We start from the raw sequence: 57,671 nt of genomic DNA, 5'->3' as shown, positions 1-57,671 counted from the left end.
GCGGTCGCGGTCCCGCGGGACGCTGGCCACAGTGGGTCCCGCCGCCGCCTGCGCGTCCGCACTACCGGCTTGCGGCGCTGCCCTGCACCGCCGCCGGCCAGCGCGACGCCGACCTCGACCGCTGCATCGAACTGCACGCCTTCCCGCAATGGCCCGACGTCACTTGCGGCACGCTGATCCTGCGCAGCAGCGGCGAGTGGCTGGTGGAATCGCAGGACCAGGCGGGACCCGTACCATGGCCGGAGGGCTGCTGAGCGTCCGCGGCGGCGAGCGCGGGCGGCACCCCGCACGCTCGGCGGGCGCCACACTGATCGAATGGCTCGCCGCGATGGCGATCACGGCAACGCTGGCCGCTGCCGGCTACCCGTCCTATCGCGACGCGCTGGAGCGGCAGCAGGTGCGCCTGGCCGCCGACCTGCTGGCCGCCTCGATCGAGATGGCGCGCGAATTCGCGCTGGCCAGGCGCAGCACGGTTCTGCTGGCGCCGCAGCCCGGCTTCTCCGACTTCTCGCGCGGATGGCATATCGTCGCGAGGGAGGCCCGGGTGGCGGACGGGGCCACCGGGGCCACCGGGGCCACCGGGGCCACCGGGGCCATCGGAGCCACCAGGGCCATCGGAGCCACCAGGGCCAGCGAGGCCACAAGGACCAGCCAAGCCCCCGACGCCCCGGTGCTGTCATCGGTGGGCCTGGCCGCCGCCTGCCTGCGCGTCGCGCTGCGCGCCACCGACGGCGGCCGCGCGCTGCGGCTGGCTCCTGTGGGATACTCTCGGTCGGAACGTGGCGGCTTCTATGCAGCCACCTTTACCCTGCGCTGCGGCCATGCGCAGCGTCAGGTCAGGCTCGGCGCGCTGGGCCGCTTGCGCATCTGTACGCCCGGGCACGACGCCGACTGCGACAGCCGCATCGACAGCGAGCCCTGAGCCGCAGACCGGCCACGACCTCGGCCCGGCATGCCGGGCCGATTTAGCCCGACCGACTTGGCCGACCGACTTGGCCCGACCGACTTGGCCGACCGACTTGGCCCGACCGACTTGGCCCGACCGACTTGGCCCGGCCGACTTGGTCCCAACCGAGTCAGCCAGCCCGACCACGCCAGCCACGCCAGTCAAGACAACCGGCAGGAAAACCGCTTACTCATGTTCTCCGAAACCGATCACGCCGCCATGCAGCAGGCCCTCGCGCTCGCCGCGCGCGGCATGTTCATCACCACGCCGAATCCGCGCGTGGGCTGTGTGCTGACCAAGGGCGGCAAGGTGATCGGCGAAGGCTACACGCAGCCCGCGGGCCAGGACCACGCGGAGATCCAGGCGCTGAAGAACGCCGCCGCGCGCGGCATCGATCCCGCCGGCGCGACCGCCTACGTCACGCTGGAGCCCTGCAGCCATTTCGGCCGCACGCCGCCGTGCGCCGATGCGCTGGTGCGCGCCGGCGTCAAGCGCGTGGTCGCGGCGATGGAAGATCCGAACCCCACGGTATCGGGACGGGGCCTGCAGCGGCTGCGCGATGCCGGCATCGACGTGCGCTGCGGCCTGCTGGAGAAGGAGGCGCGCGACCTGAACATCGGCTTCGTCTCGCGCATGACCCGCGGCCTGCCGTGGGTCCGCGTCAAGGTGGCGGCCTCGCTCGATGGCGGCACCGCGCTGCACGACGGCACCAGCCAGTGGATCACCGGCCAGGCCGCGCGCGACGACGGCCATGCCTGGCGCGCACGCGCCTGCGCGATCCTGACCGGCATCGGCACCGTGCGCGACGACGACCCGCAGCTGACCGTGCGCGCCATCGACACGCCGCGCCAGCCGCAGCGCGTGCTGATCGACTCGCGCCTGGAGGTGCCGCTGGACGCGCGCATGCTGACGCCTGACACCGGCGAATTCGCCAAGCCCGTGCTGGTGTTCTGTGCGATCGACGATCGCGCGCGCCGCACCGCGCTGGAGGCGCGCGGCGCCGAAGTGGTGGTGCTGCCCAACGCGCACGGCAAGGTCGAGCTGCGCCGCATGCTCGAGGAGCTGGGCCGGCGCGGCATCAACGAGCTCCATGTCGAGGCGGGCTTCAAGCTCAACGGTTCGCTGATCCGCGAAGGCTGCGCCGACGAACTGCTGGTCTATCTGGCGCCCCGGCTGCTCGGCGACGCGCAGGGCATGTTCAACCTGCCGCCGCTCGCCCGCCTGCAGGACGCGCCGGCCTTCCGCTGGCACGATGTGCGGCAGATCGGCGACGATTTGCGGCTGATCGCGCGCCGCCATCCGGCGGGCTGAACGGCACGTCTCGCTGCGGGCTGCTAGCATGCCGCTTTGTCCTTGCTCTCTCCTTGCTTTCCCCTTCGCTTTCCCTCCCTGCTGACCAGACCATGTTTACTGGCATTGTGGCGGCCGTCGGCCGCATCGACTCCGTGACGCCGCTGGGCGACCAGAACACCGACAACGCCGGCGTCCGCCTGCGGATCGACGCCGGGGGCCTCGACCTGTCCGACGTGCAGATCGGCGACAGCATCGCCATCCAGGGCGCCTGCATGACCGTGGTGGCGCTGCAGCCGGGCCGGTTCGATGTCGAGGTCTCGCGCGAGTCGCTGGACAAGACCACCGGCCTCGCGCAGCCCGGCCGGGTCAATCTGGAAAAGGCGCTGCGCCTGGCCGACCGGCTCGGCGGCCACCTGGTCTCCGGCCATGTCGACGGACTCGGCGAGGTCACCCATTTCGCGCCGGTCGGCGAATCGCACGAGCTGCGCGTGCGCGCGCCGCGCGAGCTGGCGCGCTATCTGGCCTACAAGGGCTCGGTGGTCGTCAATGGCGTCTCGCTGACGGTCAACCGCGTGACCGACCACGCCGACGGCTGCGAGTTCTCGATCAACCTGATTCCCCATACGATCGAGGTGACCACGCTGCAGGACCTGCGGCCCGGCGCCAAGGTCAATCTGGAGATCGACCTGATCGCCCGCTATGTGGAGCGGATGCTGAGCGCCGAGGGCAAGCTGGGCTGAACGCCCGCTGGCGGGCTCACGCAGGGCTGCCGCGGCCGGATTGCCCCGTCCATCGGCGGGCCCATCCCTCGTCCATCTCCTGGCTATCCCCGCGGCCATCCCCCGGGCCATCCCCGCGGCCATCCCCGCCGCCATCCCCGCCGCCATCCCCCGGAGCCATCCCCGAGGGCCATTCCCGGGCCGGCTCCGACCGGGCGCCTCGGGCCAACCCAGCCCCCGGCGCCCCTTGCCCCCGGCCCGCATCGCGTACAATGCCGGGTTAAACCGCGCGCCGCCCCGGCGCGCCGCAGTCGCTCACGGGCCTCGCCCGGGGCCGCCCCGCCAGACTTTCCTTTGCCTACCTCATGACGATCGCCCCAACCGAAGACATCATTGCCGAGATCCGTGCCGGCCGCATGGTTATCCTGGTCGACGAGGAAGACCGCGAGAACGAGGGGGATCTGGTGCTGGCGGCCGATTTCGTCACGCCCGAGGCCATCAACTTCATGGCCAAGTACGGCCGCGGCCTGATCTGCCTGACGCTGACACCCGAGCGCTGCCGCCAGCTGGAACTGCACCCGATGGTCAGCCGCAACGGCACCCCGCACGGCACCGCGTTCACGGTGTCGATCGAGGCGGCCGAGGGCGTCACCACCGGCATTTCGGCGGCCGACCGCGCCCGCACCGTGCAGGCCGCCGTCGCCCGCGACGCCAAGCCCAGCGATCTGGTCCAGCCGGGCCACATCTTCCCGCTGACGGCCCAGCCCGGCGGCGTGCTGATGCGCGCCGGCCATACCGAGGCGGGCTGCGACCTGGCCGCGCTGGCCGGCGTGACCCCGGCCGCGGTGATCTGCGAAATCATGAAGGACGACGGCACCATGGCGCGCCTGCCGGACCTGATCGAATTCGCCGAGCTGCACGGCCTGAAGATCGGCACCATCGCCGACCTGATCCACTACCGCAGCCGCACCGAATGCATCGTCGACCGCGTCGGCGAGCGCACCATGCAGACCCCGTACGGCACCTTCCGCAGCATCGCCTACCGCGACAAGCCCAGCGGCCACGCCCATCTGGCGCTGATCAAGGGCGACCCGCAGCGCGACCGCGAGACCCTGGTGCGCGTGCACGAGCCGCTGTCGGTGCTGGACCTGCTCGAAGTCTCCCGCACCACCCACTCGTGGACCGTGCCGGCCTCGCTGGAGGCGATCGGCGCGGCCGACAGCGGCGTGATGGTGCTGCTGAACTGCGGCGACAGCGCCGAGCGGCTGTTCGCGCAATTCAGCGCGCTGGACGAGCCGCAGACCCGCGCCCCGCGCAAGCCCGACCTGCGCACCTACGGCATCGGCGCGCAGATCCTGCGCGATGTCGGCGTCGGCAAGATGCGCGTGCTGGCCTCGCCGCGCAAGATGCCCAGCATGACGGGCTACGATCTCGAAGTGACCGGCTACCAGCCGATGAACGGCGACGACGACTGAGCGTCCCCCCAATACCGGCGGCCGGCCCATCCCGGGCGCGGCCGCCCACCGAACCCTGGAGAACGATATGGATTACGGTTTCTACCCGAGCAACCTCGACGGCGAAGGCCTGCGCATCGGCATCGTGCAGGCGCGTTTCAACGAGCCGGTCTGCGACGAGCTGCGCGAGGCCTGCGTGGCCGAGCTGGAAAAGCTGGGCATCGAAGGCGAAGACACGCTGGTGGTGACGGTGCCCGGCGCACTGGAAATCCCGCTGGCGCTGCAGAAGATGGCCGAGAGCGGCCAGTTCGATGCGCTGATCGCGCTGGGCGCCGTGGTGCGCGGCGAAACCTACCACTTCGAGCTGGTTTCGAACGAGTCGGGCGCGGGCATCACCCGCGTCGGCCTGGACTTCAACCTGCCGATCGCCAACGGCATCCTGACCGTCGATACCGACGCCCAGGCCCATGCACGCACCCGCGAGAAGGGCCGCGACTGCGCCCGTGCCGCGGTCGAGATGGCGAACCTGGTGGCGGCGCTCGATTCGCTGCGCGGCCAGGACGACGAGGACGAGGACGACGATGAGTGATGCAGCACAGGGCGGCAAGCCTGCCGCCAAGTCCGGCCGCTCCGACGCCAAGGCGCCGCCCAAGAGCGCGCGCCGCCGTTCGCGCGAACTGGCGCTGCAGGGCCTGTACCAGTGGCTGCTGAACCGCAACGACATCGGCGCGATCCAGGCCCATCTGCACGACGCCCAGGGCTTCAACAAGGCCGACCGCGAGCATTTCGACGCGCTGCTCAATGGCGCCGTGCGCGAGGAAGAGCGGCTGACCGCCGCCTTCTCGCCGTTCCTGGACCGCACCGTCGAGGAACTGTCGCCGGTCGAGCGCGCCGCGCTGCTGATCGGCAGCTACGAGCTGGTGCATTGCATCGACATCCCGTACAAGGTCGTCATCAACGAGGCCGTCGAGCTGACCAAGACCTTCGGCGGCGTCGAGGGCTACAAGTACGTCAACGGCGTGCTCGACAAGGTTGCCGCGCAGGTGCGCGCCACCGAGGTCGCCGCCCGACGCTGACCGGCGCCCCGCCCCGCGGCATGCGCCGGACCGACACCCGCCCAGGCGGGTGTTTTCATTTCCGGCGATGATCGCGGGAGTGCGCCACACCGCGCCGGACCGCACCGCCCCGCGCCACGACGGCGCACCGCCTTACCCACCGATTCCAAGTTACCGCCATGGACCCACAGCGCCTCGCCACTGCCTCCCGCCTCGCCAATATCCGCGCCTTCCACGTGATGGAACTGGCCAAGCAGGCCGCCGAGCTCGAACGTGCCGGCCGGCACATCATCCATATGGGCATCGGCGAGCCCGACTTCACCGCGGCCGAGCCGGTGATACGGGCGGCGGAAGCGGCGATGCGTCGCGGCGTGACGCAATACACCGGCGCGCTGGGCATCCACGCGCTGCGCGAGGCGATCGCGGGCTACTACAAGACCGCCTACGGGCTCGATATCCCGGCCCGCCGGGTGATCGTCACCGCCGGTGCCTCCGGCGCGCTGCTGCTCGCCTGCGCGGTGCTGGTGGAGATCGGCGCCGAGGTGCTGATGCCGGACCCGAGCTATCCCTGCAACCGGCATTTCGTCGCGGCCTTCGACGGCGTCGCCCGGATGATCCCGAGCGGCCCGGAGGCGCGCTTCCAGCTGACCGCCGACCAGGTGCGCGAACACTGGGGCGAAGCCACCCGCGGCGTGCTGCTGGCCTCGCCATCGAACCCGACCGGCACCTCGATCCTGCCCGACGAGCTGGAGCGCATCCTTGCCGAGGTACGCCAGCGCCGGGGCTTTGCCATCGTCGACGAGATCTATCAGGGGCTGTCGTACGACGGCCGGCCGGTGTCGGCGCTGTCGCTCGACGACAATGCCGTCACGGTCAACAGCTTCTCCAAGTACTTCAACATGACGGGCTGGCGGCTGGGCTGGCTGGTGGTGCCGGACGCGCTGGTCGCCGACTTCGAGAAAGTCGCGCAGAACCTGTTCATTTGCGCGTCGGCGGTAGCCCAGCACGCGGCGCTGGCCTGCTTCACGCCCGAGGCGCTGGCGATCTACGACGAGCGCAAGGCCGAATTCCAGCGCCGCCGCGACGCCATCGTGCCCGCGCTCGAAACGCTGGGCTTCGGCGTGCCGGTCAAGCCCGATGGCGCCTTCTATGTCTACGCCGACTGCCGCGGCGTCCAGCACCCGGCCGCCGGCGATGCGGACCGGCTGACGCAGGCGATGCTGCACGATGCCGGCGTGGTGCTGGTACCCGGCCTGGACTTCGGCCCGCATACCGCGCGCGAGTACATCCGCATCTCGTACGCGACATCGATGGCCCACATCGAGGAAGCGATGCGGCGGCTCGGCAAGCTGTTCGGGAAATAGAGACAGCGATAGCGATAGGGCAATCGCGACGGCGGGCCATCGAGCCCGCCAAAACAGCCCGCCAAAACGAAAGCGGCGCAGCCAACCAGGCTGCGCCGCTTTTCTTGACCGCGCGCTTTCGACCGCGCGCCTTCTACCATGCGCGGACCCGCCGCGCCGGCATCAGGCCTTACGGGGCGTCTGCGCCGCCTCCAGCTCGAACTTCTCCGGCTCGGGCGTATGCTCGGCCTGCGTCTTGGTCGACGACGGACCCGGCAGCGACTCGGTCGCGTCCGGCGTCGCCGCCGGCGCGTTGCCGCGGATGCCCAGCACCTGGCGCAGCTTCGCGCGCTCGGCCAGCACCTTGGCGCCGTAGCCGCCATCGGTGGCCGTGGTGGCGCCCACGTAGTACTTCAGGCCGCCTTCGATCGAACCGGCGCGGGCGATGCAATCCTTCAGCACCAGCGCACCGATCTTGATGTTGGCGTAAGGATTGAGCGCGGCCGCGACGCCGCCGACGTGCTCGTACTTGTCCTGGTGGACCTTGGTCATGACCTGCATCAGGCCCTGCGCGCCCACGCCGCTCTCCGCGTACGGATTGAAGCTGGACTCGATCGCGATCACGCCCAGGATCAGCAGCGGATCAATACCGACCTCGCGGCCGGTCAGATAGGCGGCCTTGACCAGTTGCGCGGTCGCCTGCGCGGCCACGCGGTACTTGCGCGCGATGTACTCGGCCACCGCGGCCTGTTCGCGCGCGCTGGCCAGCGCGCTGCTGTAGCGCGCGTCCAGGGCCACGCGCTGGGCCGGGATACGGGCCGCCAGATGGGCGACCGACGGCACCTTCGACTGGCTGGCATTGGCCCACTCGCCGACGCCCGACACGCTCGGCAGACCCACCCCCGCCACGGCCGGCACTGCGGCGCCGCCTGCCGGCACCGCTGGCACCTTCACCGCCGGCAGCAGCTTGGCGGCCGCCACGTCGGCCGTGCTGGCATGCACCGGCGCCGACGCGGTCGCCGCCTCCAGCAGGATGGCGGGCGCCTCGTTGCCGGCCAGCATGCCGGCCAGCGCGGTGCGCCATTCCTGGCTGACCGACAGCGAAATACCGGCCACTACCGCGATCAGACCCGCGCTGTTCAGCGCGTATTTCAACGTTGCGCGACCGCTGCGCAGTGCGCGGCCCGCGACCGGATGCGCGAGACGAACCTGCAGGGCACGCCGCACACCGGGAACCGGTTGCCTGAAGCGGACCTGCAACGCCCGCCCGACACCGGGAAGATGAAGGGTTTTCCAACCACTCATGCTTACCTCCATGCGCCGCCGGCTCCCGGTCCTGCAGGGCATTCGCCCACGCATGGCCGTCCACTGGCAACGTAGTCAAGTAAGGATGTCGCACCGCCTTGCAGGGGCGATCGGCATCTGTTGTTGGTGGGCGCTCCCCAAGCGCCCAGCGATTAGCAGAGGAGGCTCTTGGGGTAGCCTGCCCTGCTGCGAAGACTCAAGACGCGCCGGTCATTGCCGGCGGTGATCGGAGGGACCTCCCTTGTAGCGGTCCGCTCTGGTTGATCCAACGTGGTGATCTGCGTTACACCCCTTGACAGGATCGAAAAGTTCGTTGTTGCAACGCAGCACACCTTTGAGCAGACGCGATTGTAAAAACCGTTTTATATCGAGTCAAGAATTAAAGAACGAAAAACAATTCCTTTTTGTTATAACGGATCCCCGCTACGGTGGGGTGAAAGAATCACTCAGCTGGCCGCAATCGTAGTGCTGGCCTAGGCTGTCCGGCCCTGCTCGTCCGCCTGTCTTTCAAAAAAACTTACAATTTGCCGGTACGCTGTGCCGCAAAATTTTTCTTCCGAAGCGGTCGAATATGGACCGCACTTCACTCAGATTGACGCTCCGACGAGCGTGGCGCTCTCGCCGCGCCCCTCGCCCAACCACAAATTCCTGATGCAATACAAAGACTTGCGCGATTTCATCGGTCAACTCGAACAGCAGGGCGAGTTGCGGCGCATCGCGGCGCCGGTGTCGCCCGACCTCGAAATGACCGAGATCTGCGATCGCCTGCTGCGTGCCGAAGGGCCCGCCGTGCTGTTCGAGAAGCCCGCGCGCGCCGCCACGGCAGCCGGTGAGGCGATTTTCGACATGCCGGTGCTGGCCAATCTGTTCGGCACGCCACGCAGGGTCGCATTGGGCATGGGCGCGGAATCGCTGGCCGATCTGCGCGACATCGGGCGCGTGCTGTCTGCGCTGAAGGAGCCCGAGCCGCCGCGCGGCCTGCGCGAGGCCGGCAAGCTGTTCACGCTGGTCAAGTCGGTCTGGGACATGGCACCGAAGAAGGTGTCGAGCCCGGCCTGCCAGGAGATCGTCTGGGAGGGCAATGACGTCGACCTGGCGCGCCTGCCGATCCAGAAGTGCTGGCCCGGCGACGCCGCGCCGCTGATCACCTGGGGCCTGGTGGTGACCAAGGGCCCGCACAAGAAGCGGCAGAACCTGGGCATCTACCGCCAGCAGGTGATCGGCCGCAACCAGGTCATCATGCGCTGGCTGGCGCACCGCGGCGGCGCGCTGGACTTCCGCGAGCACGCATTGGCCAATCCGGGCAAGCCGTTTCCGATCGCGGTCGCGCTGGGCGCGGATCCGGCCACGATGCTCGGCGCGGTGACGCCGGTGCCCGATACGCTGTCCGAATACCAGTTCGCCGGCCTGCTGCGCGGCAGCCGTACCGCGCTGGCCGGCTGCCTGACGCCGACGCTGTCCGAGCTGAGCGTGCCGGCCTCGGCCGAGATCGTGCTCGAAGGCCATATTCAGCCCGACCCGACGCATCCGTCCGGCTACCAGCACGCGCTGGAAGGTCCGTTCGGCGACCACACCGGCTACTACAACGAGCAGGACTGGTTCCCCGTCTTCACCATCGACCGCATCACGATGCGGCGCGATCCGATCTATCACTCGACCTACACCGGCAAGCCACCCGACGAGCCGGCCGTGCTCGGCGTCGCGCTCAACGAGGTGTTCGTGCCGCTGCTGCAGAAGCAGTTTCCCGAGATCACCGACTTCTATCTGCCGCCCGAGGGCTGCAGCTACCGGATGGCGGTGGTGCGCATGAAGAAGCAGTACGCCGGCCACGCCAAGCGGGTGATGTTCGGCGTCTGGAGCTTCCTGCGGCAGTTCATGTATACGAAGTTCATCGTGGTGGTCGACGACGACGTCGACGTGCGCGACTGGAAGGAGGTGATCTGGGCGATCACCACGCGGGTCGACCCGACGCGCGATACGGTGCTGGTCGACAACACGCCGATCGACTACCTCGATTTCGCCTCGCCGGTGTCGGGGCTCGGCTCCAAGATGGGCATCGACGCCACCGACAAGTGGCCCGGCGAAACCACGCGCGAATGGGGACGTCCCATTCAGATGGATGCGGCGATCAAGACCCGTGTCGACGGCATGTGGGAGACGCTGTTCGAACGGCCGCCCGGCGGTTGAGGGCCGAGGGCCGAGGGCCGAGGGCCGAGGGCCGAGGGCCGAGGGCCGAGGGCCGAGGGCCGAGGGCTGAGGGCTTCAGGGCGTGAGGGCTTGAGGTGCCCGAGACCCTGAGCGTCCGGCGCCCTCCGGCGTCCTGGACGCGGCCGCCGCCATCCCCCGCTATCATCTGCAACCAGAACCGATTACAGGAGACCACGATGGCCAATGCGCTAGACCGAATCCAGGACCGTGCCCTGGTCCGCAGCCAGTCCTATGTCAACGGCGAATGGGTCGGGGCCGACAACGGCACCACCTTCCCGGTGATCGACCCGGCCAACAACCAGGAACTGCTGCAGGTCGCCAACCTGGGCGCCGCCGAAACCGAGCGCGCGATCGCCGCCGCCGAGGCCGCCTGGCCGGCCTGGCGCGCGAAGACCGCCAAGGAGCGTGCCAACCTGATGCGCCGCTGGTTCGATCTGCTGATCGCCCACGCCGACGACCTGGCCGCGCTGATGACCGCCGAACAGGGCAAGCCGCTGGCCGAATCGAAGGGCGAGGTCGTCTACGGCGCGTCCTTCATCGAGTGGTTCGCCGAGGAAGCCAAGCGCGTCAGCGGCGACGTGCCGGCCTCGACCTGGGCAGACAAGCGGATGGTGGTGCTGAAGCAGCCGATCGGCGTGTGCGCGTCGATCACGCCGTGGAACTTCCCGATCGCGATGATCACGCGCAAGTGCGCGCCCGCGCTGGCCGCCGGCTGCACCATCGTGGTCAAGCCGGCCGAGCAGACGCCGCTGTGCGCGCTGGCGATGGCCGAACTGGCGCACCGCGCCGGCATCCCGGCCGGCGTGATCAATATCGTCACCGGCGATGCCGACCAGTCGATCGCGATCGGCAAGACGCTGTGCGCGTCGCCGGTGGTGCGCCATCTGTCCTTCACCGGCTCGACGCCGGTGGGCCGCATCCTGATGGGGCAATGCGCGCCGACGGTCAAGAAGATCGCACTGGAGCTCGGCGGCCACGCGCCCTTCATCGTGTTCGACGATGCCGATATCGATGCCGCTGTCGAAGGCGCGATCGCGTCCAAGTACCGCAATGCCGGCCAGACCTGCGTCTGCACCAACCGCTTCTATGCGCACGAGTCGATCTACGACGAGTTCGTCGCCAAGCTGGCGCGGCAGGCCGAAGGCCTGCGCGTGGGCAACGGCTTCGACGCCGGCGTGGCGCAGGGTCCGCTGATCGACGACCAGGCGGTGCAGAAGGTGCGCCAGCATATCGACGACGCGACCTCGCGCGGCGCCCGCCTGCTGACCGGCGGCAAGCTGGTGGAAGGCCTGGGCTCGGGCCGCTTCATCGCGCCGACCGTGCTGGCCGACGCCACCCCCGAGATGCTGATCTCGCGCGAGGAAACCTTCGGCCCCGTGGCGGCCGTGTTCAAGTTCCGCGACGAGCAGGAAGCCGTGGCGCTGGCCAACGCCAGCGAGTTCGGCCTCGCCTCGTATTTCTACAGCCGCGATATCGGCCGCGTCTGGCGCGTGGCCGAGCAGCTCGAATACGGCATGGTCGGCATCAACACCGGCCTGATCTCGAACGAGGTGGCCCCGTTCGGCGGCGTCAAGCAGTCGGGCCTCGGCCGCGAGGGCTCGACCTACGGCATCGACGAGTACCTGGAACTGAAGTACCTTTGCCTCGGCGGCATCTGACCCGTCCGACCGCCTCGCGGGCGCCGACGGCGCCCGCCCCCACCCCTTGAGCCATCCCGGTCCCGCGCAGCCATCGGCACGCGGGCGCAAACAACAAGGCAGAGGAGGAGACATGACGACGCTGGAAGAAGGCAAGCTGGTCTGGACGCCGTCGCCCGCGGTGCGCGAGCGCGCGCGGCTGACGGCCTTCATGCGATGGCTGCGCGAAACGCGCGGCCTCGCGTTCGACGATTACGACAGCCTGTGGCGCTGGTCGGTCACCGACATCGAGGCCTTCTGGGACGCGATCCGCGCCTACTTCGATGTCCGCTTCGACACGCCGGCCCGCCAGGTGCTGGCGCGCCGCGAGATGCCGGGCGCGCGCTGGTTCGAGGGCGCCAGCCTGAACTATGTGCAGCAGGTCTTCCGCCATGCGGGCGAAGGCGCGGCGCGCCAGCGCGCCGCGATCCGCCATGCCGGCGAAGCGCAGCCGCTGGCCGAACTGAGCTGGGACGCGCTGGAGTCGCAGGTCGCGGCATTGGCGCATACGCTGCGTCGGCTGGGCGTCGGCCGCGGCGACCGCGTGGCGGGCTATCTGCCCAACATCCCGCAGACCATCGTCGCCTTCCTCGCCACCGCCAGCGTCGGCGCGGTCTGGTCCGGCTGCGCGCCGGACATGGGGCAGGTCGCGGTGGCCGACCGCTTCCGCCAGATCGAACCGAAGGTGCTGATCGCCGTGGACGGCTACCGCTACGGCGGCAAGGCCTACGACCGCGCGCCGGTGGTGGCGCAGCTGGTCGACGCGCTGCCGTCGCTGACCGACCTGATCGTGGTGCCGCTGCTGGGAACGCCGGACGAGATACCGACCACCGCGCTGGAAACTGCGCGGGCAACTACGCTGGAAACTGCGCTGGAAACTGCGCCGGAAAGCGCCCCGGGCAAGGCGAGCGCGCTGCGCCGCCATCGCTGGCAGGACGCACTGGCGCACGACGTGCCGCTGCAGATCGACAGCGTGCCGTTCGACCATCCGCTGTGGATCGTCTATTCGTCCGGCACCACCGGCATGCCCAAACCCATCGTGCACGGCCACGGCGGCATCGTGATCGAGCAGCTCAAGCTGATGGCGTTCCACAACGACCTCGGCCCGGACGATGTCTTCCACTGGTACAGCAGCAGCGGCTGGATCATGTGGAATGCGCAGGTGGCCGGGCTGCTGCTCGGCAGCACCATCGCGATCTATGACGGCAATCCGGCCTGGCCCGACGCCGGCGTGCTGTGGCGCTTTGCGGAAGCCGCCGGCATCACGGTCTTCGGCGCCGGCGCGGCGTTCTTTACCGGCGGCATCAAGGCCGGCGTGGTGCCGTCCCGCGAGGCCGACCTGAGCCGCCTGCGCGGCATCGGCTCGACCGGCTCGCCGCTGCCCGCGGAAGCCTACGACTGGATCTACCGCAACGTTCGCGACGACATCTGGCTGGCGCCGATGTCCGGCGGCACCGACTTCGCGGGCTCCTTCGTCGCCGGCTGCCCACTGCTGCCGGTCTACGCCGGCGAGATGCAATGCCGCTGCCTCGGCGCGAAGGTCGAGGCCTTCGACGAGGCCGGCCAGGCGCGGATCGACGAGGTCGGCGAACTGGTCTGCACCGAGCCGATGCCCTCGATGCCGCTCTACCTGTGGGGCGACTCCGACGGCAAGCGCTACCGCGACAGCTATTTCGATACCTACCCCGGCGTCTGGCGCCACGGCGACTGGATCAAGATCACCTCGCGCGGCGGCGCCATCATCTACGGCCGCTCGGATGCGACCATCAACCGGCACGGCATCCGCATGGGCACCAGCGAGCTGTACCGCGTGGTCGAGGAACTGCCCGAGGTGCTCGACAGCATGGTGGTCGACCTCGAATATCTCGGCCGCGATTCGTACATGCCGCTGTTCGTCGTGCTGCGCGAAGGCATCGCGCTCGACGACAGGCTGGTCGACACGATCCGCGCGCGCATCCGCGAGGCGCTGTCGTCGCGGCACGTGCCCAACGCGATCCTGCAGGTGCCGGGCATTCCGCGCACGCTGTCGGGCAAGAAGATGGAGGTGCCGATCAAGAAGCTGCTGCTGGGCCACGACCCGGACAGAATCGCCAACCGCGACGCGATGGCCAATCCGGACACGCTGGACTGGTACTTCGATTACGCGCGGCGTTACCTGAGCGAGACCAGCGCCGCGACGGCCTAGCGCATCGAGGGCGGGCGGGCCGTGCCTTGCCGCGCCCTCCCGCACCCTGCCCTGGCCAGCCCCGCCGCGCCGCGCCTGCAGCGCCGAGCCCTTTCGTGGCCGTGCCCTGCCGTGCCGGTATCATGCGCCATCGCCCCGCCCGTTTTATCGCACGACCATGCCCAGCACTCCGAGGTTTCGCTACCAGGACCAGGACCTGATCCGCATCGGCCACGAGCACAACGCCCTGCTGCTCGCGCCTTGGGCCGGCGGCCGCCTGGTGCGCTGGATCCATCGCGGCACCGACATCCTGTACTGGCCCGACGACGCCGACTGGTCGCGCCCGGCGAAGATCCGTGGCGGCAATCCGCTGCTGTTTCCCTTTATCGGCCGCCATTTCGTCGACGGCCAACCGGGCCAATGGCGCGATCGCAACGGCGTGGTCCGTGCCATGCCGCAGCACGGCTTCGCGCGCGACCTGCCGTTCGAGATCGCAGCGTGCGATCCGGCGCGTTCGATCACGATGGCGTTGACCGATTCGGACGCGACCCGCGACGCCTATCCGTTTTCGTTCCGCTTTGAAGCGAGCTACCGGCTGCTGGAAGACGGACTCGAGGTCGCGCTGGTAGCGCGCAATACCGGCACCGAGCCGCTGCCCGTCTATGCGGGACACCACTTCTATTTCGCCGTGCCGCACGCCCTGCGAGGCCGGTGCCGATTGGCGATGCCGCCGGCCGAACGGTTGCGCCAGCGCGCCGACGGCAGCCTGACCGCGACCGAGCCCGGCGAAGGGGTCTACGCGCTCGACGACCCGCGCTTGCAGGACACCTTCCACCGCTTGCATGCGCCCGTTGCCGGAACGTGCGAGCTGGCGATTCCATCGGGCGAGGGCAGCGGCACGGGCCGCACGATCCGCATCGATCTCGAGGCCAACCGTGGGGCCGTCCCCTGGGAGGCCGTCACGACCTGGAGCGAACGCGAGGATTCGGACTTCTATTGCGTCGAGCCGTGGCTGGCCCTGCCCGATGCGATTCATCGGCCAGGAGAAACGCGATGGGTCGCGCCTGGCGACAGCACCGAAGCCGTTTGCCGGCTGCTTCCGACCTAGCCGCCTTGCGCGCGCAGCCGGATCGCGCATAAAATGGCCGCCTCACGCGGGCGTCGTATAATGGCTATTACCTTAGCTTCCCAAGCTAAAGACGTGGGTTCGATTCCCATCGCCCGCTCCACTTCGACTTTCCAGGGCGTTCCAAGGACGTCCATGGAGTGTTGCAAGTCATTGTCACTATTCGACTTTTTCAGAATCTTCGATCCAGTGACGTCCAGCGAAATCCACTGACAGCCGGTCCAAACTGGTACAAAAAGTGGCCCAAACAATGCGCGAGCTTCCCTTGCCGCATTGTTGCTGGAGGAGCCGGGACCCGACGGGAAACATGGCACTCAACTCGCTTTCAAGGAGTTGGGATCATGCTTTCGGACCTCATGGCACGGCAGGCCAAGTGCACCGGCAAGCCATACGCGCTGGCCGACTTCGACGGCCTCTATCTCTACGTTTCCGCCATCGGCACCAAGGCCTGGCACTTCCGCTATTCGTGGTTTGGCAAGCGCGAGCGCATCACCCTCGGTAACTACCCGGCGCTTTCCCTGAAGGACGCCCGCGCGCTGCGCGATGAAGCCCGCTCGCTGCTCGCCAAGGGCGTCAATCCCCACAGCGAACGCAAGCGCAAGCGGCACGCGATCGTCCTGGCCGGCGAGCACACCTTCATGGCCGTCTACGAGCAATGGCTGGCCCATCGCCGTCTCTCGCTGGAGGAAGGACGGCAGACCAGCCTGGAGCAGATCGGGCGCGTCTTCAAGAAGGACGTGTTCCCGTCGCTGCGGCACCTGACCATCTACGAGATCACCCGCGCGCACCTGCTGGACATCATCGGCAAGGTGGAAAAGCGCGGCTCGCTGTCGGTGGCCGAGAAGCTGCGGACCTGGTTCACCCAGTTGTTCACCTACGCCACGGTGGCGATTCCCAACATGGGCGAGAACCCGTCCAGGGACCTGGAAGTGGTCGCACTGCCCTTGCCGCCGGTCGAACACAACCCGTTCCTGCGCATGCACGAGTTGCCGGTCATGCTGCAGACGCTGCGCAAGTACCGCGGTCGCCTGAACACGCAATTGGGCTTGCGGCTGCTGATGCTCACCGGTGTGCGCACTGGCGAGTTGCGCTTCGCCACGCCCGATCAGCTCGATCTCGACCGGGGCCTGTGGATCATCCCCGTAGCCAGGCTCAAACAGCGCAAGCTGCTCACCAGGAAGAAGCGCAAGCGCCTGATCGACATCCCACCCTACATCGTGCCGCTGTCGGTGCAGGCGCAGGAGATCGTTCGCCACCTGCTCGACAACTTCAAGCCGGCCCAGGTTTATCTCATCCCCGGCGACTGGTGTCTGAAGAACCCGATCAGCGAGAACACGCTCAACGCCGCGCTCAAGCGCATGGGCTACGAGGACCAACTCACGGGGCATGGCATCCGGGCAACGATCTCGACGGCGCTGAACGAACTCGGCTACCCGAAGAAGTGGGTGGACGCCCAGCTCTCGCATGCCGATCCAGACAGGATCAGCGCGACCTACAACCATGCCGAATACGTCGAGCAGCGCCGCGTCATGATGCAGGACTGGGCCGATCGCCTGGACCTGTTCGAGCAGAACCAGGTCGAGGTTGCCAGCCGGCATCTGACCATCACGCTTCAGGGCCTGCCGACCATCGCCGGCCAGGCGGCCGTGCAGCCTCCGGTGGTCGACCTCACTGCGCCGCAACTGATCGTGACCGCGCCAACGCCCGACCAACTTGAAGCGCCGGCATCGGTGCAGCGGCTGTCGGCCGTGCGCATGCCCGAGTACGCACGGCCGCGCCTGTCGGAGGCGCAGCGCGAACGCCTGCAAGTGCTGGAGACCTTCGAGGCACCACACAACCTCTCGGTGGCGGACTACGCCAAGCTCGCGGGCAAGTCGCGCCGCTGGATCACCTACGAGATCCAGGCCGGCAACCTGCTGTCGATCCACATGGGGCATCGCGGGCAGCGGGTGCCGGACTGGCAACTCGATCCGCTCAAGCGCAGGCTGGTCCAGTCCGTCCTGAAGCAACTGCCACGGGGCATCGACACCTGGGACATCTACCACGCACTCCTGCGCTCGTACGAGGCGCTCGGGACACGGCCGGCCATCGAAGCCGTCAACCCAACGAACCTGCACCTTGCCGCGCGGCTGGTGGCCGCACAGTGCACGCAGGCGAGCGAGCCAGTCGTGACGACCGAGTTCCCTGAGCCGGTCCGGCAAAGCGTGCAGCGGCTGGTGCGCGAAGCCGTCGCTGCCGATGCCGCCGAAGCGACGGCCGGAGATTGATCAAGCCAGGGTCGCGCCGAGGTTCGGTCAGGCGCTTGCCTGGCAGATCGAAGTAGGACTTTTCGGTGGAAGTGGTCATGGTGAATCTCCTGAAGAAAAAAGAGGCGGAGACACACCCGACCCAAGGCGGGGAAGGTGTGAACCCCCCGCGTGGGTTGATGGAACAGCTTGGTGGCATCGCCATCGAGAACCGATGGCCGTTCGCGCATGGATGCCGGTGCGAACTGGAGTGATCAACGCGGTCGGAACCGCGTCGCAGCCTTGAAGATCGTGGCTGCCTGGGCATGTCGCTGACGGACGTCAGCGGAACATGGCCGGAAGCGTGGCGCCAGGGCAGCGCGCAGGCGAGCGGCAATCGGCACTCGCGGCTGTCCGCATTGCCGGGAAGAAAGAGGCCCCCGGAGCGGGGGCCAGGGATGGGCAGTCAGTTGCCGCTGGGCGTGGAAGGAACCGCCTGCAGCGACAGGTGTGTCGCGGTGGTGGACACGTCGAGGTCGTCCTCGCTGTGCAGGATGCGCGCAAACACGCTCTCCTGCGGATCGAAGAACTCGCCGAAGTCGTCGCCACCGAACGCGGCGCGCGCCAGCTCCCACCAGTCATCGAACGCATCGACATCCGGGTTGCAGCCGGCGGCATAGGCGATGGTCTTCAGACGACCATCGGGTCGGCGCTCGCCGCGCTCGGCCAGGAAGTACACGCCCTGATCCTTGACCAGGATGATGCGGCATTGGTTGACCACGGCCTCGGCAGGTACGGGCCGCAGGTCGGTACCTTTGAATCACACAGACATGGGTGTGATCTCCAGAGAGGCAGGAAGAGAGGCTTCCCGCCGCGAGGGCGGGAAGCCGCTGGGAGCATGCGGTACAGCATGCCTTCCACGGTCATTCGTAGATCAGTAGATGGCCTTGTGCAGCAGAATTTCCCGCAGCTTCGACCAGTGCTCGTCACTGAGCAGTAATCGGGGCATTGCAAGCTCGTATTGGTGTTGTGTGAGAGCTACAACGACACGCGATTGCTCTTATATATCAATGGCTTAGATCGAAACGGCAACAGACCCTAGGCAAAAACGGCGGGCGCCATTGACATAGATCAATGTTACGTGCTATTCCCCTCGAAATTTGCAAGAAAGCGCGCACCATTGCAAATGGTTGCAAGAATCGGCAATTGATGAACAAGGCCAAAGAGTTGCGTGGTGGAACCATGAAAGCTGGTCCGGATGAAATCTTCACGCTCGACGAGCTGGCGGCGTACTTGAAGGTTGGCAAGCGCACGCTATACCGACTGGCCGCGCAAGAGGATATCCCGGCGTTCAAAGTGGGTGGGACATGGCGGTTTCGGCGAAGCGACATCGATCGCTGGATTGAAGATCGATCGCCAACCGAGGCACGGAAAGGAGGTGATGCGCGAAGGTGAACAGCTTGACTCCGACACGTACGCCGTATGGCCTGTGTGCCTTGGCCTGGATCAGCAGGCAAACGGATTGAGAGATTCCCTGACTATTTCTGGAGGTGTGACATGAGTTTCGATCTGAAAAAATTGGCTCCCTGGAACTGGTTCAAGAACGAACAGGAAGAGCAACAGGCGGCGGCCTCGCTGCCTGTGCAGCGCAATGACCAGCCTGTGGCAGGCGGTGCAGTCAGTCCGATCCTGCAATTGCATCGCGAGATCGACCGCCTCTTTGATGACGCATTTCGCGGGTTTGGTGTTCCGGCTTTGGCCATGCCGCGTTGGCCGGCAGAGTGGCCAGGCATGCTGAAGCCGGCCGTGGACATCCAGGAAACCGATACGCAGTACAGGATTGCTGTGGAAGTTCCAGGTGTCGAGGAGAAGGACATTCAGATCACGCTCGACAACGACGTGCTGGTGGTGCGCGGTGAAAAGCGGCAGGAGCAGGAGAAGAAGGAGGGTGGCTTCCATCGGATCGAGCGGTCCTACGGCAGTTTTCAGCGTGCGCTGAACCTGCCCGGCGATGCCAATCAGGACTCCATCAAGGCCAATTTCAAGAACGGTGTGCTCACCATCACGATCGACAAGCGCGAGGCCAGTGCACCGAAGCAGGGGCGCTCCATTCCCATCAACAGCTGAAATCGACTGCCGCTTGCGTACTTGATGAATCAACTCGCAGACGAGGTGCCATGACACGCGGCACCTCGTCGTCCCAATCACTCCAGGAGTGCCAGCATGGCCAGAAAACAATGCCAAGTCTGCGGCCAGCCCGCCACCGTGCGGGTAGAAGCCAATCTGAATGGTCGCCACAGCACCATGCTGCTGTGCGACGACCACTACCGCCAGCTGGTACGCCAGCAAAAGCGTACCGTTTCCCCGCTGGAAGCCTTGTTCGGCTCGCGCAGCGGGCTGTTCGAGGATTTCCTGGGCAGCGACTTCTTCCGCCTCGGTGACGACTCGGCGCCGGTGACAGCCGATGCCGACGATGAAGTGGTCGATGCCTCGTTCGGCGAACCGGCGTCCGCAGGGGCCGGAGCACCGCGCCGTCGCGGTGGCGGGCTGGCCAGCCGCATCAGCGAACAATCAGAGACCCTGCTGCAGGAGGCCGCCAAGCACGCCGCCGAGTTTGGCCGTCCCGAGGTGGATACCGAACACCTGCTGCTGTCGCTGACTGACAGTGACGTGGTCAAGACCATTCTGGGTCAGTTCAAGATCAAGGTCGACGACCTCAAGCGCCAGATCGAATCCGAGGCCAAGCGGGGCGACAAGCCCTTCGAGGGCGAAATCGGTGTGTCGCCGCGCGTCAAGGACGCACTCAGCCGCGCCTTCGTGGCCTCCAACGAACTTGGTCATTCCTATGTCGGCCCCGAGCATTTTCTGGTGGGACTGGCCGAAGAAGGCGAAGGGTTGGCGGCCAACCTGCTGCGCCGCTATGGCCTCACGCCGCAGGCGCTGCGCCAGCAGGTCAACAAGGTGGTCGGCAAGGGCGCCGAGGACGGCCGCGCCGAGACGCCCACCAACACCCCCGAGCTCGACAAGTACTCCCGCGACCTGACGAAGATGGCGCGTGACGGCAAGCTGGACCCGGTCATCGGCCGGGCCCAGGAGATCGAGACCACGATCGAGGTGCTGGCGCGGCGCAAGAAGAACAACCCGGTGCTGATCGGCGAGCCCGGCGTGGGCAAGACCGCCATCGTCGAGGGGCTGGCACAGCGCATGGTGGCCGGCGAGGTGCCCGAGACGTTGCGCGACAAGCGCCTGGTGGAGCTGAACATCAATGCGATGGTCGCGGGTGCCAAGTACCGGGGCGAGTTCGAGGAGCGCGTGCAGAAGGTGCTCAAGGAGATCTCCGAGCACCAGGGTGAGCTGATCCTGTTCATCGACGAGGTGCACACCATCGTCGGTGCGGGTCAGGGGGGCGGCGAAGGCGGCCTGGACGTGGCCAACGTGTTCAAGCCCATGATGGCGCGTGGCGAGCTGAACCTGATCGGCGCCACCACGCTCAACGAATACCAGAAATACATCGAGAAGGACGCCGCGCTGGAGCGCCGCTTCCAGCCGGTGACGGTGCCGGAGCCGACCGTTGCGCAGGCCATCATGATCCTGCGCGGCCTGCGCGACACCTTCGAGGCGCACCACAAGGTCAGCATCTCGGAGGAAGCGATCATCGCCGCCGCCGAGCTCTCCGACCGTTACATCACCGCGCGCTTCTTGCCGGACAAGGCCATCGACCTGCTTGATCAGGCCGCCGCCCGGGTGAAGCTGTCTGCGACGGCACGTCCGATCGCCGTGCAGGAGCTGGAGGCGGAACTGCACCAGCTGCGCCGTGAGCAGGACTACGTGGCAGCCCGCAAGCAATACGACAAGGCGGCAGAGATCGGCAAGCGGATCGAAGCCAAGGAGGCCGAGCTCAAGAAGCGCGTCGAGGAATGGGAGCGCGAGCGCGCCTCGGGCAGCGCCGAGGTCAAGGCCGAGCACGTGGCCCAGATCGTCTCGCGCCTGACCGGCATTCCGGTGAACGAGCTGACGGTGGAGGAGCGCGAGAAGCTGCTGCACCTGGAGCAGCGTCTGCACGAGCGCCTGGTCGGGCAGGACGAAGCGGTGCGCGCCGTCGCCGATGCGGTGCGGCTGTCGCGCGCCGGCCTGCGCGAGGGCAGCAAGCCGGTAGCCACGTTCCTGTTCCTCGGGCCCACCGGCGTCGGCAAGACTGAGCTGGCCAAGGCCCTGGCCGAAGCCATCTACGGCGACGAGGGCGCACTGTTGCGCATCGACATGTCGGAGTATGGCGAACGCCACACCGTGGCGAGACTGGTGGGCGCGCCCCCGGGCTACGTCGGCTACGACGAGGGCGGTCAGCTGACCGAGAAAGTGCGTCGCAAGCCCTACAGCGTGCTGCTGCTCGACGAGATCGAGAAGGCCCACCCCGACGTCTACAACATCCTGCTGCAGGTATTCGACGACGGCCGCCTGACCGACGGCAAGGGGCGCGTGGTGGACTTCACCAACACCATCATCATCGCCACGTCCAACCTGGGCTCGGACATCATCCAGCGGCGCCTGAAGGCGCGCGGTGCGGCTGGCGAGGAGTACGAGAAGACAAAAAACGAGGTCATGGACGTGCTGCGCGGGCACTTCCGGCCCGAGTTCCTCAACCGGATCGAAGAAATCATCGTCTTCCATGCCCTGGGCAAGGAGGAGATCCGTCACATCGTCGGGCTGCAACTCGATCGCGTGGCGCGTAACGCGGCCAGCCAGGGCGTGACGCTGACCTTCGACCAGACCTTGATCGACCACTTTGCCGAAGAAGGCTACAAGCCCGAGTTCGGCGCCCGTGCGCTCAAGCGCGTGATCCGCAGCGAGCTGGAAACGGCGCTGGCGCGCGAGATGCTGGGCGGCGGCATCGGCAAGGGCGATCACGTCGTCGCCCGCTGGGACGACAAGGCGGATCGGGTCGGCTTCGAGCGCACGGAGCCGCCCAAGAGCGAGGTCGAGGCCGACAAGCCGGCCGAAGCCAAGTCAACCGATGCGCCGAAGAGCGACGACGGCAAGGGTTCCCGGAAGAAGAAACCGGCGAGCGATCCATCCTGATGCATCGGGGGCTGTCATGTCTGCTTCCCATGGCCTGGCATCGGCAGCCACCCTGGTCTCACTCGCGGCGGCGCTCGCCGCTGCGGGGCACGCGGTCGTCTACAAGCGTGACCCGCGATCGGCCGCGCTTTGGGTGCTGCTGATCGCCCTGCTACCGCTTGGCGGTTCGCTGCTGTACCTGTTGTTCGGTATCAACCGCTATCAGCGGCGGGCGCGGAGGCTGTACCCGGGCGCTGGTCGCGCATCGCCGACCACAGACTGTATGGAGGTCCCCGCCACGCTGCCCTCGGCGTTCGCCGGCCTAGCGCATCTGGTGGGGCGAGCCACCGGTCAGCCGCTGACCGGTGGCAATCGCATCGAGCCACTGGTCGATGGCGAGCAGGCCTACCCGGCCATGCTCGCCGCGATCGACTCGGCCCGTCACAGCGTTGCCCTGACATCCTACATCTTCGATGGCCAGGGCATCGGTACGCAGTTTGTCGAAGCCCTGCAGCGTGCCCATGCGCGCGGCGTGCAGGTGCGGGTGCTGATCGACGATGTCTCCGCACGATGGGTACGCCAGAGCGCCTATCGACGGCTGAAGCGCAGCGGATTAATGGTGGCGCCGTTCAATCCGACGCTGATCCCCGCACGGCTGCATGCCGCGCACCTGCGCAATCACCGCAAGCTGCTGGTGGTCGACGGCGAAACAGGCTTTACCGGCGGCATGAACATCTTCAGCCCCTACTGGCGGCCGGATGCGCCCGAGCAGGCCTGCCATGACTTGCATTTCCGCCTGCAGGGCCCGGTCGTCGCCGATCTCAAGCGTTGCTTCACCGAGGATTGGTGTGACACCTCGGACGAGCGGCTCGACGAGCGCTTCTGGGGTGGGCGGCCTGCGCCGGCTGCCGAGCTGGGTACAAGCTGGGCCAGAGGCATTGAGGCCGGCCCTGACGAAACCCTGGACCGGATGCGTTGGACATTCATGGGGGCCTTGAGTGCGGCACGGCAGTCGGTTCGCATCTGGACGCCCTACTTCGTGCCCGATCAACCGATGATCGCCGCGCTGAGCACGGCCGCCTTGCGCGGCGTACGGATCGAGGTGCTCACGCCTGCCAACGGCGATCACCCGTCCGTGCAATGGGCGGCCCGCGCCCATTACTGGCAGGTGATGGAGCATGGCGTACGGATCTTCGAGCGGCCCGGCCCCTTCGACCACACCAAGCTGATGCTGGTCGATGGCGCCTGGTGCTGCCTGGGGTCGGCCAACTGGGACGCACGCAGCCTGCGGCTCAACTTCGAGTTCAACGTCGAGGTCTACGACGCTGCTCTGTGTGACCGTCTCGAAGCACTTTTCGATACCACACGCGACGCGTCGGCCCTTGTCACACCCACGGCCGTGCGCATGCGTCCGCTTGCCGTAAAGGTGCGCGACGGTGTCGCCCGCCTGTTCACACCGGTTCTATAGAGAAACGACTTTCGGAGAACAACGCTGATGGAAAAGAAAGATCAATGGAACGTCGGCTACTGGATCGTTGCCGGCCTGATGCTGCTGATGCTCCAGAACTACTGGCAAGCGGCGCAGACCGTCGAGCCGGTGCCGTACAGCGAATTCGAGAAGGCGCTGGCCGAGGGCCGTGTTGCCGAAGTCCTGGTATCGGACCGTACCGTCACCGGGCGCCTTAAATCACCGGACGCCCGTGGCAAGACCACCATCGTTGCGACCCGCGTCGAACCTGATCTGGCGGAGCGCCTGTCCAAATACGAGGTTCCTTATGCACGGGTGGTGGAAAGCACCTGGCTGCGCGATCTGCTGTCATGGATTCTGCCGGCAGTGGCATTCTTTGGCGTCTGGTTTTTCCTCTTCCGCCGCTTTGCCGAGAAGCAGGGCATGGGCGGTTTCCTGAGCATTGGCAAGAGCCGCGCCAAAGTGTTCATGGAGAAAAACACGGGCGTGACCTTCGCGGATGTGGCGGGCGTGGACGAGGCCAAGGCTGAACTCGTCGAGATCGTCGATTTCCTGAAGAACCCGCAGGACTATGGCCGCCTCGGTGCGCACATCCCCAAAGGCGTGCTGTTGGTGGGCCCGCCGGGCACGGGCAAGACCTTGCTGGCCAAGGCGGTGGCCGGCGAAGCCGGGGTGCCGTTCTTTTCCATCTCCGGCTCGGAGTTCGTCGAGATGTTCGTCGGCGTGGGGGCCGCGCGCGTGCGCGACTTGTTCGAGCAGGCCCGCACCCAGGCGCCCGCCATTATCTTCATCGACGAACTCGACGCTCTCGGCCGCGCGCGCGGTGCGGGTGGGCCGATCGGCGGCCACGACGAGCGCGAGCAGACGCTCAACCAGTTGCTCACCGAGATGGATGGCTTCGACAGTTCGGTGGGACTCATCATCTTGGCTGCCACCAATCGCCCGGAAATTCTCGACCAGGCGCTGCTGCGCGCCGGCCGTTTCGATCGCCAGGTGCTGGTGGACCGGCCCGACAAGAAAGGGCGTCTCGACATCCTGAAGGTCCATGTCAAGAAGGTCACCCTCGCGCGCGATGTGGACCTGGAGCAGGTCGCGGCGCTGACCACCGGCTTTTCCGGCGCCGACCTGGCCAATCTGGTGAATGAGGCGGCGCTGGCCGCGACACGGCGCCGCGCGCAGGCGGTGGAATTGCAGGACTTCACCGCCGCCATCGAACGCATTGTGGCCGGGCTCGAAAAGAAGAGCCGCGTGCTCAGCACGAAGGAGCGGGAAACCGTGGCCTACCACGAAATGGGCCATGCGCTGGTGGCACTGGCCCTGCCGGGGACCGATCCCGTGCACAAGGTGTCGATCGTTCCGCGTGGCATCGGCGCGCTCGGCTACACGCTGCAACGCCCAACCGAAGACCGTTTCCTGATGACACGGGCCGACCTGCAGCACAAGATCGCCGTGCTGCTGGGCGGGCGCGCCGCCGAGAAACTGGTGTTCGGCGAACTGTCCACGGGCGCGGCAGACGATCTCGCGCGGGCCACCGACATCGCCCGCGACATGATTACGCGCTTCGGCATGGATGAGGGCTTGGGGTACGTCGCTTTTGAGGCACAGAGGCCGCGTTTTCTTGATGCGCCTGAACTGGTACAGGGTGGCTGCCGGGTAGCCGAATCGACTCAGGCACGCATCGACCAAGCCATCCGTGACATCGTGATGGGTGTGTTTGATCGTGCATACCGAATTCTCGAAATTAACCGAGAAGTGCTGGAGCGGTGCGCGCGCGAACTGCTCGCACGGGAAACGCTGGATGAACACAGCATCCGACAACTGACGCAAGGGCTACTGCTCGAATCCCCATGTCACAGCGGCCCAACTGCCGGAGCCATTACTTCCTCTGTGTCCCAAAGAGCCACCTCATGAGTGACAGCCTTCATATCGTCTGCCCACACTGCCAATCCATCAATCGCGTTCCAGCCAACAAACTGGCTGAGCAGCCCAATTGCGGGCGGTGCCAGTACCCGCTGTTCGCCGGAGAACCCATCGAGCTGACCACAGCGACGGTAGAGGACATCACCGATCTCAAGAGGGTCGAGCAGGCGCTGAACTCTATGCGCCTACAGCGAGAAGAGTTGGCCAGCCACGTTCCCGGTATGCTTTACCAATACCGTCTTCGTCCGGACGGCAGCTCGCACTTCCCTTATGCCAGCGCGAAGATACGGGAAATATACGGGGTTGCACCGGAGGATGTTGTCGAAGATGCCACTCCTGTGTTCGCGGCGCTCCATCCTGAAGACCGCAACCGTGTGCATGAAACCATACAGGCGTCGGGGAGGTCACTCGCGCTTTGGCATGACGAGTACCGGGTGCAGTTTCCAGACGGTCGGGTGATCTGGGTCGAAGGCGAGGCGTCGCCTGAAGCCATGCCTGATGGGAGCATCCTCTGGCACGGCTATATCCATGATGTCACCTCACGCAGAAGATCCGCGGAAGAGCTTCGCCTTGCGGCTAAAGTTTTTGCGCACGCAGGAGAGGGCATCCTCGTTACCGACGCTCAGGCCCACATTGTCAACGTCAACCGGGCGTTTACCGTGATCACTGGTTATGCGCGGGAGGAAGTATTGGGCCAGACACCCCGTCTGCTCCAGTCCGATCGCTATGACGATGAGTTCTATCAGACCGTTTGGCAGGCTCTGCGTGAGCACGACTACTGGCACGGAGAGCTCTGGTGCCGACGCAAGAACGGCAGCCAGTTTGCCGCGCTGCTGACGATCAGTGCAGTCCCGGATATGCAGGGCCATATCGAGCATTACGCAGCCATGTTCTCCGACATCACAGCGCTGAAGGAGAACCAGCAACAGCTTGAACGCGTTGCTCATTACGACCTGCTCACCGGCTTGCCCAACCGACTATTGCTTGGAGACCGCCTTAAGCAGGCCATTCGTCAGACACGTCGGCGTGGCATGCACCTGGCGGTTGTCTTCATCGATCCGGATGGATTCAAGAAGGTCAACGACCAGCACGGCCACGCAGTCGGCGACAAATTGCTGTCCGTCCTGTCCAGGCGTATGACGCAAGTGTTGCGCGAAGGCGATACCTTGGCCCGTCTTGGTGGTGATGAGTTTGTCGCTGTTCTGGTCGACCTGCCGGATATTTCCATCAGCGTACCGATTCTTGATCGCCTGATCGAGGTAGCTGCGCAGCCCGTACCGATTGGTGACGCACTGTGCGAGGTGAGCGCGAGTATCGGTGTGAGCTACTACCCGCAAGTCGAAGACATCGACGCCGACCAACTACTGCGGCAGGCAGATCAGGCCATGCATTTCGCCAAGCAAGCTGGCAAGAATCGGTATCACGTTTTCGATACGGAGAAGGATCGTACGCTGCGCACCCGTCACGAAGGATTGGACAGCATAAAGAATGCACTTGCCAATGGGCAGTTTCTGCTTTACTTCCAACCTAAGGTCAACATGCGCACCGGTGAGGTGCTGGGCGCCGAAGCCTTGATCCGCTGGCAACATCCGGCGCGTGGCTTGTTATCTCCTGCCTCCTTCATACCCCTCATTGAGAATCATCCGCTCGGGATTGACGTGGGGAAATGGACCATCGAGGCTGCGCTGACCCAGATCGAAATTTGGCGCAAGGCCGGCCTACATGTCCCGATCAGCGTGAATATCGGTGCCGAGCACTTGCTGCAACCGGACTTCATCATGCATCTACGGGGTATGTTGTCACGACATCCCGGCGCCCAGCCGCAAGACCTTGAACTGGAAATCCTCGAAACCAGCGCCGTGGAGGACTTCGTTCAAGTGTCTCAGTTGATGGCGCTGTGCGAGAGGATGGGATTGCGTTTTGCCATCGACGATTTCGGCAGCGGCTATTCATCGCTGACCTATCTGAAGCGCCTGCCCGCGTACCTGCTCAAGATCGACCAAGGTTTTATACGCGACATGCTCGAGGATCCGGACGATATCGCCATCCTGGATGCGCTACTGGCACTGGCAAGGTCGTTTGGCAGGAACTGCATCGCGGAGGGAGTCGAATCCATTAAGCATGGTGAAATTCTGCTGCGTCTGGGATGCGAGTGGGGCCAGGGTTATGCCATCGGGCATCCGATGCCGGTGCATGAATTCGAGCAATGGCTACACACCTGGCAGGTACCCGTATCCTGGATGGGTTTCAAACCTGACAGTCGCGCCGCGCTGCCCGTGCCGTTCACATACGCCGACCACCGGGTCTGGATTTCCCAGATGATCGACTATCTGTCAGGCAAGACCCAAGTGCCTCCTCAATCCGAAACACTCCAATACTGGCGGGATCAAAGTGGTCGCCCTACGTTCTTCGGCAAGGATCCCAATGATCAGGTCGATGTCCTGCATCAGAGCATCCAGCAGTTGGCTCACACCCTGAGTGAAATGAAAAATGCCGGCCGTGTCGAGGCATTGAGGGCTGGCATCGACAGGTTGCAACATTTGCAGGCGGATCTGCTGGGATTGCTGCCGCCAGACCAGAAGCCGGATTGATGCCATGCATGGGACAAAGGGTTGACGTGCAAGAGGCTGATCCACCCATCGGCGGCGCCACGGGCGCGCAGGACATTATGCGCTGGGTGGCTTCGCAATTGCCTCGGCAATCCAGGTGTAATCGAGTCGTCTTCTCGGACTCCCCGTTCCATTAACGTTTCATTGAAAGAGAGAGCAACGCTTATGCATAAAGAATCTGGCCACACGGCCCTTGACGAGATGCGCTCCCAGTGGCGGTTGATGACGGTTTACGAGCGCTTCGAGCAGGTCGTCGCCCTCGTTCTGTCGGCGGTGATTGCCGTCATCATCGTGGTGTCGCTTCTCCAGCTCATCTCTATAGTCTTCACACTGCTGATCCTCGATGCCTTCAATCCCATGGACCACAAGGTATTCCAGAGCGTGTTTGGCATGATCATGACGCTCTTGATCGCGATGGAGTTCAAGCATTCCATCGTGCGCGTGGCGCTGCGTCGGGACAGCATCATCCAGGTCAAGACCGTGATCGTCATCGGCCTGATCGCGCTGGCACGCAAGTTCGTGGTCCTCGACCCCGACACGAGTCCCGCCAAAATCGCCGCGCTGGCAGGCGCCACGCTGGCGCTTAGTATCACTTACTGGCTGCTGCGCGATCGCGACAACCGCGCAGCCGAGACATCTGGGCATGAACCGTCATCATCCCAGTGACCTGCGTGCTGCGTTGTTGCAACATCGCCGGCTCAACCGCCTGCAGACGGGGTTGCTGGTCCTGACCCTGGTCGGGATTGCGACCGCTGCGGGGAGCCTGTTGTTCGGCGAAGGCGGCTTTTGGCTCGCGCTGTTTGCCGTTGCTGGCGCGCTGCTGCTGGAGCCGACAGCCGCGTCGGCGCTGACCTTGCGCCTGTACCGCGCGCGGGCCCTGCACCCGCACGAAGCGCCCAAGATTTGGGCCATGTTGCGCGAACTGTCCGCCCGTGCCGGTTTGTCCGCCACGCCGGTGCCGCACTACGTGCCCAGTGCCGTCGTCAACGCCTTCGCTATCGGCTCGAAGCAGCATGCATCGATCGCCCTCACCGATGGCCTGCTGCGCAACCTGAGTCCGCGCGAACTGGCGGGTGTGCTCGCGCACATCGCTAATGAGGATCTGCGTGTCATGGGGATGGCGGATTCCGTCAGTCGCCTCACGAGCCTGCTGGCGATGGTCGGACAGATCGCTATTGTGTTCAGCTTGCCCGCACTGCTGGCCGGCGCGGTGGCGGTCAACTGGCCTGGACTGCTTCTGCTGGCCGCCTCGCCCCAGCTGGCCCTGCTCGCACAGCTCGGTTTGTCTCGCGTGCGTGAGTTCGACGCCGACCGCCTCGCGGCGGAACTGACCGGCGACCCGCAAGGGCTGGCGTCCGCACTGGCGAAGATCGAGCGGGTCAGCCGCTCCTGGCGTGCCTGGCTGTGGCCGGGATGGGGCAATCCCGAGCCTTCCTGGTTGCGCACGCATCCGGCAACGCAAGATCGCATCTCACGCCTGCTGACGTTGGCGCCTGGACCAGCAACAGCCTTGCCGTTTCACGCGCCCCATTTCTTGCCGGAATCCGCTGTGACGCCGCGCCCGCCGCGCTGGCGCCCGAGCGGGCTATGGCGCTGATTGCCTATCAACAGGAGACTTCTCATGGCCTACCCTAACCCGTATCCACGCCCCGCACCGGATCCCTTCATCCGGCGGTGGCTCTTCATCACCGCCTGCATTGCTGCGCTCATGCTGCTGTGGCAGTTCCTGCCCGCCATCGAGGCATGGTTCAGTCCGCGCGAGGCGGCAGAGCGCACCGTGACGGCGCGCGGCGACTTGGCGGCGGACGAAAAGGCCACCATCGAACTGTTCGAAAAATCACGCGCCTCGGTGGTCTACATAACCACCGCGCAGCTGGTGCGCGACGTCTGGACGCGCAATGTCTTCTCCGTGCCCCGTGGCACGGGATCGGGCTTCATTTGGGACGACGCCGGCCATGTCGTCACCAACTTCCACGTCATCCAGGGCGCGTCCGAAGCCACCGTCAAGCTTGCCGACGGCCGCGACTACCAGGCCGCGCTGGTGGGGGCGAGCCCAGCGCACGACATCGCCGTACTCAAGATCGGCGTCGGCTTCAAACGCCCGCCTACTGTGCCTGTCGGCACCAGCACCGACCTCAAGGTGGGACAGAAGGTGTTTGCTATCGGCAACCCCTTTGGCCTGGACTGGACGCTCACCACCGGCATCGTCTCCGCGCTCGACCGCTCGTTACCGGGAGAAGCGGGCGGCCCGACAATTGATCACCTGGTCCAGACCGACGCCGCCATTAACCCCGGCAACTCGGGCGGCCCCCTGCTCGATTCGGCCGGGCGGCTTATCGGCATCAACACGGCGATCTACAGTCCCTCCGGCGCCTCGGCCGGGATCGGTTTTGCCGTGCCGGTGGACACCGTCATGCGGGTAGTGCCGCAACTCATCAAGTCCGGCAAATACATCCGCCCGGCGCTTGGCATCGAGGTGGACGAACAGCTCAATCAGCGCCTGCTTGCACTGACCGGAAGCAAGGGCGTGTTCGTGCTGCGTGTCACCCCCGGCTCTGCAGCGCACAAAGCCGGGCTCGCGGGTGTCGAAGTCACGCCGCAAGGCATCGTGCCGGGCGACCGCATCATCGATGTTGATGGCAAGGCGACGGACGATGTGGCCAAGCTGCTCGCGCGGCTAGACGACAGGAAGGTCGGCGATGTGGTGGTCTTGTCAGTGGAACGGGCCGGCAAATCGCGCGAGGTGCGTGTGGAGCTGCAACCCGGGAATTGATTGAACTGAACCTGTGGATCAGGCGGTAGTGCAGCGTCGCGGCGATTGAGGTTCTCAGGTCTTCGGCCAGGTAGCGTTCCGCCTCAACCTCCGTAATTTTCGGATGCGATCTGCCTATCCGAATAGGCAAGCATGCAACGCCGGAACCTCTTGCCAATCATCGAAGGAGAAAGCGAGGCGCAATCCGCATGAGGTGGACGCAGGCCAGGAACGAGGCAAACAGGAGGCCGCATTGGAACTCAGACTACTGCGCTATTTCGTTGCGGTCGCGGAAGAACTGCATTTCGCGCGAGCGGCCGAGCGCCTTGGCGTAGAACAATCGCCTGTGTCGCGCGCAATGCGCAATCTCGAAGCCACGCTCGGCGTGCAGTTGTTCGACCGCAGCGCGCACCAGACGCGACTGACCTGGGCCGGTCAAGTGTTCCTCGGTGAGTGCCGGCGTGTGCTGGCCACCGTGGAGCAGGCGGTGAGTGCCGCAAAGGCGGCGGCGCAGGGCTATCAGGGTTATCTGCGCATCGCCATCTGCGCCAGCTTGGCGCAGCCCCACATTGCCACCTTGCTGGCGCGCAGCCGCGAGGAAGAGCCCGAACTGGAGATTCGCGTCTTCGAGCTGCCTTTCGCGCAGCAGCTCAAGGGCCTGCACAACGATCTGCTGGACATCGGCTTTGCGCTGTCGGACGCGGTGAGCGAAGGCCTTGTCGCCGAGCCCGTGTGGACCGATCCTCTGTCGGTGATCGTGCCCGTGCGCCACCCCTTGTTGGCGCACGCGGAAGTGCCATTGGATGAAGCCTTGAAGTTTCCGTTGGTACTGTGCCATCCGGACGCGGGATCGGGCTGCCACCACCAGATCCAGGCGGTGCTTCAAGGTGCGTCCGAGCCGCTCAAGCTGGTAGATCAGGTGACGAGCCTAGGCGTGATGCTGACTCTGGTCGGTGCCGGTTATGGCCTAGGTTTCGCCATTGCCTCGCAGTTGCAGACCCTGAACCGCCCCGACATAACCGTTCGCCCCTTGGCCGGCACGCCGCCCATGCTGTCCACCTACCTGCTGCGCCGCAGCGCCGAACCCTCTGAGCCCATGAAGCGGTTTCTGCAGCGCGCCCGCGAGGAGTTCCTGCCAAAGGGAGATGAACCGGCCTCGTGACGTTGAGCGCTCGGGTACATTGGCTACTGCTGGCTGTCCATGGCTCGCACTGGACTTGCTCGGAGCGCACGTGTCGCGGGTTTTTAGATCTGTCCGGTTTTGTAGCACATGAATTGTCCGCTTTTTTGCCGGGTGGCGGGGAGCGGCGGAGGGCGTAGCCCGGAGCCGGTTCCCGCCACCCGGCGGCGCGCCTGGCGGACGGTTCAGGCGGCCTGTTTCAGCTCCTTGGCGATCAGCTTGCCGTCGGGGGAATACGCGGCGAGCTTGCGCGGCCCGTGAAACACCGCCAGATTGCGATCGGCATAACGATGCACCCGTACTCTCGCCTTGACGTAGTTGCACCGGTGCCGGTCGGCGGGAATCTGCAATGACAGGTTGTCCAGGCGCACGCAGTTATCGTTGCCTACGGTGCGCTCGATCTGCTCGCATAGAATGTCCTGCAGATTGGCGCCGATCCAGGGTACGAATGCGCTGCCTTCCTCGCGGGCCGGCACGGCAAACTCGGCATTGAACGCCGGCAGATAGACCTCAGCCAGGTAGCGGTTGGCCTGCGCCATGTCGGTGATGCCCGCCAAGGCCAACTCCTTGGGCAGCCGGTCCTGATGGGTGGCGAAGGCGCGCTCGGAGCGTCCCCGCGCCTCGGGCGAATAGGCCGCAATCATCTCGATGCCCAATTGCTTCATCGCCCGCCCGAACTGCGTGGGGTGATCTTTGTCGACCTTGCCGCCCGCCTCGGGGTGGTCCAATAATGACTGCCCCGGTCACTGTAGAACGAGCAGAACAGCCCCCGGGCGCCGATGACCTCGCCCACCCCGCGAAAGCTGCTTGCCGTGCCTTCCTCCTCGACGAAGAACATCGAGTAGTGCTCGTTGGTCGCATCATCCATCGTCACGATCAGATCCCACAGGTGCCCGGCCACCCATTCATGCCGGCTGCCGTCCTGATGGATCATCATGCCCGCCAGCGGCATGCGTTCGCGCTTCTTGCGGTGCGCGCCTTTACGCTTGCCCACCTCGACCAGCCCCGCCTCCTGCAGGCGCTTTTTGACCCAGCTGTAGCTGCGCGTGCCGCCCTCGCGCCGGTACCAGGCGTGAAAGTGCCGAACGTTCCAGCCACGATGGCGGCTGCGGTACCGATCGGTCAGCGCCACCACTTCATCCACCGGAGCGCGCCGGTTCGACACCTGCTCCAGGCGCCGATCAATCAAGCCATCCAACCCCTCGGATTCGAATCGCACCAGGTAGCGGCGGAAACTGCGCTCGCACATCCCCAGCAGCCGGGCCGCCTCCGCTTGCGTCAGCCGGCCAGCGTTCCATCCCTCATAAGCCTCTCCAAACCTCATCTTCCGGATCTCCTGTAGCAGCTCCGTCGGCCTCATCAGTCACCTCCCTGAGGCAACTATGACGACCGGACAGATCGCGTGCTACAAATCCGGACAACTCAAGAACTCGCGACACTTGCTCGGAGCGCACGTTGACCAAGCGTGGTTTTTCAGTCCATAATTATGTCCATCTCGGTTCGCCGAGTGCGGAAAACTCGTTATCAATCAACGAGTTGGGAACACGATGATGTTCCCATCGCCCGCTCCACCCTCCCCTGCAGTCCATCCCCTGGTCCGATCCGAAAGCGCTGTCCGTAAGCATGCGAACGGTCAAGGCCGCGCTCGTCTTGCGCTACGGTCCGCGGGCGGCTTCCCCGAATAACGCAGCGTCTCGATCAGCAAGGTCATCGCCCGCGACGAATGCCGGCGGCTCGGGTAGTAGAGATGGTAGCCAGGAAAAACCGGGCACCAGTCCTCGAGCAATGGCACCAGGTCGCCCCGCTCGACGTGGGGCAGGATCATGTTTTCCGGAACGAAGGCCAGTCCCATGCCGGCCAGGGCGGCGGTCACCATCTGGTCGCTGTCGTTGGCCACGAATTGCCCATCCACGCGGATATTCAGTTCGCGCTTGCCCTTCCTGAACTCCCACGCGTACAGCCCGCCGTAGGTCGGCAAATACAGATTGATGCAGCGATGCCCGGCCAGCTCCTGCGGCGTCCTGGGGTGTGGCTTGCCGGCAAGGTAGGCGGGCGAGCCGACGACGGCGAAGCGCACGTCGGGACCGATGCGCACCGCGACCATGTCTTGCGCGACCAGGTCGCCCAATCGCACGCCCATGTCATAGCGGTCGGCGGCGATGTCCGACAGCCCGTTATCGAGGATCAGTTCGACGCGGACATCGGGATACGTCCGCATGAAATCACCCAGACGCGGCCACAGCACCGAATTGGCGGCGTGCTCGGTGGCGGTGATGCGAATGGTCCCGCGCGGCTGGTCGCGCAATTCCGCGATGGCGCCCAGCTCGGCCTCGACCTCCTCGAGGCGAGGCGCCACGGTCGCCAGCAGGCGCTCGCCGGCCTCGGTGGCCGAGACGCTGCGCGTCGTGCGCGTCAGCAAACGGACGCCGAGCCGCGTCTCCAGACCGCGGACCGCCTGGCTCAAGGCGGACTGCGATACGCCCAGTTGCGCCGCCGCACGGGTAAAGCTGCGCGCCCGCGCGACGGCGATAAAGGCGGCGAGATCGTCGAAGGTCGTGCGCGGCATTGATAAGCCCTCCTTATAACCGCGTGCGAATCTAGCATCTTTTTCGGTCAACGGCAGGCGCGTAAAGTCGGCGCGGACGGTGGCGGACGCCTGAGCGGTGGCGCCCGTCGATCAATGACCGAGGAGCATCGCAATGAAGAGATCCCTGACACGAACGGCCCTGTGCGCCGCCGCGCTTCAGGCCGCGGTCGCCGGCGCGTCCGAGCCGAAGGCGGCGGACGGGCAGCGCATCACCCGCGTCGGCAGCCAGGCCTCGGCCGCCGGTCCGGCCGAGTACTTCACGGGGCGCGCGCGTATCGACCCGCTATGGCCAGCCGGCGACGACATCCATGCCTCCGGCGCAATGGTGACCTTCGAGCCCGGCGCGCGCTCGGCCTGGCACACGCATCCGGCCGGGCAGCGCCTGGTGGTGGTCTCGGGTGTCGGGCTGACGCAGGAGTGGGGCAAGCCGGTGCAGGGGATCCGGCCCGGCGACGTGGTCTGGTGCCCGCCCGGGGTCAAGCACTGGCACGGCGCGTCCCCGACGACCGCGATGACGCATCTTGCGGTCAGCGGCACCAGGGACGGCAAGAACGTCGAGTGGATGGAGAAGGTCAGCGATGCGCAATACCAGGACCGCTAAGGGATTGGGCGTTGCCTGCCTGGAAGCGCCCACATCGTCACAACTAATGGCGACCCGCGGCGCGGCTCCGTATGGGGAGGCACTGCGCTAGAATACGCGCTTGCCGCTGGCCGCCCGGCTCCACCAGGCACCGGCCACTGGCCCACGGAACCCATCATTCTCTGGCCGCCCCTCCGACACCGGGTCATTCCGAACGGTGAATCGCCCGGCGGCCTTTTTGTTGCCATGTTTCCCGACGATCCCATTCCGACCGAGGCCACCGTGCCCGACGACGAGCCGGCCGGCACGGCTGGCGATCCCGCCGCCAACGTCGCCCATCCCCGCCGCATCCGTTCCTTCGTGCGCCGTGCGGGACGGACCTCGACCGGCCAGCAGCGCGCCATCGACGAGCTCGGGCCCCGCTTCGTGCTGCCCTACACCGGCCAGCCGCTGGACTGGCAGGCCGCGTTCGGGCGCGCGGCGCCTTCGATCCTGGAGATCGGCTTCGGCATGGGAGAGACGACCGCGCATATCGCGCAGCTGCGGCCGCAGGACAACTTCCTGGGCTGCGAGGTGCACGAGCCCGGCGTAGGCGCGTTGCTGAAGCTGATCGGCGAACGGGGCATCGACAATATCCGCATCCTGCAGCACGACGCGGTCGAAGTGGTCGCCCACATGCTGACCGAGGAAAGCCTGGATGGGGTGCATATCTTCTTCCCCGATCCCTGGCACAAGAAGCGCCACAACAAGCGCCGGCTGGTGCAGCCGCCTCTGGTCAAGCTGCTGGCGAGCCGGCTCAAGCCCGGCGGCTATCTGCACTGTGCGACCGACTGGGAGGAATACGCGCACCAGATGGTCGAGGTGCTGTCGGGCGAGCCGACGCTGGCCAATACCTCGGAGGCGCCCGGCGGCTTCGCGCAGCGGCCGGACTACCGGCCGGTGACCAAGTTCGAGCGGCGCGGGCTGCGGCTCGGGCACGGCGTGTGGGACGTGGTGTTCCGCAAGCGGGGATGAGATTGCACTCCCCTCCCTCGCAAGCGGAGAGAGGAGAGAATCTTCAACCGTGCCAGGCCACGATGCCCAGCTGCGCCGTCGCCAGCACCAGCACCCCGAACACGATCCGATACCAGGCGAACGGCTTGAAGTCGTGCGTCGCCACGAATCGCAGCAGCCAGCGCACGCACAGGAAGGCCGACAGGAAGGCGAACACGAAGCCGACCGCGAACACGCCGATGTCGTCGGCCGACAGCAGGTTGCGCGCCTTGTACAGTTCGTAGACGCTGGCGCCGAAGATCACCGGGATCGCCAGAAAGAACGAGAATTCGGTCGCCACCTGGCGCGACAGGCCGAACAGCATGCCGCCGATGATGGTGGCGCCCGAGCGCGAAGTGCCCGGCACCAGCGCGAAACACTGCGCGATGCCGACCTTCAGCGCGTCGCGCCAGTTCATGTCGTCGACCGATTCGATGCGCGGAGCGCTCGCCTTGGCCGCTTCCAGCAGCGCATTGCCCTGCGGATGCGAGACCTGCCCGCGCCGGCTCTCGCGCCATTCGGCCAGCAGGATCACCAGCCCGCCGACGATAAATGCGGTCGCCACGGTGATCGGGTTGAACAGATAGGCCTTGATCCAGGGGCCGAGCAGGAAGGCGAGCACGATCGCCGGCACCGTGGCGATGATCACGTTCATCGCGAAACGCTGCGCGCGCGGCTCGGTGGCGAGCCCGCCGACCACGTCGACGATGCGCCGGCGGAATTCCCAGCAGACGGCCAGGATCGCGCCGAACTGGATCACGATCTCGAAGATCTTGCCCTTCTCGTCGTTGAAGTTCAGCAACTCGCCAGCCAGGATCAGGTGTCCGGTGCTGGAGATCGGGAGAAACTCGGTCAGTCCTTCGACGATGCCGAGGATCAGGGCTTTGAGGGCGATGGCAATATCCATGCGATGGCGGACGATTGGAGCGATTCAGGGACAAGGCGCTCGCCGGCCGGCGCATTGGCGCAGCCACACGAGCACGCGTAATTGGCAAATTGCGTTGATACCGGGGGACGACCCTGGGCGGCACGACCATGCCGCCCCGCGATGGCCGGGCGAACGCCGGCCTCGCCATGGATTGTTCTGCGCTGCTACGGACGATTGATCTTGACGTTGATGCCGTCCGGCAGCACGGTGATTGTACCGGGCTCGACACGCGTGCCCCCGAACTTGAGCTCGTCGGGCTTGAACGTGTAGAGCGGATAGTCCTGCAGCAACTGCTCGGCCAGAATGCCGCCGAGCGCGTTCAACTGGCGCGAGTACTGCTGCGGCAGACCGGCCACGTCGAACTGCTTGACCTCGGGGTCCTGCAGCACCAGCGAACGGGTCGACGGGTCGTAGCGCAGCGCGCTGTCCAGCGCGAACCGTCCCTTCATCGCCTCGCGGAAGAACAGCCGGTTGTCCAGTGTGGCGTCGAACGTGATGCTGACGCGATTGCGCTGCGGATCGAGCAGCAGCTGCGGGTTGGCCAGCTGGATGTCGAACAGCATGTAGCGCTGGCTGAACGGGAACTTGCGCTCGAGCGCCGCCTGCAGCTGGCTCTGCGAAAAGGTGTATTCATTGCCCACCCAGCCGCAGCCGGCCAGCCAGGCCGTCACGGACACGGTGAGTGCGGCGGTGCCGCAGGCCGCCAGCCAGCGCCGGCGAGAAATCGTGGCCATCCACAGGTCTCCAGATTCGGTCAGGCGCCGCGGGCCGATGCCGGCGCGGTCGCGACCTCAAGTTGCGTCAGCCAGTGCAGCGCCGCCTCGCGCGATTCGCCGCACATCTCGGCCGACGGCCGCAGGCCGCCGCAGAAGGCGGGCCGCTCGGGGCGGCCGAACACCGCGCAGCGCATGTCGGGCAGCAACTGCGCGCACGGCACGCCGGCCGGCTTGCCGTGCGGCATGCCCGGCAGCGGCGAGGCGATCGACGGCGCGATACAGCAAGCGCCGCAACCGGCACGGCAGGAAACGTCAGACTGGCAGGACATCGCAATGGTTCAGAACGGCTTTGGCGCCATTGTGCACCACCGCACCGCCATGGCCTGTGTTCCCGCCCACATCCGGGCGGCGCGCTTGACCGCTCCGGAGGCGCACACTACATTACTGACCCATCGGTTATTTATTTCGCCGCCCGTCCTGGCCCGGCGCTCCCCCTGCAGTGAATCCACCCCAAGTCCCACGCCTCGATGCCCGCGTTGGCGCCAACGAAGGTGCGAACGACGGTGCCAACGACGGCGCCCCCGAAGCGCGACGCTGGTCGCGCCGCAAGTCCGCCCGCCCGCAGGAGCTGGTGGCGGCCGCGCTCGACCTCTTCGTCGAGCGCGGCTACGCGGCCACGCGGCTGGAGGACGTCGCCGCGGCGGCCGGCGTGTCGAAGGGCACGGTCTATCTGTACTTCGCCAACAAGAAGGAACTGTTCAAGACCGTGGTGCGCGAGAACCTGGTGCCGGCGCTGGTGCGCGGCACCGATCTGGTCGACAGCTACGAGGGTTCGACCCCTGAGCTGCTGCGCGAACTGCTGCGCGGCTGGTGGGGCCTGATCGGCGCGACGCCGGTGGCGGGCCTGACCAAGCTGATCATGGCCGAATCGGCCAACTTCCCCGATATCGCGCGCTTCTACCACGAGGAAGTGATGGTGCCCGGCGACGAGCTGTTCGCGCGCGTGCTGGCGCGCGGCGTCGCACGGGGCGAGTTCCGCGCGCTGCCGGCCAATCCGACCACCACGCTGATCTGCGCCCCGCTGGTCTTCCTGATGCTGTGGCAGCGTGCGTTCCGCATCGGCTCGGACGTCGACATCGACCCCGAGGCGTTTCTCGACAACCTGCTTCAGGTGCTGCTGTTCGGCCTGACCGCCGGGGCCGCGCGCGATACCCCGCTGCCGCCGCAGGCCGGCCCCTACGTCTGGGAACAGATCCGCGACGAGATGCAGCAGCAGGCCCGCTTGCAGGGCGACGCGCCCGCCGACGGCACGACGCCCATCACGGTACATGGCGCCGGACGTACCGCCGGTCACAGCACCGTACGCAGCAAAGTCAGCACCAAAGCCGGCACCAAAGCCAGCGCCAAGGTACGCACCCACCCCCGGCCCACCGCACGCGCAAATGGCCGCCCTGCCCCGGCGGCCACTCCCGAACCGAAACCGAAGCGCCGCCGCACCGGCCGCGCCCCTGACGATGAAGATCTCGCGTAACAAGCTGCTGCTCGTGGTGCTGGGCCTGGCCGTACTGGCCGGCGCCGGCGCGATGGTGCGCAAGGCCAGCGGCAGCAAGCAGCCCGCCACAGTGGCCGCTGCCCCGGCGGCCAACGTCATCGAGCTGCTGCAGACCGATGTGGTCGCCGCCGCGGCGCACGACCTGCGCGTGACCCTGCCCTTGTCCGGCAGCCTGCGCGCGCTGAACCAGGCCGCCGTCAAGGCCAAGGTTTCGGGCGAGGTGCGCGACGTGCTGGTGCGCGAGGGCGAACCGGTGCGCGCCGGCCAGGTGATCGTGCGCATCGATCCGACCGAATACCAGGCCAAGGTCACGCAGGCCCGCGGGCAGATGCTGGCGCAGCGCGGCCAGTACGAGAACGCGCGCCAGACCTGGGAGCGCAATCGCGACCTGGTGGGCCGCGGCTTCATCTCGAAGACCGCCTTCGACAAGTTCCAGTCCGAGCTCGACGTGGCCAAGGCCAACCTCGATGCGGCCGAGGGCGGGCTTGCGGTCGCGCAGAAGGCGCTGGCCGACACCGTGGTCAAGTCGCCGCTGGACGGCATGGTCGCTGTGCGCTCGGTGCAGCCCGGCGAGAAGGTTTCACCCGACACCGCGCTGCTGGAGGTGGTGGACCTGCGCATCCTCGAGCTGGAGGCGCCGGTGCCGATGGCCGATGTCGGCCGCGTGGCGATCGGCCAGCCGGTACAGCTCGACGTCGAGGGCGCGGGCCAGTTCGAGGGCAAGCTGGTGCGGATCAATCCGGCCGTCACGCAGGGCACGCGCAGCATCATGGTCTATGTCCGCGTCGACAACCCCGAGCACCGGCTGCGCGCCGGCATGTTCGCGCAAGGCGGACTGGTGCTGGGACAGCGCGCCGGCGTGGTGTCGGTGCCGATCACCGCGGTGCGCACCGAGGGCGAGCGCGCCTTCGTCTATGTGATCGAGAACGGCGTGCTGGCCGAGCGTCCGGTGGAACTGGGCATTCGCGACGACAGCACCGGGCTGGTCGAGATCGCCGGCGGCCTGGCGAGCGGCGCACAGGTCGTGCGCAGCAATCTCGGCACCTTGCGGGTCGGCAGTCAGGTTCGCCTGATCAAGGCCTGAACGAGCGGAGCGCCCGATATGTGGTTCACGCGTCTGTCGATCCGCAACCCGGTGATGGCCACCATGATGATGCTGGCCTTCATCGTGATCGGGCTGTTCTCCTACCAGCGGCTGCCGGTCGACCAGTTTCCCGACATCACCTTCCCGATCGTCGTGGTGCAGACCGAGTACCCGGGCGCGCCGCCCGAGTCGGTCGAGTCCGATGTCACGCGCAAGGTCGAGGAGATCGTCAATACGATCTCCGGCATCGACGAGATCTTCTCGCACTCGTACCAGGGCACCTCGGTGGTCGTGATCAAGTTCGACCTGAGCGTCGACGTGGCCCAGGCCGCGCAGGACGTGCGCGACAAGATCGCGCTGATCCGGCCGCAGTTCCGCGACGAGGTCGAGGAACCGCGCGTGCTGCGCTACGACCCGTCCGACGCGCCGATCTTCCATCTGTCGGTATCGAACGCCCCCGGCTCCGCGCGCAGCCAGCGCGAGCTGACCACCATCGCCGACCAGATCGTGCGCAAGCGGCTGGAGACGGTGCGCGGCGTCGGCGCGATCAGCATCGTCGGCGGCACCAAGCGCGAGATCGAGATCCGCATCCGGCCGGCCCAGCTGGAGGCGCTGGGCATCGGCGTCGACCAGGTGATGACCGCGATCCGCAACGAGAACCAGGAGCTGCCGGCGGGCGAGCTGCGTTCCTCGGCGACCGAGACCGTGGTGCAGATCAAGGGCCGGGTGGTCGATCCGGCCGCGTTCAGGCAGATCATCGTCGCGCGGCGCGGCAATCAGCCCGTCACGCTCGAGCAGGTGGCCGAGGTGCGCGACGGCGAGCAGGAGCAGGAGAGCCTGGCCCTGCTCGGCGGCAAGCGCGCGCTGTTCCTGTCGGTGGTCAAGGCGCAGGGGCAGAACACCGTCGATACGGTGGACGGCCTGGTCCGCATGACCGACGAGGTGCGCAAGCTGGTGCCGGCCGGCGTGCAGCTGACCGTGATCAACGACAGCGCGCGCGGCATCCGGCGCAGCGTCGACGAGGTCCGCTCGACGCTGCTCGAAGGCGCCTTCCTGACGGTGGCGATCGTCTTCCTGTTCCTCGGCTCGTGGCGCAGCACGGTGATCACCGGCCTGACGCTGCCGATCGCGCTGATCGGCACCTTCGGCGTGATGTACCTGTTCGGCTTCACGCTGAACGTGATCACGCTGATGGCGCTGTCGCTGTGCGTCGGCCTGCTGATCGACGACGCGATCGTCGTGCGCGAGAACATCGTGCGGCACAACCTGATGGGCAAGAACCACCGCGCCGCGGCGCTGGATGGCACCGAGGAAATCGGTCTGGCGGTGCTGGCGACGACCTTCTCGATCGTCGCGGTGTTCCTGCCGGTCGGCTTCATGGGCGGCATCATCGGGCGCTTCTTCCATCAGTTCGGCATCACCGTGGTGGCCGCGGTGATGATCTCGATGTTCGTGTCGTTCACGCTGGACCCGATGCTGTCGTCGGTCTGGCACGATCCCGACCTGCACGGCACCGGCAACAAGCGCAGCTGGTACGGGCGCAGCATCGGCCGGCTGCTGGACTGGTTCTCGGCGCGGATGGACGCGCTCGGCCACGGCTATGGCGCGATGCTCGGCTGGGCGCTGAAACACCGGCTGGCCACCGCGCTGATCGCCGTGGTGACCTTCTTCGGCAGCTTCGCGCTGGTGCCGCTGATCGGCACCGAGTTCGTGCCCAACGCGGACCTGGGCGAGACGCAGATCGGCTTCACCACGCCGGTCGGCACGGCGCTCGAGGTCACCGAGGCCAAGGTGCGGCAGGTCGAGGCCGCGCTGCGCGAATTCCCGGAAGTGGCCTACACCTACGCCACCATCAACGCCGGCAATACCTCGGGCCGCAACAACGCGCTGGTGTCGGTGCGGCTGGTCGACCGCAAGCAGCGCGCGCGGACCACCACGCAGCTCAATCCGCTGATCCGCGAGCGGATGAACCGCATCGCCGGCATCACGCTGACGATGGTCGGCATGCCCGATGGCGCCGGCGGGCAGAAGGCGATCCAGGTCTCGCTGCAGGGCGACGACCTGGGCGAGCTGAAGCGGCTGTCGGAGGAAGCGTCGCGCCGGATGCGGGCGATTCCGGGCCTGGTCGATCTGGATTCGAGCATGAAGGACGATCGCCCGACGGTGGAAGTGCGCATCCGCCGCGAGCTCGCCTCGGACCTGGGCATCGGCATCACGCAGATCGGCAACGCGCTGCGGCCGCTGCTGGCGGGCGACGCCATCAGCAGCTGGCGCGCGCCGGACGACGAGAACTACGACGTGCGCGTGCGGCTGCCGAAGGACGCGCGCACCGGCATGGCGGACCTGTCGGCGCTGATGATCGCCAGCACGCAGACCAACCCCGACGGTTCGCCCCGGATGGTGCCGCTGCGCCAGATCGCCGAGCTGGTGCCCACCACCGGCGCCAACCAGATCAGCCGCCGCGACCTGAACCGCGAGGTCGAGCTGACCGCCAATACCGCGGGCCGCTCGCAGGGCGAGGTCGCGCGCGACATCAAGCAGGCGCTCGACGGCATGACGTGGCCGGTCGGCTACAAGTACCGCTTCGGCGGCTCGACCAAGTCGATGAACGAATCGTTCGGCTATGCGGTGTCGGCGCTCGCGCTGGCGGTGATCTTCATCTACATGATCCTGGCCTCGCAGTTCGCCAGCTTCTTCCAGCCGATCGCCATCATGACCTCGCTGCCGCTGACGCTGATCGGCGTGTTCGCGGCGCTGCTGCTGTTCGGCTCGACGCTGAACATGTTCTCGATCATCGGCTTCATCATGCTGATGGGGCTGGTGACCAAGAACGCGATCCTGCTGGTCGACTTCGCCAACCAGGCGCGGCGCGGCGAGCACGGCAAGGCCCCGCTGTCGCGCGAGGCCGCGCTGGTCGAGGCGGCGCGCGTACGGCTGCGCCCGATCCTGATGACCACGCTGGCGATGATCTTCGGCATGGTCCCGCTGGCCTTCAGCCTCGGCGAGGGCGCCGAACAGCGCGCGCCGATGGGGCAGACCGTGATCGGCGGCATCATCACCTCGTCGATCCTGACGCTGGTGGTGGTGCCGGTGATCTACACCTACCTGGACGATCTTGGCGGCTGGCTGGCACGGCGCTGGCGGGGCAAGGCCGCGGCGGAGGGGACGCAGGGCGGGGCCGAGGCAGTGGCCCCGGCGGACCCCCGGCAGGACCACGAGCGAGGCCACGGCCAAGGCCACGTCCAAGGCCACGAGCCCGCCAACCCCGCCCGGCCTGCCCCCGGCCGACCGGCGAGCGCGGAATGACGCGCGGAATGACGGCCCGACCTGTCGGCCACAGGCGCCCGGCCCCCCGCTCCGGTCGGATGCCCCGGCGTCACGCCGGGGAGTTAAAATGTCGGGTTTGACGGAATTCCCCGGCCCCTGGCACCGCGCGGCCGGAACACGAAACAGATAGCGGTTGGCATAGCAAGGAAGGCAAGATGGACCTCGAAAAAGCCCGATTCAACATGATCGAACAGCAGATCCGGCCCTGGGACGTGCTGGATCAGGAAATCCTCGACCTGCTGGCCGTGGTCAAGCGCGAGCAGTTCGTGCCCACGGCGTACCAGGCGCTGGCCTTCGTCGATACGGAAATCCCGCTGCCGGGCGGCCAGAACATGCTGGCCCCGCGCGTCGAGGCCCGCGTGCTGCAGGAGCTGGGCGTGCGCAAGCACGAGAACGTGCTGGAGATCGGCGCAGGTTCCGGCTACATGGCGGCGCTGCTGGCCCATCGCGCCCGCCATGTGCTGACGGTCGACATCCGCCCCGAGCTGGCCGCGCTGGCCCGCGACAACCTGGCCAAGGCCGGCATCGTCAATGTCGAGGTCGCCGAGGGCAACGCCGCCGAAGGCTGGCCCGCCGGCGCCCCCTACGACGTGATCTGCATCTCCGGCTCGCTGCCGGTGGTGCCCGAAGCGATCCTGTCGCAGATCAAGGTCGGCGGCCGCATCGCCGCCTTCGTCGGCACGCTGCCGGTGATGGAGGCGCAGCTGATCACGCGCGTGTCCGACACCGAATACCAGACCGTCAATCTGTTCGAGACCGCGGTCGCCCCGCTGACCGGCGCCAAGGCGCCGTCGCGCTTCCAGTTCTGAGCCGGAAACCACCATGCAGCAGATTACCGCCACCGAGTTGTCCCAATGGCTGGGCGACGCCAGCCGCGCCAAGCCGGTGCTGCTGGACGTGCGCGAGGACTGGGAAGTCCAGACCTGCGCGCTGCCCGGCATCACGCATATCCCGATGGGACAGATCGTCGCGCGCGCGGCGGAGCTGGACCCGGACACCGAGGTCGTCTGCGTCTGCCATCACGGCGGCCGCAGCATGCAGGTGGCCAACTTCCTGGAGCGGCAGCACGGCTTCGGCAAGGTCTACAACCTGAGCGGCGGCGTGCATGCGTGGGCCGAGCAGGTCGATCCCGCGATGCCGAAGTACTGAGCGGACGCTAACCGTCGGCCGCGCCGCGTCCGACAACCTGGAGACGTCATGAGGTTTGCGCTGTGTCCCGCGCGGAGTGCCGCGCATGCTGTTGCGTCGAATGTTGCGTCGAATGGTGTGCCGATCGGTGTGTCGGATGCTCTGAGCGAGGGTCGGCGCGGCCGCCTTCCGCACGCGCCTTCGCGCGCCGCCTCCGGCGTGGCGCTGGCGCTGTGCCTGGCCGCCCTGCTGCCGCTTCCGGCCAGCGCGGCCGACCTGCTGCAGGTCTATCGCGAAGCGCAGTCCAACGACGCCCAGTTCGCCAGCGCGCGCGCCCAGCTTGCCGCCTCGCAGGAACGCCTGCCGCAGGGCCGCGCCGGCCTGCTGCCCCAGATCAACGGCGTGGCCGGTGTCACCCGTACCAAGATCGACCAGAGCGCGCCGATCGACGCCAACCGCTTCCTGAACAACAAGAACTGGGCGCTGCAGCTGACCCAGCCGCTGTTCCGCTGGGATCGCTGGGAAACCTACAAGCAGGGCGAACTGGCCGCGCTGGCGGGGGAAGTCACCTTCAGCCAGGCGCAGCTGGACCTGATCACGCGCACTGCGCAGGCATATTTCGACGTGCTGGCGGCGCAGGACAACCTGTATCTGGCCGGCGCGCAGAAGCGCGCGATCGCCGAGCAGCTCGAACAGGCCAAGCGCAATTTCGAGGTCGGCACCGCCACCATCACCGATACCAACGACGCGCAGGCCCGCTACGACCTCGCGGTCTCGACCGAGATCGCCGCGCAGAACGAGCTCGAAGTCCGGCGCGCGACGCTGCAGCAGATCACCGGCAGGCCGGTCGACGAACTGATGGGGCTGCGCCCCGCCGCCGATATCCCGGGTCCGCAGCCGGCCGACGTCAACCTCTGGGCCCAGCAGGCCGAACAGACCAACCCGCAGGTCAGCCTCGCCCGCTACAACCTGGAAACGGCGCAGCGCGAATACAACAAGGCGCGCGCCGGCCACCTGCCGTCGGTCGACCTGGTCGCCTCCTACGGCTATCAGGACTCGTCGGGCCTGATCCAGCAGCAGGTCAACGTCGCCAGCCGCTACAACAGCGCGCAGATCGGCGTGCAGCTGACCATTCCGATCTACGCCGGCGGCCAGATCCAGTCCCGTGCGCGCGAAACGCTGGCGCTGGCCGACCGCGCCGCCAGCGATCTCGAATTCGCGCGCCGCACCGCCGCGCAGAACGCGCGGCAGACCTTCTCCGGCGTGTCCAACGGACTGGCCCAGGTGCGCGCGCTGGAAGCGGCCGAACGCTCGGCGCAGACTGCGGTCGAGTCGAACCGGCTCGGCTACGAGGTGGGCGTACGCATCAACATCGACGTGCTGAACGCCGAGGCGCAGCTGTTCTCGACCCGCCGCGATCTCGCCCGCGCCCGCTACGACACCATCATGAACGGCCTGCGCCTGAAGGCCGCCACCGGCTCTCTCAGCGAAGACGACCTGGTGCAGATCAATACGCTGCTGACGCTGCCGCCGGGCTCGATGTACAAGCTGCCCGAGCCGCCGAAGGCCGCCGCGCCGGGCGCGAAGCCGGCGCGGACGGCAAAGCGCGGCTAGCGCAAATCGATCCACGGCCATCGGTGCAATGCCGATGGCCGAATTCCTTCCGTTCGCGCCGCATCGGCAAAGGGGCGATCCCCTCCCTCTCGCGATTCAATCCGCCATGGGCGTGCGCGCCGCCGGGGAGAGGGGGTTCTCCCCATCGGTAAATCCTGCTTGCCTTCAATTCACCCGCGTACGCCGCTGTACCTCCAGCAGCTCCCAGCGGATCGCGGACGCATCGGCCGGGGGATTGGGCACGCGGTACTCGCGCACGCGCAGCGTGTAGGCGATGCCGGGCTCGAAATCGAGCCCTTCGATCGGCCCGTACCACAGCTGCCAGGGGGCGTTGGGATCGTCGCGGACGCGATAGCAGGTCTGCTTGCCGACGCCGGTGCATTCGACGCGCTGCGAATCCACATAGACGGTCTTCTCGACGCCCGACGCGGCGGCCTGGCCCTGGCCCGTCTGCCCCGACTGGCCTTGCTGGCCCTGCCCTTGCTGCCCATCGAGCCGATCGCCGCGGCGGCCCACGCCCTCGCGTTCGACGAAATGCAGCAGATCGCCATCGGCGGTCTTCCAGATGATCTGGCGGCCAGTGGAGCCCGCCGACGGCTGCGTGCCGACCGTCGTAAACGGCGACTGCATCGCCTTCAGCAGGCTGTTCTCCACCTCCATCAACGGCGGCGGACAGGCGCGGCGCGTGCTGGCGACGCGATCGAAGCGCATGCCGCTGTCGGTCTTGCCATAGCTGCCCGTCATGCGATTGCAGCCGGTGTTGCCGGTGACCGTGCCCTGCGCCGCGTCGATGCCGGCGTTGAACTCGAACAGCACCGGCTCGCCGTTATCGCCATGCGGGATCTGTTTCAGCGAGCCGTCCGGCATCTGCCAGCGCACCAGCTCCCAGCGGCTGGGGCCGCCGGGCCGGGTCTCGCTCAGGGTCGGCGTCGCCGACGGCGAATCGGGCGCCGGCGCGGTGACGCAGCCGGACATCGCGGCACCAAGCAGCGCTGCGGCCGCGGCTGCGGTACCCATGCGGAAGGACAGGGACATCGGTTCGCTCCTCGAGTTGGCGGGATGCATCGACGACGATGATGCGTCCCGAAGCAAAGAGAGTGCCGGACGCACCCACAAGGTGACGCCACGGAGGACGCCACAGGGACGCCACAGGGACGCCACAGGGGGACGCCCGGCAAGTGTACGCAATCGATTTGACGCAGCCGGGATCAGCGAGTGCCCCGGCTTTCCGCCGGGGCCGGCCCATCGGCGGCGTCGCCGGCCTTGCCCGGGGCGGCCGGCGCAGGCAGCGCGGGCACCAGCGCCTCGACCGTGCGCGCGGTGGCGCCGCGATGCTCGCCGGCGAAGGCGCGGGCCTGCGTCTGCATGCGGGCGAGCCGTTCGCGATCGGACAGCAGCACCGCGGCGGTATGCATCAGCTGCTCGGCGCTGTCGACGCGCAGGCAGGCGCCCGCGGCAATCGCATCGTCGGTGGCCTGGGCAAAGTTGAAGGTATGCGGGCCGATCAGCACCGGCGTGCCGACGGCGCAGGCCTCGATCAGGTTCTGGCCGCCCAGCGGCAGCAGGCTGCCGCCGATAAAGGCGACATCCGATGCCGCAAAATACATGGCCATTTCGCCCATCGAATCGCCCAGCAGCACGTCGGCCTCGATGGGCTGATCGAGCCCGTCCTCGCCCAGTGCACTGCGGCGCTGCAATGTGAAGCCGGTCTGCGTGACCATCGCCGCCACCGCATCGAAGCGTTGCGGATGGCGCGGCACCAGCAGCAGCGCCGGCGGACGCGCCGTGTCCGAACCCTGGTCCCACACCTCGCCGCACAGCTTGCGCCAGCGCGACAGCGCGTCGAGCAGCATCGCCTCCTCGCCCTCGCGCGTGCTCGCCGCCGCCAGCACCGGCCGCGTGCCGAAGGCCCGGCGCAGCCGTCGTCCGCGTTCGATCTGCTCGTCCGATGGCTGCATGTCGAACTTCAGGTTGCCGGTCACGCGCACCGCCGCCACGCCCAGCGCGCGAAAGCGCTCGGCATCGGCCTGGGTCTGCGCCAGTACCTCGGTGAAGTCCGCATACATCGCCGCCGCAGCGCGCCCGAAGCGGGCGGTACGGCGAAAGCTGCGCGGCGACAGCCGGGCATTGACCAGATACAGCGGCACGCCGGCCAGGCGCGCGCCGCGCACAAGATTCGGCCAGACCTCGGTCTCCATCAGCATGCCGGCCTCCGGCCGGAAATGCGCCAGGAAACGCCGCACCAGCGCCGGCACGTCGTACGGCAGGTAGCACTGCACCAGCCGCAGCTCCTTGCCGAACAGCTCGGCGCCGGTCTGCCGGCCGGTCGGGGTCATATGGGTCAGCACGATGCGATGGCCGGGATAGGCCGCCAGCAGCCGCGCGATCAGCGGCTGCGCGGCGCGCGTCTCGCCAACGGAGACCGCATGGACCCAGATCCAGGGGCCTTGCCTCGGCAGCGCGTCGTAGCGTCCGAGCCGTTCGCCGACATGCCGCAGATAGCCGGGCTCCTTGCGCGCGCGCCACGCCAGCCGCGCCAGCGCGGCCGGCAGGATCAAACCCCAGGCCAGGTTGTACAGAACACGCAACAGCATCAGCCTTCCCGTCCGAGCCCACGCACGCGGCGCGCCGCCGCGTGGACTTCCTCGACCGTCGGCGCCTCGCCGTCGTCGCCGACATTGGCGATGCGTGGCGACCAATAGCCCTCGGTCTTCCAGCGCCAGGTCGCGGTATAGATTTCAACGGTCGGCCGGCACAGCGCCGCGGCGATATGCACCAGCCCCGTGTCGACGCCGACCACCAGTTCGGCGCGATTGATCAGGCCGAAGCCCTGCATCACCGTGAAGCGCGGCAGCACGCGCGAGCCCGGCACGCCCGCGGCGATGCGCTCGGCGGCATGCCGCTCGGCCTCGTTGCCCCAGGGCAGCATCACCGCCAGCCCCTCGGCGAACAGGCGCCGGCCCAGCTCATGCCAGTGCTCCAGCGGCCAGCGCTTCTTCGCGCCGGCGGTCGCATGGAAGCAGACCGCGTAGCGGGTCGGCAGATCGGACCACAGCGGGTCGTTGGCATGCAGCACGCGCGCCTCGTCGCCGAAGAAACGCGGCGGCTCGGCCGGGGCGACGCCGGTCAGCGCGGCACCGAGCAGGCGCGAGCGACGAACGGAATGGGTCTGCAGCGGGACCTGGATCGGATCGGTGTAGAACAGCCGCGCCGCCGGCTCGTACCCCGAGCCCTGCGTCGCATTGGCGAGTCCGATCACCGGCGCGCCCGCATGGCGGCGCGCGATGCGCGAGACCACCGCGGTCTTCAGCAGCCCCTGCGTCTCGATCACCGCGTCGTAGGCGTCCTCGCGCAGCGCGCGGCGGAACGCGCCCAGCTCGGTCCACACCGCGCCCGAGAACAGGCCCTTGCGCCAGCGCCGCAGCGCGAACGGAATCACGCGCCGCACCTGCGGCAGCAGGCGCACCAGTTCGACATAGCCCTCCTCGACCACCCAGTCGATCTCGCAACCGGGCCAGCGCGCGCGCAGATCGTGGATCAGCGGCATGTTGTGCACGACGTCGCCGAGGGAGGACACCTTGACCACCAGGATGCGCGGCCGCTCCGGCATGCGCACGCCCAGCGGGCGCGGCATGCCGGCGGTCTCGATCGCCTCGGGGGCGGCGCTGTCCTGCAACGGTACTGCCGGATCGACCGGCATCCGCTCAGAACGGCAGCTGGGCATCCGGCTTCTCGGCCAGGATCACGCGCTTGAACTCCGCCTGGATGCGGGCCAGCGCGGCGTCGTTATCGGCCTCGAAGCGCATCACCACCACGGGCGTGGTGTTCGACGGGCGGGCCAGCCCGAAACCGTCGGGGTATTCGACGCGCACGCCGTCGATCGTGATGACCTCGCGCGCGCCCTCGAACTTCGCATTGGCGCGGATCTTGTCGAGCAGCGTGAAGGGCTCGCCCTCGGCGCACTTGAGCTGCAGCTCGGGCGTGCAGATCGAATTGGGCAGCGCGTTCAGCACCGCGCTGGGATCGTCGTGCCGCGACAGGATCTCCAGCAGGCGCGCGCCGGTATAGAGGCCGTCGTCGAAGCCGTACCAGCGATCCTTGAAGAACACGTGGCCGCTCATCTCGCCGGCGATCGGCGCGCCGGTTTCCTTCAGCTTGGCCTTGACCAGCGAATGGCCGGTCTTCCACATCAGCGGCTCGCCGCCATGCTCGCGGATCCACGGGGCCAGCTTGCCGGTGCACTTGACGTCGTAGATGATCTGCTGGCCCGGATGGCGCGACAGGATCTCCTGCGCGAACAGCATCAGCTGGCGGTCGGGGAAGATGACCTGGCCGTCCTTGGTGACCACGCCGAGCCGGTCACCGTCGCCATCGAAGGCCAGGCCCAGCTCGTTGTCGGTCTCGCGCAGGCAGCGCATCAGGTCCTGCAGGTTTTCCAGATGGGCCGGGTCCGGATGGTGGTTGGGGAAGGTGCCATCCACGTCGCAGAACAGCTCGGTCACTTCGCAGCCCAGCGCGCGGAACAGGTCGCCGACGAAGGCGCCGGCCACGCCGTTGCCCGCATCGAGCGCGATCTTCATCGGCCGCGCCAGCTTGACGTCGCTGGCGATGCGGTCCAGATACAGCTGGCGGATGTCGACCTGCTGATAGGCCCCCGCGCCGCTGGCAAAGCGCTCGTCGACGATGCGCTGGCGCAGCCCCTGGATCTGCTCGCCGTAGATCGCCTTGCCGGCCAGCACCATCTTGAAGCCGTTGTAGTCGGGCGGGTTATGGCTGCCGGTGACCATGATGCCCGAGGTCGCCCGGCGGCCGGCGAGTTCGATATTGGTGCCGAAGTACACCATCGGCGTGGCGACCATGCCGAGGTCGATCACGTCCATGCCGGCGGCGCGCAGGCCCTCGACCAGCGCCGACAGCAGATCCGGTCCGGACAGGCGCCCGTCGCGGCCGACGACTACCGCGGTCTCGCCGGCCTCGGCGGCAGCGGAACCGAAGGACAGGCCAATGGCACGGGCGACGTCGCGAGTCAGGGTCTTGCCGACGATGCCGCGGATGTCGTAAGCCTTGAAGATGGAGGAGTCGATTTGCATGCAGCTTCCTGGAAGTGAAGGGAGCGGGCGCCCCGCCGCGGGCATGGAACCGCGGGACTTCGTGATCCCGCCATGTGCCCAGAACGGCGCGCCAAAACCTGTATTTTGCCGGATTGCGATCAGGCACGGCAGTTATAATCGGTTCGGCCGGGCAGTTCGGTGTCCTGACACACGCCATCGCACGCTCGATTTGCTGCGCCGCCCGCCGCCATTCCCGCCGCCATTCCGATATCGCGCCCTCCTGCCACCGTGCCCCTGTCGCCGCGCTCGTTTCCCCATTCTCCGGCGCGCCGGTCGCAGCGCCGGTCCCTGCGTTGGTCCTTGCGTTGGTCCTTGCGTTGGTCCCCGCGTTGCGCCGAACCCGAGCGCTTGCCTGCCTCCGCCTCGGCGGCGGACCTGGGACAGGCCGAGCGGGCCCGCATCGCCTACCTGATCACCAATTCGGAGATCGGCGGCGCGCAGGCCCATGTGGCCACGCTGCTGGAGGCATTGGGCGAGCGCGTGGAAGCGATCGTGCTGGCCGGCGGCGACGGTCCGCTGCTGCCGGCCGCCGAGGCATTGGGCGCGCGCACGGTCCGGCTGTCCCGGCTCGACAACGCGTTGTCGCCGCTGCGCGCGATCGCGGCGCTGCGCGAGCTGATGAAGGCGCTGCGGCAGGCCGATCCGGATCTGATCCACGCGCACAGCGCCAAGGCCGGCGCCCTGGGCCGCATCGCCGGCTGGCTGCTCGGCATCCCGGTCGTCTATACCGTGCACGGCTTCGGCTTCAAGCCGGCCGCGCCGCGCCGGCAACGGCTCGCCGCCCGCGTCGCGGAATGGTTGCTGGCCCCGCTGACCGCACGGCTGATCTGCGTGTCCGAGGCCGAGCGCGAACTGGCACGCAGCCTGCCGCTGCCCGCGCGGCGGATCGCGGTGATCCACAACGGCATTGGCGATGTCCCCGAGCGGGCCGAACCTGGCGCGCCGATGCATCGCATCGTGATGGTTGCGCGCTTTGCCGCCCCGAAACGGCCCGATCTGCTGATCCGCGCCTTCGCCAAACTCGCCGAGATGGCCGAGTCCGCCGAACGCGCCGAACCTGGCGATGGCGCGCTGGCCCGCTGCGAGCTGGTGATCGCCGGCGATGGCCCGCAATTGCCGGCCATGCGTGCGCTCGCGCAGCGTCTCGCTCCGGGCCGCGTGGTGTTCACCGGCAACGTCGCCGCGGTGCCCGCGCTGCTGGCCTCGGCGCAGGCCTTCGTGCTGGCCTCCGACCACGAGGGCTTTCCGCTGTCCATTCTCGAGGCGATGCGCGCCGGCCTGCCGGTGGTCGCCACCGATCTGCCCGGCATTCGCGAACAACTCGACGAGGGCCGTTGCGGGCTGCTGTGCGCGCCGGGCAGCGTGACGGCGCTGGCCGATGCGCTGACCCGCCTGGCCGGCGATGCCACGCTGCGCACGTCACTCGGCACGGCCGCACGCGAACGCTGGGCGCTGCATTATGGCGTGGCGGCGATGGCCGATGCGACCTGGTCGATCTACCGCGAACACCTGCCCAGCGCCACGCCGGCCAACGCGCCGCTCGCGCGGGACAGGGCCTGAGGCGATGCGTATGAACAAGGCATCGGGCACCGCCCGCCCCGCCCTGGCCATCCGCGCCCGCGGCTCCGAAACGATGCGCCGCGCCAGCCGTATGCTCGGCTGGGCCCTGCTCGGCCTGCTGCCGTTCGCGCTCAACATGGGACTGGCCGAGGCGGCGCATCAGGCCGGCTACGTGACGCACGTGTTCCCGCGCACGCTGCTGTGGTCGATCGCGCCTTACCTGCTCGCCTTCGTGCTGCTGCACCGCTCGCTGCATCTGCCGGCGATGGAAGGCAACAGCCTGGTCGGCCTGGCGGCGACGCTGCCCTTCGTCGCGCTGCTGTTCGCCTTCGCCGCCTTCCAGATCCCGTACTCGCGCGGCGCGCTGCTGCTCGGCTACCTGACCACGCTGGCGTGGATCTGGGCCGGCTACCGGCGCTATGTGCAGAACTACGTGCCGGTGTTCGGCTACACCGACCCCGCCGCCCTCGCGCAACTGCAGCAGCTGCTGGCGATGCCCGGCGCGCTGCCGCCGGGACGCACCCGCTTCGAGCCGATCGGCTCGATCGAGGAAGCGGTGCATTGCGACGGCCTGATGCTCGACCGCAGTGCCGCCGCCGATCCGGAACGGACCCGGCTGCTGGCGCGCTACAAGATGAGCCACGTGCGGATCTACTCGGTCGAGCGCGTGGGCGAGATGCTGACCGGCCGGCTCGGGCTCGACCATATCGACGAGAACTTCCTCGACGATCATGCCGCGCACTATTTCTACGGCTATCTGAAGCGCCTGATCGATGTGGCCACGGTACTGTGCCTGGCGCCGCTGGCGCTGCCCGCGGCGCTGGTGGTGGCGCTGGCGATCCGCCTGGACTCCCCCGGCCCGGCGCTGTTCCGGCAGAGCCGCGTCGGACTGCTCGGCAAGCCGTTCACGATGCTGAAGTTCCGCAGCATGGAAACTGCGCCGCAGGACACCGCGCGCTTTGCCGCCCGGCGCGATCCGCGCGTGACGCGCGTCGGCCGCGTGATCCGCAAATACCGGCTCGACGAGATTCCGCAGCTATGGAACGTGCTGACGGGCGACATGAGCCTGATCGGACCGCGTCCCGAGCAGGTGCCGATGGTCGAGCGCTTCGCCGACACGATCCCTTACTACCCGTACCGGCATCTGGTGCGGCCGGGGCTGTCCGGCTGGGCGCAGGTCCAGCAGGGCTATGCGGGCACGCACGAGGAGACCGTCACCAAGCTCAGCTACGACCTGTACTACGTCAAGCATTGCAGCTTCGCGCTGGACCTGCTGGTGGCGGTGAAGACGGTGCGGACGCTGCTGACCGGATACGGGGCGCGTTGATGCGGGCGCGTGAGCAAGGCGTGGCGCCGGTGCCGGGGCTGTCGCCGGATGCGGCCCGTTCGTTGGGCTCGACTGGCTCGCCGTTCGCGCCGGCTTCGTCCGCCTCGTCCGCCTCGTCCGCCTCCACGGAATCGCCGCAGTTGTCGCGATCGCCGATGCGCATTCTGCTGCTGACCACCGGCCTGCGCCTTGGCGGCGCAGAGCAGCAGGTCGCCGCGCTTGCGCGCCGCTTCGATGCACTCGGCCACGCGGTGGCGGTGGCCAGCCTGACGCCGGGATGCGAGGTCGCATTGCCGCCGGGCATCGAGACGTTGGATCTCGCCATGCGCAAGACGCCGTGGTCGATGGCGCGGGCCCTGCGGCAGATGCGCCGTTTCGTCCAGCACTGGCGGCCGGACGTCATCCACGCGCATATGGTCCATGCCAACCTGTTCGGCCGCGCCTTGATCGCGACCGGTCCGGCGCGCGCGATGCCGCCGCTGATCTGCACCGCGCACAGTGCCCGCGAGGGCGGCACGGCGCGCATGCTGGCCTATCGGCTGACCGATCGCTGGGCCGGCCTGACGACGCATGTCAGCGCCGAGGGCCGGGAAAGAATGATCACGGCTGGTGCGGTGCCGGCGGGGCGCATCGCGGTGATGCCCAATGGCATCGATACCGCACGGTTCCGGCCCGATGGCACGGCGCGGGCGCAGACGCGCTCGGCGCTGGGCCTCGATGCGGCCACCCCGCTGCTGCTTCATGTCGGACGACTCGTCCCCGAGAAGAACCAGGCTTTGCTGCTGGAGGCATTTGCCCGCCTGCCGTCGTCGCTTGCCTCCGCACAACTGCTGATCGCGGGCGACGGCCCCGAACGCGCCGCGCTGGAACGCCGCATTGCCGCCCTCTCGATCGGCGACCGCGTCCGTCTGCTCGGCACGCGCGCCGATATCCCGGCCCTGCTCAATGCGGCGGACGTGTTTGCGCTGTCGTCCGACATCGAGGGCATGCCGCTGGTCGTCGGCGAAGCGATGGCCTGCGGCTGCCCCGTAGTGGCGACCGATGCGGCCGGTGTCGCGCAGATGGTCGACGGCTTTGGCCAGGTCGTACCGCGCGGCGATGCCGACGCGCTGGCAGCCGCCCTCGCTCGCGCCCTGCGCGACGGACGCGGCGACATCGCACAGCAAGCGGCAAGGCATCGGCATATCGCGGATTCGCTCGGCCTCGAGGCCATCGCGGACCAATGGCTGGCCCGCTACGCCGCGCTTGCCGCTGCAAAGGCCCACGCACGCATGGGGACCGCCTGATGCGCAGACGCGTCGCCGGCAACCTGCTGTGGATGCTGACCGAGCGCGGGCTGCAGGTGGTCACCGGCATCGCCATCGTCGCGATGCTGGCGCGCGCGCTCGGCCCCGAAGGCTTCGCGCATTTCCAGTATGCCCAGGCCGTGGTCACGATCGCGGCGTCGGTCGCGCTGATCTGCGGCAGCGAAGTGGTGGTGCCGCGGCTGGTCGCCGATTCCGGCAGCACGGCGCAGCATCGCCTGCTGGCGCACGCCTTCGTGCTGCGCGCGTTCGGCGGCCTGCTCGGCTATGCGCTGATGTGCGGCTACCTGGCCGTGGCAGGCGCCGCCGCCGAGGTCTGGGCCGTGGCGCTGCTGCTCGGCATCGCCATCCTGCTGCGCGAACCGTTTGGCGTGGTCGGCGCCTGGATGCAGGCGCATACCAACAACCGGCCGGCCACCGTGTTCAGCCTGATTTCGCTGACCATCAAGGCCGGCATGGTGGCGCTGCTGTTCACCGCCGGCAGCCGCGCCGCACCGGCCTTCGCCAGCGCCTTCGCGGTCGAGGCGGTGGTGCTGGCGCTGCTGCTCGCCGGCTACTACCTGAGCCGCGTGCCGCACCGACGCATCGCGGTCGATTCCGCGCTGGCGGGTCAACTGCTGCGCGGCGGCACGCTGTTCTGGGCCAGCTTCATGATGATGATGGCCGCGCGCCGCGTCGATCAGCTGATCCTGCAGCCGCTGGTGCCGCTCGCAGACTTCGGCGCCTATGCCGCGACGATGCAGATCCTCGACAACTACGCGGCCGCGGCGACCATCATCGCGGCAGGCGCCGCGCCGGTCTATGTCTACGGGCAAGCGGATCCCGTGCTGGCACGACGCAATGTCGGACGCCTGGCGCTGCTGCTCGGCGCGGTGGGCCTGGCCGGCGCGGCGGTGATTGCCGCTGCCGCCGACTGGATCATCCATCTGCTCTACGGCGAACAGTTCGGCGCGGCCGTCGGGCTGCTGCGCGTCGCGGCATTCGCGACCGCGCTGGTGTTCGTCGATGTCGGCCTGACCCTGCTGCCGGTGTATCTGCGCAAGCCCGAATGGGTCGCGCTGAAATGGGCCGGCACGCTGGCGATGATCCTGATTTTCGACCTGATCGCGGTGCCGCGTTATGGCATCTGGGGTGCGGTCGCAGGGTATGCGTTGGCCAACGGATTCGCGGTCCTGATCGGGCTCGCGCTGTGGTGGCGCTGCCGGACGGCCACGTCGCTGCGGACGGCAAGGGCAGCGCATGAGCACTAAGCCGACCCTCTGCTTCCTGACCGGGACGCTGAACGCATTCGCCGGCGCCGAGCGCATGACCGCAGTGATCGCC

The 57,671-nt window shown here is 67.4% G+C and carries 47 protein-coding genes, 1 tRNA gene and 2 pseudogenes (2 of these 50 only partly in view); 37 read left to right on the top strand and 13 right to left on the bottom strand.

Annotation, left to right across the window (positions count from 1 at the left end; all coding sequences use genetic code 11):
• From KZ686_RS07090 to KZ686_RS07055, 8 genes are all read left to right on the top strand, one after another.
• Positions 1-254: the 3' portion of a prepilin-type N-terminal cleavage/methylation domain-containing protein gene (locus tag KZ686_RS07090; RefSeq protein WP_265633323.1), read on the top strand. The gene continues 205 nt to the left of window position 1, outside the view; only the last 254 of its 459 coding nucleotides appear in the window; the start codon falls outside the window, past its left edge; its stop codon occupies positions 252-254.
• Positions 236-922, top strand: coding sequence for a pilus assembly FimT family protein (locus tag KZ686_RS07085; protein WP_265633322.1), 687 nt, complete (start codon positions 236-238; stop codon positions 920-922). Before KZ686_RS07090 ends, KZ686_RS07085 begins: the two co-directional genes overlap by 19 nt.
• Positions 923-1,138: 216 nt before the next feature.
• Positions 1,139-2,257, top strand: coding sequence for a bifunctional diaminohydroxyphosphoribosylaminopyrimidine deaminase/5-amino-6-(5-phosphoribosylamino)uracil reductase RibD (gene ribD, locus KZ686_RS07080; protein ID WP_149317777.1), 1,119 nt, complete (start codon positions 1,139-1,141; stop codon positions 2,255-2,257).
• A gap of 92 nt (positions 2,258-2,349) precedes the next feature.
• Positions 2,350-2,979, top strand: coding sequence for a riboflavin synthase (locus KZ686_RS07075; RefSeq protein ID WP_265633321.1), 630 nt, complete (start codon positions 2,350-2,352; stop codon positions 2,977-2,979).
• A gap of 344 nt (positions 2,980-3,323) precedes the next feature.
• Positions 3,324-4,433, top strand: a complete 1,110-nt coding sequence (gene ribBA / locus KZ686_RS07070; protein WP_149317775.1) for a bifunctional 3,4-dihydroxy-2-butanone-4-phosphate synthase/GTP cyclohydrolase II — start codon at positions 3,324-3,326, stop codon at positions 4,431-4,433.
• A gap of 67 nt (positions 4,434-4,500) precedes the next feature.
• The gene (gene ribH / locus KZ686_RS07065) at positions 4,501-5,001 is read left to right on the top strand and encodes a 6,7-dimethyl-8-ribityllumazine synthase (protein WP_265633320.1); all 501 of its coding nucleotides are present in this window, start codon (positions 4,501-4,503) and stop codon (positions 4,999-5,001) included.
• On the top strand, positions 4,994-5,488 hold the full coding sequence (gene nusB / locus KZ686_RS07060) for a transcription antitermination factor NusB (RefSeq protein WP_149317773.1): 495 nt from the start codon (positions 4,994-4,996) through the stop codon (positions 5,486-5,488). Before ribH ends, nusB begins: the two co-directional genes overlap by 8 nt.
• 158 nt (positions 5,489-5,646) lie before the next feature.
• A complete protein-coding gene (locus KZ686_RS07055; protein WP_265633319.1) occupies positions 5,647-6,831 on the top strand; it encodes a pyridoxal phosphate-dependent aminotransferase in 1,185 nt (394 codons plus the stop codon).
• Positions 6,832-6,993: 162 nt separating this feature from the next.
• Here the strand turns inward: KZ686_RS07055 and KZ686_RS07050 are convergent, their stop codons facing one another.
• A complete protein-coding gene (locus KZ686_RS07050) occupies positions 6,994-8,115 on the bottom strand; it encodes a lytic transglycosylase domain-containing protein (protein WP_149317771.1) in 1,122 nt (373 codons plus the stop codon).
• 651 nt (positions 8,116-8,766) lie between these two features.
• Between KZ686_RS07050 and ubiD the strand changes: the two genes are divergently transcribed.
• The 6 genes from ubiD to KZ686_RS07020 all read left to right on the top strand — a co-directional run bounded on the left by ubiD (position 8,767) and on the right by KZ686_RS07020 (position 17,556).
• On the top strand, positions 8,767-10,302 hold the full coding sequence (ubiD, locus tag KZ686_RS07045; protein WP_265633318.1) for a 4-hydroxy-3-polyprenylbenzoate decarboxylase: 1,536 nt from the start codon (positions 8,767-8,769) through the stop codon (positions 10,300-10,302).
• Positions 10,303-10,499: 197 nt separating this feature from the next.
• A complete protein-coding gene (locus tag KZ686_RS07040; protein ID WP_265633317.1) occupies positions 10,500-11,981 on the top strand; it encodes an NAD-dependent succinate-semialdehyde dehydrogenase in 1,482 nt (493 codons plus the stop codon).
• Between the two features lie 112 nt (positions 11,982-12,093).
• Positions 12,094-14,184 (top strand): acetoacetate--CoA ligase, encoded by a 2,091-nt coding sequence (locus tag KZ686_RS07035; RefSeq protein WP_265633316.1) that lies wholly within the window; start codon positions 12,094-12,096, stop codon positions 14,182-14,184.
• A gap of 157 nt (positions 14,185-14,341) precedes the next feature.
• A complete protein-coding gene (locus tag KZ686_RS07030; RefSeq protein WP_265633315.1) occupies positions 14,342-15,271 on the top strand; it encodes an aldose epimerase family protein in 930 nt (309 codons plus the stop codon).
• A 46-nt stretch (positions 15,272-15,317) separates the two neighbouring features.
• Positions 15,318-15,392 (top strand) — tRNA-Gly (locus KZ686_RS07025).
• Between the two features lie 238 nt (positions 15,393-15,630).
• A complete protein-coding gene (locus tag KZ686_RS07020; RefSeq protein WP_226108371.1) occupies positions 15,631-17,556 on the top strand; it encodes a tyrosine-type recombinase/integrase in 1,926 nt (641 codons plus the stop codon).
• 424 nt (positions 17,557-17,980) lie between these two features.
• Here the strand turns inward: KZ686_RS07020 and KZ686_RS07015 are convergent, their stop codons facing one another.
• Together KZ686_RS07015 and KZ686_RS07010 are read right to left on the bottom strand one after the other, a co-directional pair.
• On the bottom strand, positions 17,981-18,295 hold the full coding sequence (locus tag KZ686_RS07015) for a DUF3085 domain-containing protein (protein ID WP_370639570.1): 315 nt from the start codon (positions 18,293-18,295) through the stop codon (positions 17,981-17,983).
• Positions 18,296-18,411: 116 nt separating this feature from the next.
• Positions 18,412-18,523 (bottom strand): annotated as a pseudogene (locus KZ686_RS07010) (IS5/IS1182 family transposase); the annotation flags it as partial.
• A 200-nt stretch (positions 18,524-18,723) separates the two neighbouring features.
• Here KZ686_RS07010 and mads1 point away from each other — a divergent pair.
• The 10 genes from mads1 to KZ686_RS06955 all read left to right on the top strand — a co-directional run bounded on the left by mads1 (position 18,724) and on the right by KZ686_RS06955 (position 32,480).
• The gene (mads1, locus tag KZ686_RS07005) at positions 18,724-18,969 is read left to right on the top strand and encodes a methylation-associated defense system helix-turn-helix domain-containing protein MAD1 (RefSeq protein ID WP_226108375.1); all 246 of its coding nucleotides are present in this window, start codon (positions 18,724-18,726) and stop codon (positions 18,967-18,969) included.
• 102 nt (positions 18,970-19,071) lie between these two features.
• The gene (locus tag KZ686_RS07000; RefSeq protein WP_226108377.1) at positions 19,072-19,641 is read left to right on the top strand and encodes an Hsp20/alpha crystallin family protein; all 570 of its coding nucleotides are present in this window, start codon (positions 19,072-19,074) and stop codon (positions 19,639-19,641) included.
• A 96-nt stretch (positions 19,642-19,737) separates the two neighbouring features.
• Positions 19,738-22,590, top strand: coding sequence for a heat shock survival AAA family ATPase ClpK (clpK, locus tag KZ686_RS06995; protein WP_226108379.1), 2,853 nt, complete (start codon positions 19,738-19,740; stop codon positions 22,588-22,590).
• A 16-nt stretch (positions 22,591-22,606) separates the two neighbouring features.
• Complete coding sequence (cls, locus tag KZ686_RS06990; RefSeq protein WP_226108381.1) at positions 22,607-24,037, top strand: cardiolipin synthase; 1,431 nt, start codon at positions 22,607-22,609, stop codon at positions 24,035-24,037.
• A 27-nt stretch (positions 24,038-24,064) separates the two neighbouring features.
• Complete coding sequence (gene ftsH, locus KZ686_RS06985) at positions 24,065-25,948, top strand: ATP-dependent zinc metalloprotease FtsH (protein WP_265633314.1); 1,884 nt, start codon at positions 24,065-24,067, stop codon at positions 25,946-25,948.
• Positions 25,945-28,548, top strand: coding sequence for an EAL domain-containing protein (locus KZ686_RS06975; RefSeq protein WP_322784915.1), 2,604 nt, complete (start codon positions 25,945-25,947; stop codon positions 28,546-28,548). Before ftsH ends, KZ686_RS06975 begins: the two co-directional genes overlap by 4 nt.
• 183 nt (positions 28,549-28,731) lie before the next feature.
• Entirely contained in the window at positions 28,732-29,232 is a 501-nt protein-coding gene (locus tag KZ686_RS06970) for a phosphate-starvation-inducible PsiE family protein (protein WP_226108384.1), read from the top strand.
• Positions 29,210-30,163 carry a zinc metalloprotease HtpX gene (locus KZ686_RS06965; RefSeq protein ID WP_226108385.1) on the top strand — a complete coding sequence of 318 codons (954 nt, stop codon included), beginning with the start codon at positions 29,210-29,212 and terminating at the stop codon, positions 30,161-30,163. The genes KZ686_RS06970 and KZ686_RS06965 overlap by 23 nt, the downstream gene beginning before the upstream one ends.
• A gap of 24 nt (positions 30,164-30,187) precedes the next feature.
• Complete coding sequence (locus KZ686_RS06960; protein ID WP_226108386.1) at positions 30,188-31,339, top strand: S1C family serine protease; 1,152 nt, start codon at positions 30,188-30,190, stop codon at positions 31,337-31,339.
• Positions 31,340-31,571: 232 nt separating this feature from the next.
• Entirely contained in the window at positions 31,572-32,480 is a 909-nt protein-coding gene (locus tag KZ686_RS06955; RefSeq protein ID WP_265633313.1) for a LysR family transcriptional regulator, read from the top strand.
• A gap of 203 nt (positions 32,481-32,683) precedes the next feature.
• Here the strand turns inward: KZ686_RS06955 and KZ686_RS06950 are convergent, their stop codons facing one another.
• The 3 genes from KZ686_RS06950 to KZ686_RS06940 all read right to left on the bottom strand — a co-directional run bounded on the left by KZ686_RS06950 (position 32,684) and on the right by KZ686_RS06940 (position 35,064).
• A complete protein-coding gene (locus tag KZ686_RS06950; protein WP_265633312.1) occupies positions 32,684-33,163 on the bottom strand; it encodes a hypothetical protein in 480 nt (159 codons plus the stop codon).
• Positions 33,160-33,822: a helix-turn-helix domain-containing protein gene (locus tag KZ686_RS06945; protein WP_265633311.1), complete on the bottom strand. Its 663-nt coding sequence runs from the start codon at positions 33,820-33,822 to the stop codon at positions 33,160-33,162. Before KZ686_RS06945 ends, KZ686_RS06950 begins: the two co-directional genes overlap by 4 nt.
• A 309-nt stretch (positions 33,823-34,131) precedes the next feature.
• The gene (locus KZ686_RS06940; RefSeq protein ID WP_265633430.1) at positions 34,132-35,064 is read right to left on the bottom strand and encodes a LysR family transcriptional regulator; all 933 of its coding nucleotides are present in this window, start codon (positions 35,062-35,064) and stop codon (positions 34,132-34,134) included.
• 133 nt (positions 35,065-35,197) lie between these two features.
• On the opposite strand from KZ686_RS06940, the gene KZ686_RS06935 reads away from it, so the two are divergent.
• Positions 35,198-35,686, top strand: coding sequence for a (R)-mandelonitrile lyase (locus KZ686_RS06935; RefSeq protein ID WP_265633310.1), 489 nt, complete (start codon positions 35,198-35,200; stop codon positions 35,684-35,686).
• A gap of 225 nt (positions 35,687-35,911) precedes the next feature.
• Complete coding sequence (gene trmB, locus KZ686_RS06930; protein ID WP_149317764.1) at positions 35,912-36,679, top strand: tRNA (guanosine(46)-N7)-methyltransferase TrmB; 768 nt, start codon at positions 35,912-35,914, stop codon at positions 36,677-36,679.
• Between the two features lie 43 nt (positions 36,680-36,722).
• Here the strand turns inward: trmB and KZ686_RS06925 are convergent, their stop codons facing one another.
• The 3 genes from KZ686_RS06925 to KZ686_RS06915 all read right to left on the bottom strand — a co-directional run bounded on the left by KZ686_RS06925 (position 36,723) and on the right by KZ686_RS06915 (position 38,670).
• The gene (locus KZ686_RS06925; protein WP_150084329.1) at positions 36,723-37,604 is read right to left on the bottom strand and encodes an undecaprenyl-diphosphate phosphatase; all 882 of its coding nucleotides are present in this window, start codon (positions 37,602-37,604) and stop codon (positions 36,723-36,725) included.
• 185 nt (positions 37,605-37,789) lie between these two features.
• Positions 37,790-38,359, bottom strand: a complete 570-nt coding sequence (locus tag KZ686_RS06920; protein ID WP_265633309.1) for a DUF1439 domain-containing protein — start codon at positions 38,357-38,359, stop codon at positions 37,790-37,792.
• Between the two features lie 20 nt (positions 38,360-38,379).
• Positions 38,380-38,670 (bottom strand): YkgJ family cysteine cluster protein, encoded by a 291-nt coding sequence (locus KZ686_RS06915; protein ID WP_149317761.1) that lies wholly within the window; start codon positions 38,668-38,670, stop codon positions 38,380-38,382.
• A 122-nt stretch (positions 38,671-38,792) separates the two neighbouring features.
• On the opposite strand from KZ686_RS06915, the pseudogene KZ686_RS06910 reads away from it, so the two are divergent.
• The 6 genes and pseudogenes from KZ686_RS06910 to KZ686_RS06885 all read left to right on the top strand — a co-directional run.
• A pseudogene (locus KZ686_RS06910) lies at positions 38,793-39,659 on the top strand (TetR/AcrR family transcriptional regulator); the annotation flags it as partial.
• 202 nt (positions 39,660-39,861) lie between these two features.
• A complete protein-coding gene (locus tag KZ686_RS06905) occupies positions 39,862-40,977 on the top strand; it encodes an efflux RND transporter periplasmic adaptor subunit (protein WP_265633429.1) in 1,116 nt (371 codons plus the stop codon).
• 18 nt (positions 40,978-40,995) lie between these two features.
• Complete coding sequence (locus tag KZ686_RS06900) at positions 40,996-44,283, top strand: efflux RND transporter permease subunit (protein ID WP_265633308.1); 3,288 nt, start codon at positions 40,996-40,998, stop codon at positions 44,281-44,283.
• A gap of 176 nt (positions 44,284-44,459) precedes the next feature.
• Positions 44,460-45,113, top strand: coding sequence for a protein-L-isoaspartate O-methyltransferase family protein (locus tag KZ686_RS06895; RefSeq protein WP_149317759.1), 654 nt, complete (start codon positions 44,460-44,462; stop codon positions 45,111-45,113).
• 13 nt (positions 45,114-45,126) lie between these two features.
• The gene (locus KZ686_RS06890) at positions 45,127-45,453 is read left to right on the top strand and encodes a rhodanese-like domain-containing protein (protein WP_265633307.1); all 327 of its coding nucleotides are present in this window, start codon (positions 45,127-45,129) and stop codon (positions 45,451-45,453) included.
• Positions 45,454-45,651: 198 nt separating this feature from the next.
• Complete coding sequence (locus KZ686_RS06885) at positions 45,652-47,046, top strand: TolC family outer membrane protein (RefSeq protein ID WP_149318003.1); 1,395 nt, start codon at positions 45,652-45,654, stop codon at positions 47,044-47,046.
• Positions 47,047-47,211: 165 nt separating this feature from the next.
• On the opposite strand, the gene KZ686_RS06880 is transcribed toward KZ686_RS06885, so the two are convergent.
• The 4 genes from KZ686_RS06880 to KZ686_RS06865 all read right to left on the bottom strand — a co-directional run bounded on the left by KZ686_RS06880 (position 47,212) and on the right by KZ686_RS06865 (position 52,136).
• Positions 47,212-48,081, bottom strand: coding sequence for an META and DUF4377 domain-containing protein (locus KZ686_RS06880; RefSeq protein ID WP_265633306.1), 870 nt, complete (start codon positions 48,079-48,081; stop codon positions 47,212-47,214).
• A gap of 173 nt (positions 48,082-48,254) precedes the next feature.
• Complete coding sequence (waaA, locus tag KZ686_RS06875; RefSeq protein WP_265633428.1) at positions 48,255-49,637, bottom strand: lipid IV(A) 3-deoxy-D-manno-octulosonic acid transferase; 1,383 nt, start codon at positions 49,635-49,637, stop codon at positions 48,255-48,257.
• Positions 49,638-49,639: 2 nt separating this feature from the next.
• The gene (waaC, locus tag KZ686_RS06870; RefSeq protein WP_226108627.1) at positions 49,640-50,680 is read right to left on the bottom strand and encodes a lipopolysaccharide heptosyltransferase I; all 1,041 of its coding nucleotides are present in this window, start codon (positions 50,678-50,680) and stop codon (positions 49,640-49,642) included.
• Positions 50,681-50,750: 70 nt separating this feature from the next.
• Positions 50,751-52,136 carry a phosphomannomutase/phosphoglucomutase gene (locus tag KZ686_RS06865; RefSeq protein ID WP_265633305.1) on the bottom strand — a complete coding sequence of 462 codons (1,386 nt, stop codon included), beginning with the start codon at positions 52,134-52,136 and terminating at the stop codon, positions 50,751-50,753.
• A gap of 369 nt (positions 52,137-52,505) precedes the next feature.
• Between KZ686_RS06865 and KZ686_RS06860 the strand changes: the two genes are divergently transcribed.
• The 5 genes from KZ686_RS06860 to KZ686_RS06840 all read left to right on the top strand — a co-directional run.
• Complete coding sequence (locus tag KZ686_RS06860; RefSeq protein ID WP_265633304.1) at positions 52,506-53,717, top strand: glycosyltransferase family 4 protein; 1,212 nt, start codon at positions 52,506-52,508, stop codon at positions 53,715-53,717.
• Between the two features lie 10 nt (positions 53,718-53,727).
• Entirely contained in the window at positions 53,728-55,044 is a 1,317-nt protein-coding gene (locus KZ686_RS06855; protein ID WP_223819792.1) for an exopolysaccharide biosynthesis polyprenyl glycosylphosphotransferase, read from the top strand.
• 155 nt (positions 55,045-55,199) lie between these two features.
• Positions 55,200-56,330, top strand: coding sequence for a glycosyltransferase (locus KZ686_RS06850; protein WP_265633303.1), 1,131 nt, complete (start codon positions 55,200-55,202; stop codon positions 56,328-56,330).
• Positions 56,330-57,598: a lipopolysaccharide biosynthesis protein gene (locus KZ686_RS06845; protein WP_265633302.1), complete on the top strand. Its 1,269-nt coding sequence runs from the start codon at positions 56,330-56,332 to the stop codon at positions 57,596-57,598. Before KZ686_RS06850 ends, KZ686_RS06845 begins: the two co-directional genes overlap by 1 nt.
• Positions 57,588-57,671: the 5' portion of a glycosyltransferase family 4 protein gene (locus tag KZ686_RS06840; RefSeq protein ID WP_265633301.1), read on the top strand. Its footprint extends 1,035 nt past the window's final position; only the first 84 of its 1,119 coding nucleotides appear in the window; its start codon is at positions 57,588-57,590; its stop codon lies off the right edge, out of view. The genes KZ686_RS06845 and KZ686_RS06840 overlap by 11 nt, the downstream gene beginning before the upstream one ends.

The organism is Cupriavidus cauae, assembly GCF_026210475.1.
Classification (GTDB): domain Bacteria; phylum Pseudomonadota; class Gammaproteobacteria; order Burkholderiales; family Burkholderiaceae; genus Cupriavidus; species Cupriavidus cauae.
This window is presented reverse-complemented; position numbering and strand designations above follow the sequence as displayed.

Bases quoted from the DNA above. Each gene is read 5' to 3' on its own strand.
- KZ686_RS06880 (WP_265633306.1), bottom strand. From the start codon at position 48,081: ATGTCCCTGTCCTTCCGCATGGGTACCGCAGCCGCGGCCGCAGCGCTG.
- KZ686_RS07000 (WP_226108377.1), top strand. From the start codon at position 19,072: ATGAGTTTCGATCTGAAAAAATTGGCTCCCTGGAACTGGTTCAAGAAC.
- nusB (WP_149317773.1), top strand. From the start codon at position 4,994: ATGAGTGATGCAGCACAGGGCGGCAAGCCTGCCGCCAAGTCCGGCCGC.
- KZ686_RS06940 (WP_265633430.1), bottom strand. From the start codon at position 35,064: ATGCCGCGCACGACCTTCGACGATCTCGCCGCCTTTATCGCCGTCGCG.
- KZ686_RS06900 (WP_265633308.1), top strand. From the start codon at position 40,996: ATGTGGTTCACGCGTCTGTCGATCCGCAACCCGGTGATGGCCACCATG.
- KZ686_RS07040 (WP_265633317.1), top strand. From the start codon at position 10,500: ATGGCCAATGCGCTAGACCGAATCCAGGACCGTGCCCTGGTCCGCAGC.
- mads1 (WP_226108375.1), top strand. From the start codon at position 18,724: ATGAACAAGGCCAAAGAGTTGCGTGGTGGAACCATGAAAGCTGGTCCG.
- KZ686_RS07075 (WP_265633321.1), top strand. From the start codon at position 2,350: ATGTTTACTGGCATTGTGGCGGCCGTCGGCCGCATCGACTCCGTGACG.
- trmB (WP_149317764.1), top strand. From the start codon at position 35,912: ATGTTTCCCGACGATCCCATTCCGACCGAGGCCACCGTGCCCGACGAC.
- KZ686_RS06950 (WP_265633312.1), bottom strand. From the start codon at position 33,163: ATGAAGCAATTGGGCATCGAGATGATTGCGGCCTATTCGCCCGAGGCG.
- KZ686_RS06965 (WP_226108385.1), top strand. From the start codon at position 29,210: ATGAACCGTCATCATCCCAGTGACCTGCGTGCTGCGTTGTTGCAACAT.
- KZ686_RS06845 (WP_265633302.1), top strand. From the start codon at position 56,330: ATGCGCAGACGCGTCGCCGGCAACCTGCTGTGGATGCTGACCGAGCGC.
- cls (WP_226108381.1), top strand. From the start codon at position 22,607: ATGTCTGCTTCCCATGGCCTGGCATCGGCAGCCACCCTGGTCTCACTC.
- ubiD (WP_265633318.1), top strand. From the start codon at position 8,767: ATGCAATACAAAGACTTGCGCGATTTCATCGGTCAACTCGAACAGCAG.
- KZ686_RS06895 (WP_149317759.1), top strand. From the start codon at position 44,460: ATGGACCTCGAAAAAGCCCGATTCAACATGATCGAACAGCAGATCCGG.
- ftsH (WP_265633314.1), top strand. From the start codon at position 24,065: ATGGAAAAGAAAGATCAATGGAACGTCGGCTACTGGATCGTTGCCGGC.
- KZ686_RS07035 (WP_265633316.1), top strand. From the start codon at position 12,094: ATGACGACGCTGGAAGAAGGCAAGCTGGTCTGGACGCCGTCGCCCGCG.
- KZ686_RS06945 (WP_265633311.1), bottom strand. From the start codon at position 33,822: ATGAGGTTTGGAGAGGCTTATGAGGGATGGAACGCTGGCCGGCTGACG.
- ribH (WP_265633320.1), top strand. From the start codon at position 4,501: ATGGATTACGGTTTCTACCCGAGCAACCTCGACGGCGAAGGCCTGCGC.
- KZ686_RS07020 (WP_226108371.1), top strand. From the start codon at position 15,631: ATGCTTTCGGACCTCATGGCACGGCAGGCCAAGTGCACCGGCAAGCCA.
- KZ686_RS07055 (WP_265633319.1), top strand. From the start codon at position 5,647: ATGGACCCACAGCGCCTCGCCACTGCCTCCCGCCTCGCCAATATCCGC.
- KZ686_RS06925 (WP_150084329.1), bottom strand. From the start codon at position 37,604: ATGGATATTGCCATCGCCCTCAAAGCCCTGATCCTCGGCATCGTCGAA.
- KZ686_RS06960 (WP_226108386.1), top strand. From the start codon at position 30,188: ATGGCCTACCCTAACCCGTATCCACGCCCCGCACCGGATCCCTTCATC.
- KZ686_RS06855 (WP_223819792.1), top strand. From the start codon at position 53,728: ATGAACAAGGCATCGGGCACCGCCCGCCCCGCCCTGGCCATCCGCGCC.
- KZ686_RS06920 (WP_265633309.1), bottom strand. From the start codon at position 38,359: ATGGCCACGATTTCTCGCCGGCGCTGGCTGGCGGCCTGCGGCACCGCC.
- KZ686_RS06890 (WP_265633307.1), top strand. From the start codon at position 45,127: ATGCAGCAGATTACCGCCACCGAGTTGTCCCAATGGCTGGGCGACGCC.
- KZ686_RS07050 (WP_149317771.1), bottom strand. From the start codon at position 8,115: ATGAGTGGTTGGAAAACCCTTCATCTTCCCGGTGTCGGGCGGGCGTTG.
- KZ686_RS06975 (WP_322784915.1), top strand. From the start codon at position 25,945: ATGAGTGACAGCCTTCATATCGTCTGCCCACACTGCCAATCCATCAAT.
- KZ686_RS06850 (WP_265633303.1), top strand. From the start codon at position 55,200: ATGCGCATTCTGCTGCTGACCACCGGCCTGCGCCTTGGCGGCGCAGAG.
- waaC (WP_226108627.1), bottom strand. From the start codon at position 50,680: ATGCCGCGCCCGCTGGGCGTGCGCATGCCGGAGCGGCCGCGCATCCTG.
- ribBA (WP_149317775.1), top strand. From the start codon at position 3,324: ATGACGATCGCCCCAACCGAAGACATCATTGCCGAGATCCGTGCCGGC.
- KZ686_RS06915 (WP_149317761.1), bottom strand. From the start codon at position 38,670: ATGTCCTGCCAGTCTGACGTTTCCTGCCGTGCCGGTTGCGGCGCTTGC.
- ribD (WP_149317777.1), top strand. From the start codon at position 1,139: ATGTTCTCCGAAACCGATCACGCCGCCATGCAGCAGGCCCTCGCGCTC.
- clpK (WP_226108379.1), top strand. From the start codon at position 19,738: ATGGCCAGAAAACAATGCCAAGTCTGCGGCCAGCCCGCCACCGTGCGG.
- KZ686_RS06935 (WP_265633310.1), top strand. From the start codon at position 35,198: ATGAAGAGATCCCTGACACGAACGGCCCTGTGCGCCGCCGCGCTTCAG.
- KZ686_RS06865 (WP_265633305.1), bottom strand. From the start codon at position 52,136: ATGCAAATCGACTCCTCCATCTTCAAGGCTTACGACATCCGCGGCATC.
- KZ686_RS07085 (WP_265633322.1), top strand. From the start codon at position 236: ATGGCCGGAGGGCTGCTGAGCGTCCGCGGCGGCGAGCGCGGGCGGCAC.
- KZ686_RS07030 (WP_265633315.1), top strand. From the start codon at position 14,342: ATGCCCAGCACTCCGAGGTTTCGCTACCAGGACCAGGACCTGATCCGC.
- KZ686_RS06970 (WP_226108384.1), top strand. From the start codon at position 28,732: ATGCATAAAGAATCTGGCCACACGGCCCTTGACGAGATGCGCTCCCAG.